The following is a 57,671-nucleotide window of genomic DNA, read 5'->3' as shown; positions in this document are numbered from 1 at the left end:
CATTCTTACAAGGTACCCACGTTCAAAATACCGGTCAACGACGATTATTGTCTCGCTATTCCTCAGCTTATTAAAAAGAAACTTGAGCTCGCCTTAGATAAATTTGCTCCCGACATGATCCATATTGCAACGCCTTCGCTTTTAGGCTTTTTTGCATTAAATTATGCCAAACGAAAAGGTATTCCTGTCCTTACGATATATCATACACACTTCATTTCATACATTGCCTATTATTTCAAAAACATACTCCCCTTAGTCAAGCCAACTGAACAATGGATGAAAAAAGCAATGAATAACTTTTATAACAAATGTGATATTGTCTATGTACCCACCAAATCTATTCTAAACGAATTACAGCAGATCGGCTTACAACAAGAAGGATTAAAACTGTGGCAAAGAGGAATAGACACAGCCTTGTTTAACCCCAATAAAAAGAATCTATCTCAGCTGCAGACTATCACAAAGAATAACAAACCAACAATCCTCTTTGTCAGTCGTATCGTCTGGGAAAAAAATATTAAAACGCTTATTGAAATCTATCAACAGATACAAGCTCAGAATCTTGACTATAATTTCATTGTTGTCGGTGAAGGAACAGCCAAAATAATTGCAATGCAAGAGATGCCTAATGCCATTTTCTTAGGAAAGAAAAGCCATGATGAGCTTGCAATTCTATATGCTTCGGCAGATGCCTTTGTTTTTCCGTCGGTCTCAGAAACGTACGGAAATGTCGTTGTCGAAGCATTGGCATCCGGACTTCCTTGTGTTATCGCCGATGGTGGGGGTTCGGCTTCCTTGATTCAGCACGGGAAAAATGGATTTAAGTGTCAACCTGAAAATGCAGCTGGATATGTTTACTACCTCAAAAAAATTCTCTCTGACATGAGCCTAAAAAAGAATCTCATCAATGAAGGTCTATCCTATGTCGGACAACTGGATTGGAATAGACTATCTGGGTGCTATTTTAATGACATTGAACTATTGATTGACAAAACACAGGAAGTCGATTTGGCATGGGCAAACTAACAAACCCAAGCCAACTCATCAAAGGTATTTTTCTATTTTTGATTCTGGCGTCCATCACTGTCTTTTTAGCGAAAAGCGACTTAAATGCCTTGAAAAAAGAGCTCTCCTCCGTTGGTTATCGCTTTATAATTATTTTGTTTACGACTTTCGCGGCCTATTTTGTTGGCACATTAGCTTGGTGGATATGCTTGGGCTCCGCAAAAAAGAAGGTCAATCTGATCGAACTCTTTGCCATCCGTCAAATCGGGGAAACCGTTGGACTATTCAACCCTACAAGCATTATAGGTGGTGATTTATTAAAGGCACAATTGATAACCCGTTATGACATTCCCTTAAAAGAAGGATTGAATTCAGTTGCAATATCCCGTATTACCGCCGTACTGTCTCAATTGACACTCTTTTTGATTGCGATGCTTTGGTTGGTATTTTCTCCCTTAAAAAATGAAATTATACGCTACGCAGGCCCGGTAATATATATTATCTGTCTATTTTTGTTCCTTTTGATGATCCTGATATTTTATTGGTTAATGGTTGCAAAAAGTCCCTCGCAAACCAAGGCTTCAACAGCAACACTTTTTGGAAAAGCAATAGCGCATTTTCAGTCACTACTTTGGAACGTAAAAGACTTTTATCGGCATCAAAATAAGGTTTTTTGGTATTCTTACTTACTTTTTGCACTACATTGGATTATTGGCAGCCTTGAATTCTATTATATTCTAAAATTTTTGGGTGTTGCAGTACAACCAATACATGGTTTAATAGTAGATATGAGTGTCATTGTGCTGAAAAGCATCGGTGCTTTTATTCCAGGGCAACTGGGTATTGAAGAAATCGCCAATAAGCTCCTACTCCATATGATCGGTATTACTGGGGGTAGTATTTGGCTCAGTGCTTCATTATTACGTCGCGGCCGACAGCTCACCTGGGTAGCGTTGGGTTTTATATTTTATCTATGCATCAAAAGGAAACCAGTACATGTATCCATCTGAAATAGAAATACTATTTGTCAGCCACAAATATCCCCCAAGTGTTGGCGGTATGGAAAAACAAAGCTTTGAACTGATCAATACTGCGGCTCTTTACTTGAAGGTACACACCTTAGTCTATGACAACCGGGAACCTCTTTTAGCTTTCTTCTTCCAGCTGAATCGCCGAATTCTAGCCAAAATTAACGATAACCCCGGCATCAAGCTTATTCACTTTAATGATGGTTTAATTGCGTCTTTAGCCTCTTTTCACAAAGGATATTCCCATTTAAAACGAGTTGCCACGCTTCACGGACTGGATATTGTATTTCCCTTTCGCTATTTTCAACGTAAGATCATACCGCGGTTTAATACATTTGATCAGCTTATTGCGGTTAGCCAAGCTACCGCCGACGCCGCCCAGTTACGTGGTATCGATCCATCCAAAATTATTGTTATACCCAACGGTGTAGATCCGATACACCACTCCACTGCAAACAATGAATCAGCCTGCCAAAGCAAGCCCTATTTTATCACTTTGGGACGCCCTGTTAAACGGAAGGGCTTCTCGTGGTTGATGAAACATGTCATTCCCGCTATCCAGGGTGATTTCAAATTACTGATGGTAGGTCCATTCGATCACGAACCTACATGGAAAGAACGCCTATTGGAGCTTATACCCAAAAAGATAAATCATTTAATCACCTTATTCCTCGGATTTCCGACCGATCAGGGGGAGATCAGAAAATTACTGAAAGCGTACCCCGAAAAAATTGAACATCTTGGAAAAGTCCCATTCGAACAACTGCAAAGCCTCTTGACCAACGCACAGGCCTTCTTGATGCCCAATATTGAAGTGCCCGGAGATATGGAAGGCTTTGGGCTCGTCTGTTTGGAGGCTTCTACAGCAGGCACCATTGTTGTGGCCGCCGAATTAGAAGGAATTACAAGCGCCGTAACACATAATTGCAATGGCCTGCTCCTGGCAAGCAAAAACCAAAATGCATGGATCGAACAACTTCAAGCCATTTTAGCAAATCCAGTCCATTATAAAAGCCTGAGCCTACAATTTAAACAAAATACCCTAAAACAATATAGCTGGGATATTATGGCCAGATCCTATTGTCAATCATTTGCGGACTTAGTTACAGCAGCAGACCAATAATTGACAGTAACACTTCATAGATTTGACCGCATCTATCATTTAGAGGGAATGGCTCTCCAGAAAGCACTTTTCAACATCTTTCAAGACGCAAAACTTTTTTATAGTGACCTGCTAACGTTTTATAAAAAATCAATTGAATCAAAGCGAAACATCCTACCAAAACAAGCCCCAATGCTGAATAAAAAGTTAGACTGATATACAGTAGTAATAAGAATAGCCGAAGCATCTCAAGTGGAAAAACCCAGTCTTCATGTTCTAGAAGTCCCCCAATACAAATGACGCTACAGAGAATAAATCCTCCGCCAATAAGGAGTTGTATGAGTTGCTGATAATTACCATAAAGCAAAAAAAAGAAAAGCAAGAGCATCGTCAGCATGGACTGAAAAAAGATATAGCGGCTTAATACCTGTGCATGAACTTGTGGCCTAGCTCCTGCAAATATGCGCTCTTCCAGTTCTTCTCGAATTTCAGGCTGTATATCGTCAGGCCTACCAAATATAGTCCGCATTTTGTTTTTAAATCCTTCGGCCCGCTTAAATGATAGACCAATTTCAAATAAATAATGAAAATGCTGCCATAGAAAAGTGTAGCGATGAATGGGCTTTGTGAGTCCATAGACACAAGGTTCTTCTTTTTGTTCCGGGATAAATGTTCCGAATAGCTTGTCCCAAATAATCAGGATATCTCCATAATTTTTATCCAAATAGATTTCATTGCTGCTATGATGCACCCGGTGGTGAGATGGCGTTACAAATACACGCTCCAAAATCCCCAAATTTCCTACGGTCTGCGTATGGGAGAAAAATGGATATACGCCATGAATCAACAAAATAGCGGTCATCATAAATGGAGGGAATCCCAAAAGGGGAATAAAAGCCCAAAATAACGAACGGAAAACGGCTTGAAATATGGTGATCCGGGCTGCTACGGTAAAGTTATAATCTTCACTTTGGTGATGTACAACATGAGCTGCCCACAACAAGTTTATTTCATGGCTATACCGATGATACCAATACCAGAGAAAATCTGTAAATAGAAAAAGTATAACCCAGGTCCAAACATTCGCTTCAATGTGAAATATCGCAAAGTTTTGATACACCCAAACGAAAAAAAAGTAAAACAAACTAACAGAAAACATATCACACATACGCTCGACGATACCAACATTGAGATTTGAGATCGATTCATCAAAAGAATAAAAACGTTTCTGTTTTTTGAGGCTATACCAATATTCCAACACCATCAAGATTAAAAATAAGGGAATGATAAACGCCAAAAAATTAAGTTTTTCTGTATACATGCAGTCGCTATTTTGAAGACAAAAAATCTACCTTAATCGCAATTCAACAAGAACCGTCTTTTCTGATGCCAAAAGATCAATTCTTCCAAGCTCTTTATTATTAAACAATCAATTTTAAATCAGGTTTTTCAATGGACAAAAATGTATGCTTTCTAACGTCCCGACAATAACAAAAGCCAACTCAAAAAGAAACGCCAACTCAACGTGATTTTCTACCACAAAAGAACGTGCACAAAAGAAGTCCTCAAAAAGTTAAACACTTTTGAGGACTTCTGATTGAACGATAAATTATTCTTCACTGATGGTGCACTATAATAACAGCGCAGCAGACGAATCCAATATTAATGTACACTGGACATATCGATCTGTGTTTTCCCCTGTTTGATCATCAATACAAAAGGGACACAAATCAGAAAGACAACCCCGAGGTACAGGAACACATCCATGTAAGATAGCACTGTTGCTTGTTTCATCACACTCAAGTCCAATATTTGATGCGCTTTGGCCAAAGCCTCATTAGGTGAAAAACCTTTCGCCTGAAAACTCATCTGCAATTGCTGCACCCGTTGTTGCACATCAAACTTACTTGGATCTAAATTAGCCACCAGATCAACACGGTGTTTTTGGCTATCACGGGCGATAAATGTCGTAATCAAAGCAATTCCAAATGAACCACCCAATTGACGCATCATCCCAGTAAAAGCAGCTCCTTCACCGATTGACTTACCATGTAACGTTGATAAAGACAGTGTCATAACAGGCACAAACAACAATCCTAGGCCAACTCCGCGGAGAATCAATGGCCAAAACATATGCTCCGAACCTGTATCGTTTGTCATGAGGCTATACATCCAAAAACAAAAGCCAAAAAAGATACATAGCCCTAAAGCAACCATATACTTCTGAGGAACACCATTTTGGATCATCTTACCGATAAAAGGCATCATGATACCGGTCATAATCGAACTCGGTAACAAGAGCAAACCAGCATCTGTTGCGGTCCATCCCAATATCGACTGCGTATAGATGGGAATAATAAAGGTCGATCCGAACAAGCCAAAACCAAGAATAAAGCTCATCACCACACCCACCTGTAAATTCTTATCCTTCAATACACGCAGGTTAACAATCGGTTTATCGTACACCAATTCCCGCCATATAAAAAACAGTAATCCAAAGACAGACAAAATCGATAAGCCTAAAATCAAAGGATCGTCAAACCAGTCATCCTGTTGTCCATGTTCCAATACAAACTGAAGTGAACCAATAAACATGATCAAAAATATCATACCGAACCAATCCACTTCCCTAGCAGACTGCTTTTGACTGTATTTAGGACTGCGTACAAAAGATAAGGTCAACAAGGTCGCAATAATGCCAAGCGGCACATTGATATAAAAGATATAAGGCCAAGAGAAGTTATCGATGATGTACCCACCCAACGGCGGCCCTAATGTAGGACCAACAATGACGCCCATCCCGTAGATAGCTTGGGCCATACTACGTTTTTCTTTGGGATAACTTTCCGTGATAATAGTCTGGGCTGTAACCAGTAAGGCTCCCCCACCCATCCCTTGTATAAAGCGAAATGCAACAAGCTCCCACATATTGGTTGCATTACCGCACAAAAATGAAGATACTGTGAATATGATAATAGAAGCCGCAAAGTAATTTCTACGCCCAAACTGTTGGGACAACCAGCTGGTCATCGGAATCACAATTACATTGGCAATTGCGTAAGCTGTGATAACCCATGCGACATCCGTCAGCGTCGCCCCCAATGAACCTTTCATATCGTTCAGGGCCACATTGACAATCGTTGTATCCACAATTTCCAACAGCGCACAAAGCACCGCTGTAATCGTGATTACAACGCGACGAAAACCATATTCAACCAGACTATCTTGTTGATTTAAATTTTCCATAGTTATTTAACATGCACATCTACGTCAGCATTCATGCCCGGTCTGAGCAAAGCCACATTTTCTGCTTTATTGTCTTTTGTCAATTTGATCTTTACGGGTAAACGCTGAACAGTCTTTACAAAGTTACCCGTTGCATTATCTGGAGGCAATAAAGAGAAACGTGAACCAGTGGCTGGAGAGAAAGAGTTTACCTCGCCTTCAAACTCAATAGCAGGATAAGCATCCACTTTAATACCGACTTTTTGTCCAGGTTTTATTTTTTCCAATTGCGTCTCCTTAAAGTTAGCAACGACCCAAGTTTCAATATTATCTACAATGTAGAACAAAGATTGACCTGGATTGACCATCTGCCCTGGTTGTACCTTGATATTCGATACCTGGCCATCCACAGAAGCAAGTACTGCAGTATAAGAAAGGTTCAATTTAGCCGCTTCAAGTTGCGCATTCGCTCTTTTTATATTTGCCTCAGCAACAGAAGTTTGCTTTGAAGCTACTGTAGTCTTACTCACGACTGCATTACGTTGTGAAGCACTGGCGTTACGTTGTTGTTGCAAAATTTCAACCTGCTTGTCAGCTTCCAATTTCGCTGTTAATGCCTGCTCATACTGTTGTTTCGTAATTGACTGATTGTTGTATAAGTTTTGGTAGCGGATATAATCATTATTCGCTTGCTTAGCACGAATACGTGCTGCATCGATGCTGCCCAAATTAGATTGGATCGTTGCATCCGAGATGGCTACATTCGCCGAAGATGCAGATACATCTGCCTTCGAAACATCAAAGCTACTTTGAGCTGCTGCCAAGGCTGCTAGCGCTTCATCCACACGAACCTGATAATCTTGGCTCTCAATGGTGAACAACGTATCCCCTTTTTTAACCAAATCATTATCTTTTACGTACACTTTCGAGATAAACCCACCAACACGTGGAATGATCGGACTCATATTTTTCTCTACCTGCGCATCGTCTGTCGTTTCATGCGCCTGACCGTGCATATATTTATAAGCACCATAGGCTCCTCCGAAGATGACCAATGCAGCCAAAATAATTGTGAATTTTTTATTTGTACCTTTCTTTTCAGGTGCGTTTTCTACTGTATTTTCCATGTCTAGATTAATTGCTATTTAATGTTTAAAGACCCATTTGCTAACAGCAGGTCGTAATATTTTTCAATGGTATTTGCTTTGCTGATCGCAAGATTGATCTTGCTTTGAAGCTGCTGTACGTCGGCCGTTAACAAATCGTCCGTATCCGCGATACCATTATCGTACTTATCTTTTGTAATACGATAATTTTCAACTGCCTGATCCACCGCCTGATGGTAAACCACATCCTGCTTTTGTGCCAGCATATAGTTTTCATTGGCCTGTTGAACCTGCACTTTCACCTTATCGTTTAATAATTCAATGTGCTCATCAATTTCCCGGATATGATTTTTCGCAACATTCACTTCTCTTTTGTTTTTATAAAGTGAACCGATGTCGTAGGATACACCTACACCTACCATGGCCGCATTTGTTACGGTAACCACTTTTTGCAAACCAAAAGCATTGTAACCTGCCGTTGCAGAAACCTGTGGCAATGTAGATGCTTTTGTTACCTTCAACTGGTCCTCTGCAACCAACCGTTGTGACTCCAAAGATTTCACATCAGAACGCGAGGTTTTCGCAGCGTCATAAGATGCTTTTAAACCCAAATCAACACCGTTCACCTCAGCCAGATTGATCTGATCCAACTGCGTATCCTCATCAATTTTCAAAAAATTAGCCAATTGATAATTCAGCACCTTGATATTTTTCTGTGCTTCCTGAAGCGAAACCTGATAATTTGAAAGCTGCAGTTCTGCTTTTAACAGGTCGTTACGCGCGATCAAACCATTGTCAAGCATCGCTTTAAAATCCGAAACACGCTGCTCAGACTGCTTGATATTCTCAGCAATCAACAAGTTGGTTTGCTGAGCCTTATAAAGACTTAAATAAAGATTTACTGCACGTATAGCCAGTTGTTCTTTACTTGCTACAGCGTTGTATTCCTCGGCTTTTAATACATCTTTTGCAATATTAATTCCCCCTTTAATACGTCCACCTGTATAGATTGGCATGCTCACCGAAGCCTGTCCTAACCACAATTGGTTTGCAGCAATATCCGGAGCAGAGCCCCCTTCACCTAAAGCCAACTTTAAATTCACATTTGGAGTAGTCATAGCCATGTATTGTCCACTCAATTTTGCATCAGGAAGCTGTTTCGATTTGGCAGTTTCGACTTCGAGCTGTCTCCCCAATATCTTCGTATCGGTAGACTTTGCTTCCACGCTTTGATTTGCGGCCAAGTGAATTATCTCTTCCAAAGTCATGTGTTTGTTGTCTTGCGCCAACAGACCCATAGGACTTAAAAGCAATAAAGCACTCAAATTGGCCAACTTATTTTTCATATGTCAATAAAGCTTTAATTGTTTTCTGTATAAATTCTGTTAAAGTTGTTTCTATATAATTTGCATAGTCCTCATCGTTATCGATATGCAACTGATCCTGTAAAAAACAATGATTCATCTGAAAATTCATAAATACGCCCATCATCATGGAGTGGATCAAGATGGGATCATAACCCGCTTTGAATACACCCTGTTCTACCCCCGCATTGATAACAGACGATATCACTTCAAGATTGTGCAGCTTGAGTTTGCGAAAAGCCTCCGAGATCAGCATGCGTTGTTTTAACGAACTTTCAATGGTGATGATATGATACAGTTTACGATGCGAGTTCATGGACTTAAACGATTTATCCACCATAGCGTCAATTTTATCCAACGCATTATCGACAAGCGCCAACTCATCCACATTGATCATAAAATCAGGAACACGCCATTCAAAAAACGTATCCAGTAGCTTGTCCTTTGATCCAAAATAATAGTTGATCATCGCAACATTCACATTCGCCTCATTGGCGATATCACGAACGGAAGTCCCATCAAATCCTTTTGTTGCAAAAAGACGCTCTGCTGCAAGCAGAATATCAATCTGTTTCTCGTTAAATTCCATTTTAAACCTCGATCTTTTAAAGATACAATCGCATATTCATAGCGATTATAAAATACGTTCTCGCTAAATGCGCGACAAAGTTAAACAAACGTTTAATTTAAACAAGTGTTTAATTATTAAATTTGTGTAAAAAAAAACACCATTTCTGGTGTTCTTGCTGTTGGATGGGATTAGTTAAGTATCCGATAGATCATTTCTTTTAAAATCTCTTCACTATTGAAATTGCTCGGCACATTGACACCTTTAGATTTTAAATCAGTCTCCTTCAATACATTGAGCACATCGAAAGTTTTCCGCCGGTTGTAATTTCTTGCAGCAAGCTCGTATTCTTTCAAAAAGAAAGGATGTACCCCCAATTCTTTTGCTGCGACCGATTTGTCGATCAGATAATGGTATTTGAGAATCTTCGTGAAGTAGGTGGCAATTTGTCCAATGACCATTACCAGCGGATTATTTTTGGGGTTGGCCACAAAATAATCAACGATCTGATAAGCTTTTAGGGCATTACGTTTAGCCAATGCAGTATTTAATTCAAAAACATTATAATCTTTGGAGATACCAATATTTCGTTCAACATCTTCCATGCTGATCTCTTGACTCTTTGGAACATTAAGCATGAGCTTGTCAAGTTCATTGGACACTTTGGACAGATCATTACCGAGATAGTCCGCAATCATCATCGTCGCTTGCGGATGAATGCGCCAGCCGGCATCTTTCACATAAGCTCCAATCCAAGGGCCCACCTTATCGTCGTATAGTTTGGCAGCATCAACAACTAGTCCTTTTTTTTCAAAGACCTTATAGATCTTTTTGCGTTTGTCAAATTTCCCATGTTTAAAACAAAACACAAGAATGGTTGTCGGTGTAAGATGTTCCAGGTATTTAGTCAACAGTTCTTCCGTATCCGATTTCCATTTTAGCTCCTGTGCCTCCTTGATAATAATCACCTGATAGTCACTTAGCATAGGATACCTCTTTGCTGCATTGACAATCGTAGAGATATCGATATCTTTTCCGTAAAAAATCGATTGATCAAAGCCTTTCTGCGCATCATTCAATACGGTTGCTTCCAAAGCGTCGGCAATGGTATCAATGAAATAACTCTCCTCCCCTTGCAATAAATACACTGGTTTAAAAGACCTGTTCTTAATATCGGATAAGATCGGATTTATGTTCATATATATAGTCTATTTATTCGTCCGCAATAGATCAGTTGCCCAGATTTGTTTTCGGTATCCAAGCCATCTGCGAAGGCTAAAATACCCCCATGTCACCACATATCAAAATGTCTTTCGAGTTCGACCATGGGCTTTTTATGCGAAGCAAAATTACGATTTTAATGGCAATTCAACCGAGTAACTCCGTAAAATTACGCTTTTATAATTGACTCATGTATCGCGATTACATTAAACTATTGATTTAATGCCATGAACATTTAGCAACATAACTTTCACCATCTCGCTAAGTAATCGCATCATAAATACAGACCTCGGGTTTCCCCCGGCCTAAAAAATCAGACTAGTCAAAAAAACACCATCCTTCGGACTTGACGAATTTATTTCTTTTGCTAATATTTTAGTATATTTGTGTATGTTTTCACCGACTCCACTGAACTTACCGCCATTTAAAGCTAAAATATCCAAGAAGAACAATGCGATTTACATCTTTGATGAGCTCAGAAAAAAGGACTTGGTATTAACACCGGAGGAATGGGTTAGACAACATTGGATCAATTATTTGTCGCTCATGAAAAATTACCCCAAATCACTGATGCATATTGAAGGCGGATTGAAATTAAATAACCTTCAGAAACGAAGTGATTTATTGATTTACAACAGTAGCGGGCATAAGGTCGTGTTAGCCGAGTTTAAAGCGCCACATATAAAAATCACCCAACAGGTATTTGAGCAAATTGCAAATTATAATACGGTTCATCGTATACCATACCTATTAGTGAGCAATGGCATGAATCATTACTATTGTAAAATTGATTTTATCAACGCGTCTTACGAATTTTTGGAAGACCTCCCCAACTACAACGAAATTGACTAAGGAGCTATGCATGAAATAGATAAAGAATTAATCCGGACATACAGTGTCCCCCAAGTCTTGAAAGGGGATCACCGAAAAAATGTAAAGTAGATGTAAAACATCTTTTCAATTTATTTGATTTTTAAAATATAGTTTTATATTAGTCCTACAGAATAGAAAAAATAAAAAGATGAATATAGATAAAAACGAATTCAGAAAATATGCAGTAAAGCATCACCGTATTGGAAGCCAACATGTTGATAGCTTCATTGCTCGTACAGAGACAAGCATTCCAACAAACCTTACACCTTACATCGTTGAAGAACGTCAATTGAACGTTGCTCAAATGGATGTGTTTTCGCGTTTGATGATGGACCGTATCATATTTTTAGGCAGCGGTATTGATGATCAGGTAGCCAACATTATTCAGGCACAGCTCTTGTTCCTACAATCTACCGATGCACAACGTGATATCCAAATCTACATCAATTCACCAGGTGGAAGCGTATACGCTGGACTAGGAATTTATGATACCATGCAATATATCACACCAGATGTAGCGACGATCTGTACAGGTATTGCTGCGTCTATGGGAGCTGTTCTTTTAGTTGCTGGTGCAAAAGGCAAACGTGCAGCCTTACGTCACTCACGCGTCATGATTCACCAACCTTCCGGTGGTGCACAAGGAGTTGCTGCCGATATGGAAATCAACTTACGTGAGATGATGAAATTGAAAGAAGAATTATACACCATTATTTCAGATCACTCTGGACAAACTTACGAATGGGTAGAAAAATCTTCAGATCGCGATTACTGGATGAGAGCCAATGAAGCCAAAGAATTCGGTATGATTGACGAGATTTTACTTCCTAAGAAGGAGATTATTAAATAACAATGGCAAAGAATAACGATAGAGACATTCACTGTTCGTTTTGTGGCATAAGCAAAAATGAAGCCCAGATGCTTATTGCAGGCAACGGAGCACACATCTGTGACAGATGTATCCAGCAGGCAGGCGAAATCTTGGCAGAAGAATTAAAACAACGAAAAAGTAAAACTTTACAGACTGCTTTAAAGTTGATCCGTCCTTTGGAGATTAAAACTCACCTGGATCAATATGTAATCGGTCAGGATGATGCGAAAAAAGTAATTTCAGTAGCAGTTTATAATCACTATAAACGTTTAAATCAGAAAGTGGATAAAGACGAGATTGAAATCGAAAAATCCAATTTGATTATCGTTGGTGAAACAGGTACAGGTAAAACCTTGCTTGCAAAAACTGTTGCCAAGATACTCAACGTCCCCTTCTGTATTGTGGATGCAACTGTATTGACAGAAGCAGGGTATGTAGGGGAAGACGTAGAAAGTATATTAACACGTTTATTGCAAGCAGCAGATTATGATGTAGCCTCTGCAGAACGCGGTATTATCTATATCGATGAGATTGATAAAATCGCACGTAAAAGCGACAATCCGTCTATTACAAGAGATGTATCGGGTGAAGGTGTGCAGCAAGCTTTATTGAAGATTTTAGAAGGTACGGTTGTAAACGTTCCACCGCAAGGCGGCCGTAAACACCCGGATCAAAAAATGATCGCAGTCAATACAAGTAATATTCTATTTATCTGTGGTGGTGCATTCGACGGTATTCAAAAGAAAATTGCAAACCGTCTGCGCACGCAAACAGTAGGTTATAAAATGAACGAAGACGAAGAGGAAATTGACTTGAACAATCTATACAAGTATATTACACCTCAAGACTTAAAGAACTTTGGTTTAATTCCAGAGTTAATTGGCCGTCTTCCTGTATTGACTTACTTAAATCCATTGGATAAGGAAACTTTACTGAGCATTTTGACTGAACCAAAAAATGCATTGGTAAAACAATATAAGAAGTTGTTTGAATACGAAAGTATCGAACTAAAATTTGATCCTGACGTATATACGTTTATTGTTGATAAAGCTGACGAATTTAAACTTGGAGCCCGTGGCCTCCGCAGCATATGCGAAGCCATTATGCTGGATGCCATGTTTGAGATTCCGTCAACAAAAGAACAAACGGGACAGAAAGCATTAGAAATTACCTTGGACTATGCGAAGAAAAAATTCGAAAAGTCCGATTTAAAAAAGCTTAAAGTCGCTTAAAAAAATCCCGTTCGCTGAACGGGATTTTTTTTTAGAAAAGAATTAAAAATCTTATATTACAATAATAACATAGCCATAACGGAATGTTGACAGGAAGATAAGAGATTCAAGAAATTAAATTTAATGACTATGACAACAAAGAGAAGTGCAAAGAATACCGTAAATAGTCCGATCACACCAGGTTTAAAAACCAAAGAAGAAATCGTGAACAACTGGCTTCCCCGTTATACGGGAAGGCCTTTGGAAGAGTTTGGGGAGTATATCCTTTTAACGAACTTTTCAAAATATATCCACCTGTTTTCTGAAATGCATGATAATGCTCCTATTTACGGGGAAGACAAACCGATGCAATCCGTCACTGCCGGAGGTATCACCATTATCAATTTCGGAATGGGAAGTCCAATGGCCGCAACCATTATGGATCTATTATCAGCAATTGCACCAAAAGCCGTTCTATTCTTGGGTAAGACCGGGGGTATCAAGAAAAAAATTCCTGTAGGTGAATTGATTCTTCCAATTGCCGCTATCCGCGGCGAGGGAACATCTAATGACTACTTTCCACCAGAAGTACCTTCATTACCTGCCTTCGCCATGCAAAAGGCCATATCCACTACAATTCGGGATCACCAACGCGATTACTGGACTGGAACGGTATACACCACCAATAGACGGGTTTGGGAACATGACAAAGCTTTCAAAAAATATTTAAAATCAATCCGTGCCATGTGCGTTGATATGGAAACCGCAACGATATTCAGCGTCGGATTTGCCAACAAGATTCCAACAGGTGCTTTACTGCTAGTTTCAGATCAACCGATGGTGCCAGAAGGAGTAAAAACTTCGGTCAGTGATGTAACCGTTACAGCAAAATATGTGGAAGAACATATCGGTATAGGTATTGATGCTTTAAAACAGCTTATCAATAACGGATTGACCGTGAAGCACCTTAAATTCTAAGGTACAATGCAAGCAACATCATATTTTCCTTTGGCGGGAAAATATGATGCACTCCTCTCTATAAAACAATAACTATCAAATACTTAAAACTATTAAACATTATTATTGATTAATAATTGAACAGTTATTAACTAAAATTTGAGATGTTAACAAATGTTAATCTTCACAATAATTAAACTATTTGGCGTTTATATTGTAATATTCATATTACCCAACACATATATCGTAAAAATTAATCAAGCATTGTGAAGAAAAAAACATTATCTATTTTTAAAGTATCCCTATTGATTTGTTCAGCCTTAGCCACACAGGTAAGTTGTTCTTCAAGTTCTTCAAAAGAAAATAAAACCAAAGAAAAAAACGTGGCCTTGCCCGTCTATACCGTCACTAAATCAGATGCTACCACCATCAAGGATTATTTGGGCACCATAGAAGGTAAAGTTAACGTTGAGGTCCGCCCACAGGTCGAAGGACTGCTTCAGGAAATTTATATCGATGAAGGTTCTTTTGTTCAAAAAGGCCAGAAACTGTTCAAAGTAGACCCCTCTACTTATCAGGAAAATCTCAATAACATGGTTGCTACAGAGCAGGTCGCCAGAGCCAAACTTAAAAATGCACAGCTCGAAGTCGACCGATTGAAGCCGCTGGTTCAAAACGACGTTATCTCCGATGTCAGGTTGGCTTCGGCCAAATCAGATTATCAGGTAGCCAAGGCGACACTGGATCAGGCCATCGCAGCCGTACGTTCCGCTCAGATCAGTAAGGATTTTACGGTTATCACCGCTCCGGTAGGCGGTTACATTGGTCGGATCCCAAAACGTATCGGGAATCTGGTCTCAAAAGGTGATAAAGAACCCCTCACCTATCTTTCAGATATCCAGGAAGTCTATGTTTATTTCTCCATGAATGAATCTGACTTTCTTTATTTTTCCAAAGCACAGGCAAAAAAAGATAGCTTGGAAGGGAAAAAATACAACCAGAATCAGAAGCTTGTATTTCCCGAAGTTACGCTCGTCCTTGCGGATGGCGAAGAATATGCAAAAAAAGGTATAGTGGATGCCGTCAATGGTCAGATCAACCGTACTACAGGTGCGATCTCCTTGCGTGCGACATTTCAAAATCACGACAATATACTTCGGTCCGGAAGTAGTGGTACACTTAAAATTGCAGAGGTTAAAAAAGACGTTCTTCAAATCCCGCAGATTGCAGTCAATGAATTGCAGGATAAAACCTTCGTGTATATACTGGACCAAAACAACAAAGCACAAAAACGAAATATCCAACTGACAGGCAAAAGTAAAAACAATTATATCGTCTACTCAGGACTACAGGAAAACGATCGCGTTATTACCAGTGGATTTGACAAATTGACCGACGGTTCACCAGTAACCCCGATTTTACAGAAATAATTATCTATCATTTTTACATGCTACAAGGTGTCAGACATACTGTACACTTCATGTAGCGTGTTTAAAATTCCATATATATGCTAAAAACATTTATAAATAGGCCTGTATTAGCCACGGTGGTTTCCATTATCCTGGTAATCTTGGGCTTAGTTGGGCTAAAACTTCTGCCTGTCTCGCGTTTTCCAGAAATTGCACCACCAAGTGTGCTTGTTTCACTAAGTTATCCGGGAGCTAATGCCGAGACTGTAGCAAAAAGCGTTTTACTACCTATCGAAGAAGCCATCAATGGTGTAGAGGATATGACCTATATCAAGTCATCTGCCTCCAATTCAGGATCGGGAAGTGTGTCGGTCTATTTTAAGACAGGTACCAATCCTGATATTGCCTCGGTCAACGTACAGACACGGATTTCCAAAGCAATCAGTTCCATTCCCGCAGAAGTAAATGAGGCCGGAATCACGGTCATGCCACGGCAAACGGGTGTCATTATGACCATCAATCTCTACTCTGATCATCAGGATAGTGCCTACGACGAAACCTTTCTCCAGGCTTATGCACAGATTAACCTGATGCGGCCTTTGCTGCGTGTTGATGGTGTAGCCCAGGTTTCCCGTTTGGGAGCAAGGGATTATGCGATGCGACTTTGGTTGAATCCCGAAAAACTAGCCCTGTATAACCTCGTCCCACAAGATGTCACCAATGCTATAAAAGATCAAAACTTTGAGATTGCCCCCGGTAAATTTGGAGAAACCTCAGATGAAGCTTTCGAAACAGTGATCCGTCATAAAGGGCGTTTCACCACTCCGGAGGAATTCCAGAGTATTGTGATCAAAACCAACACCGACGGTTCCGTGCTCTATTTAAAAGATGTGGCACGCGTCGAATTCGGTGCTACAAATCTAAGCAGCGACAATAAGGTAAATGGACATCCCGGTCTTACACTCAACTTAACACAAACCAGTGGTTCCAACGCCCATGATATTGATATTGCCGTCAGAAAGGTTCTCGAGGAACAATCCAAAACATTTCCAAAAGGCATACACTATGAGGTGACCTACTCTGTACGTGACCAGATCGATGAATCGATCAACCAGGTTGAGCACACCCTTTTTGAAGCCTTTATCCTGGTATTTATTATTGTCTTTATCTTCCTGCAAGATTTTAGATCCACCTTGATCCCTGCAATTGCAATCCCGGTTTCATTGGTGGGAACCTTCTTTTTTCTGCAGCTTTTTGGATTTTCGCTCAATGTCCTCACGATGTTTGCCCTGGTGTTAGCCATTGGAATCGTAGTGGATGACGCCATTGTCGTCGTTGAGGCCATCCACGAAAAAATGCACAGCACAGGAATGAAACCCAGAGCCGCTACATTATCGACGATGTCCGAAATTACGGGAGCTATCCTGTCCATAACCATGGTCATGGCTGCTGTATTTTTGCCTGTAGGATTTATGGAAGGGCCAGCAGGTATCTTTTATCGCCAGTTTGCTTACACCCTGGCAACAGCGATTCTGATTTCAGCACTCAATGCATTGACGTTAAGTCCAGCCCTATGTGCGCTACTCCTGAAAGCCCCGCAACAGCATACCAATCAAAAAAACGGCAAAATCAATCAATTTAAAGATCGCTTCTTTAAAGCATTCAATACCTCTTTTGATCGACTGACCGCCCGTTATGTCTCGATTGTAGAAATACTGATCAAGAATAAGAAAATAGCCTGGGCAGGCTTAATTTTAATTACAGCACTTGGCATTGTGTTTATGATTAAAACACCTAAAAGTTTTATTCCGACAGAGGATGATGGATTTATCACATACAACATTGCCCTCCCTCCCGGCGCTTCATTGAGCCGAACAACTGAGGTTCTTCATCGTGCCGATAGTATTTTAAAGAAAAGACAGGACATCAATGGAATGACAACAGTTTCTGGTTTTAATGCCCTGGACGGAAGCTCAAGCCCGGCATTTGCCGCTGGTTACATCACCTTAAAACCACATGCCAAACGCGAGCACATCAAAAATATTAATGCATTTATGGATACCATCAGGCATGATCTATCCCAGATTAATGAAGCAACGTTTACGGTGTTCCCCCGCCCTACCGTACAGGGTTTTGGCGACTTTGCCGGAATTGAAATGGTTCTTCAAGATCGAATGGGTGGTGACATTCGGGATTTTAACACCATTGCAGATACCTTTATCAACCAGCTCAATACCTTACCGGAAATACGAAGTGCTTACACAAGTTTTAAATCAAACTTCCCTCAGTATGAAGTAAATATCGATGCCGTAAAGGCAAAATCCCTGGGAGTTGAGATCAAAGATCTCATGTCCACAATCCGATCTTATTTTGCGCGTGTACAGGCGAGCGATTTTAATCGGTTTGGTCGCCAATACCGTGTTTATGTCCAATCAGATTTCGACTTCCGCAAAGATCCCGAATCCTTCAATTCAATTTTTGTGCGCAACAGTAAAGGCGAAATGGTGCCTATTAACACCATATTGACCTTAGAAAAGACTGTGGGTCCAGAAACCATCACGCGTTACAATCTATACAATGCAATTGCAGTAAATATTACACCCGCGGAAGGCTATAGTACAGATGATGCGATGCAGGCTATCCAAAAGTTGGCCGACAACAAACTTCCGGGTAATTACGGTTTTGAATGGACGGGCATGAGCTATGAAGAAAGTCAATCCGGCTCACAGACGATATTGATTTTTGCGCTTAGTATCCTATTCGTCTACTTCCTGCTTTCCGCTCAATATGAAAGCTACATTCTTCCTTGGGCAGTATTACTGTCTATACCTGTGGGACTGATCGGCGTATTTTCCGTGATCAACCTTGTGGGACTTCAAAACAACATTTATGTGCAAGTAGGACTCATCATGCTTATTGGTCTTTTGGCCAAAAATGCTATTCTGATCGTCGAATTTGCCGTGCAGGAGCGTAAAAATGGCAAAAGTATCGTCGAAGCTGCCATTAACGGCTCAAAACTTAGGTTACGGCCAATCTTGATGACCAGTTTGGCATTTGTTGCTGGCCTGGTACCCTTGATGTGGACGGTTGGTCCCTCGGCGATCGGTAACCATTCGATCAGTTTCAGCGCCGCCGGCGGCATGCTCTTTGGTGTAGCATTCGGCATCTTTATCATCCCTGTACTCTTTGTCGTATTCAAAAGCCTGGATGAAAAACTACATGATAAACTAGCTAAAGAAGAGGAAGAATAATGAAAAACATAAAAAAATACCTTTCGGGAATATCGATCATCATTGGTCTCTTAGGCCTGATGAATGCCTGTAAGATCGGCAAAGATTATGTGCAGCCCAAACTCAAACTTCCCGAAAACTTTCGTGGCGATACGCTGGATTATTTCGGAGACACCTCCAGTATGGGACTGATCCATTGGAAATCCTTCTTTCACGATCCCACATTGAAACTATTGATTGATTCTGCCTTAGCGAATAATTTTGAAATGAAGACAGCATTGCTCAACCTGCAGATTTCAACCCGAGTTTTGGCGCAGAACAAAGCCAATTATCTGCCGAGTGTAAATGCGACAATTGCCAATGGAAACCGTACCTGGCGATCGAAAGACTTTGGTAGTGGTCCCCTGACCAAATATTATGATCACAAAGGTGAAACAGCACCGCAAAATATGTTCGTGTATCAATCTATGTTTGGTTCCGATATTAATTTTAGCTGGGAAATAGATATCTGGAAGAAAATAGGTAGCAAACAGGAGCAGCTGTTAGCCGAGTATCTGGATACACAGGAGGCAAAAAATGCGATACAAACCTCTATCATAACTGCTGTCGCAAAAGGTTACTTCAATCTCTTGATGCTCGATGCCAAGATCGAGGTTGCTAAACGTAACGTCCAATTGAACGATAGTACGCTGCGTATGATCAAGCTCCAATATGAAGCGGGTGAGATCACCGCCTTGGCGATCCAACAAACACAATCACAGCGCCTATTGGCGGCATCCCTCGTCCCCGAAATCGAAAAGGAAATTGTCATCCAGGAAAATGCGCTTCAGACGCTTACTGGAAAATTACCCGATAGCATCAAAAGAGGCACTTCTTACGAGCATCTCTTCGCTGAAAGCAAAGACATCTCCCTCGGTTCCCCGATCGAAATTGTGCGTAATAGACCAGATATCCGATCATCTGAATTTCAATTGATGGCAGCCAATGCGAATGCCAATATCCAACAGGCCATGCGTTACCCTTCATTGACCGTGGGCGGTGTATTGGGGGTAAATAGTATGCTCCCTAAAAATTGGTTCAATATACCAGGGGCATTGCTCGGTGGAATAACCGGGAATTTGACTACACCTATTTTCAAAAACAAAACCTTGAAAACACAGTATGAGGTAGCTAAATTGGAACGTGATAAAGCCGAAATCCAATTGCAACAAAAGGTCGTGGAAGCCGTAGCCGAAGTCTCTAATGCAGTGGTCACGGTCGACAAGCAACGGGAGCAATTGTCTTTGGCCAAAGAAAGAGTCGATAATGCACATCTTGCCGTCAAAAACGCGGGTTTACTCTTTAAAAGTGGCTACGCCACATATTTAGAGGTGATTACAGCGCAAAGCAATGCCCTAAACAGTGACCTCGATCTGGTCGAGTTAAGGCAACAGCATTTAGATGCATTTGTGGATCTGTACCGGGCACTCGGAGGAGGTTGGAGATAAGGATTTAAAACGCTATTTTTGTGATATGACTCCAGAAGAATTACAACAATATTTTCAATCCAAAGACTTGCCTGAATCGTTAGAAATACAGCAAGATATGCAGGTCTTCGACGTACAACGTTTCTTGAGCACAAGTTTTATCCATGTTGGATTATGGAAAAAAGATCTAAGCAAATGTCCATCCTGGATTAGACTTCTTAAATTCAAGGATGCCTTAGAAAATAAAGAAGAGGCCTAACATCTGTTAGACCTCTTCTTTATTTATAGCTATATGCTAGGAGCAAGTTGTTTCATTAATAGTGGCATCTGTTCTTTCGAAAAGATCTCTTCTGCCCCAGCGTCCCGCAATTCCATCCGTTCATTTTCATCACTACTTGATGTCAGCCCAAATATTCGAATAGAGGGAAACCTCTCCCGTATGATTTTTGCCGTTTCTATCCCGTTTAATACAGGCATATGCAGATCTAATATACATATTTCAGGAAGTTCGTGCTCATTTTCATCGAGGTAGTCGATTAAATCCCTACCATTGGAAGCACAATAAACCAAATCCAATAAATGAGATTGAGCCATAGCTCGCATCAACACATGATGAATCAGCGCATCATCTGCGTAGACAACCGTACATTTATTTTTGGTATCCATTTGAAAAAGCTATCATTTTAATAATTATAAAAACAATATTATATAAATATGTAATAAAATAAAAAATACAGAAAAAAGTTAGCAATAATTATGTTATTATACAAATTTTATTTCAAAATGTTCACTATTAACAATCCAACAAGCTTTTAGTTTGATTTATACAATAAGAACATCATAGGTAGTAAATCTCTCCGTGTCAATACCGTTAGAAAAGATTAAGTAAAGAGAAATAAAGATCGGTAGCCTATACCTTAAAAATCATCTTCAATAATTTCAGCCACTCTTCCTACTTGGCCATCCGTCAACCTGACTTTAATTCCCCTCGAATGATATGAGGATGATGTCAGCAAGTCTTTCACAATGCCTTCTGTTAAATTTCCTGTACGTTGGTCCTTTTTTAAGATTATATTCACCAACATGCCTGGCTTTACATCTGCTCTATTTCTTCCATCCATGGTCAAACTTAGAAAAATTGTTTTTTAAATGCAATATAAATAAACAATTTATTGTTAGAAAAACCTTCGTCTCGTATTTTGGAACAGGTACAATGAAAGCAAATGAAACCCAATAGCGTAGATGAATGGTATAAACCGAACTGCAGGCTATTTTATTCAATACCTCCTTACCATAAAAAATGGTCGGAATTTCTTCCGACCATGATTGGCTTTAAGCCTTTTTTTATGGGATGTAGGCCATCAGCATATTGGCTGTTTGACCAATTGAATTTATTTAAATAGCTTAAAAATATCGTTTCCGAATATAAAGACCATTAAAGCCAATAAAATAAAGAAACCGACCATTTGTGCTTTCTCCAGGAATTTTTCGCTCAATGGCTTACCTTGTATCATTTCAACCAACAAGAACAATACGTGACCGCCATCCAAAGCTGGAATAGGCAATAGGTTCATAAATGCCAATGCCATAGACAACATCCCTACTAAGGACCAAAAACGGATCCAGTCCACTTCTGTGCCGAACAGGGTCGCAATTCCAATAGGACCAGATAATGCTTTATCGGCACGTACCTCCCCTTTGAAAATCTTGCCAAATCCTTTGGCGTTGTCCGTAATCACGGTAAATGCTTTTTTAGCGCCGATTGGAAATGCCTCCATCAAGCTATATTGCGTTGTAAAAGATTTGATGGAATAATCACGATTAATGCCTATTCCCAGCATGGCATCCGCAGGAACATTCCCTTGCAATGAAACTTCAGTTCCTTTGCGTAAAACTTTAATCGCTACAGCTTTATTGATATTCGCTTTTATTTGTGCTTTAAACTCGTCGAAGAAAGGAACCTGTACCTCATTCACCGCAATAATGCTGTCGCCTTTCACAAAACCCATTTTACTTGCTGCCGATCCAGGTGATACTTCAGCAACACTTGTTGTTTTAACACGTGGCTCGATGAACTTTTCCCCTTTCTTATCTGAAAGCGTGTTCAATAAATCGGCTGGAACTTTTACTTCTGTTGTTGCACCATTGCGCTCAACTGTAAGTGCCACTCCGCCCATCAATACTTTAGAACTGATCAACTCCGAGTAATTTTCGATACGGTGCCCGTCTATTGAAATCACTTTATCGCCAGCTTTCAAACCAATGGATTCACCAATGGATCCCGGAACAATACCGTTTACCAGCTGATCCATTTTGATATCTGTATTGCCCATTTTAAAAGTCAGCATCCAAAAGACAACAACGCCGACCACAATATTGACAATAATCCCCCCAAGCATAACGATTAAACGTTGCCAAGCTGGTTTTGATCTAAATTCCCAAGGTTGTGGCTCACCCTTTAATTGCTCAGTATCCATCGATTCATCGATCATACCCGCAATCTTGACATAACCACCTAAAGGCAACCAGCCAATACCATATTCACATCCTTTATAATTGAATTTAAATAATTTCACTCCCCAGGCATCAAAGAACAGATAAAATTTTTCCACCTTGATACCAAATGCACGTGCTGCTAAGAAATGTCCTAACTCATGTAGAACAATTAAAATTGACAAGCCTAAAATCACTTGTCCGACCATAATTAAAACACCCATGTATGCTTTTTAAAATTTAATCTTTGATTATTTCCTTCGTTATTAATCTTGCGACACGATCCGTCTCCAGATAATCATCCAGCGTTGGTGTCGTAATGAATTCTACTTTATCTAATGTCTGTTCAATAATATCACTCATCTCCAAAAAACCAACTTGATCTTTCAGGAAAGCATCCACAACAACTTCATTGGCTGCATTTAATACACAGCTTCTATTTCCGCCGGCACGAAGGCTCTCATAGGCAAGTGCCAAATTTCGAAAAGTTTCCATATCTGCTTTTTCAAAACTGAGCGTTGGATAGTCCATGAAATTAAATCGCTCAAAACTGTTTTCAAAACGTGCCGGATAGGTCAGTGCATACTGGATTGGCAATTTCATATCAGGAACCCCCATTTGGGCCTTCATGGAACCATCCTGAAACTGAACCAGCGAATGTACAATAGATTGGGGATGTACAATCACATCGACCTGATCTATTGACAGATTGAAGAGCCATTTTGCTTCAATCACTTCTAGCCCTTTATTCATCAAGGATGCTGAGTCAATCGTAATTTTGGCACCCATCGACCAATTGGGATGTTTCAAGGCTTCAGCCTTACTCACTGCGAGAAGATCTGCTCTCTTTTTACCACGAAAGGGTCCTCCGGAAGCTGTGATATATATTTTCTCGATTGGATTATGCTCCTCGCCAGCCAAACACTGGAAAATCGCCGAATGCTCCGAATCTACAGGAAGCATGCGTACACCATATTCTTTCACTAAAGCCATAATCAGCTCACCGGCTACAACCAGCGTCTCCTTATTGGCCAGCGCAATATCTTTTTTCGATTGAATTGCTTTAACAGTGGGTTTTAATCCCGCAGATCCAACGATCGCATTCAAAACAACATCTACTTCTTCGTACTGCACCACTTCAACCAATCCTGCTTCTCCCAAAAGAACAGCGATATCATGTCCTTTTAAAGCATCCTGCACATAACTGTACTGAAGGGAATCTGTTACAACAACCGCTTTGGGCTTAAACTCCAAGGCCTGTTTAACCAACAATGTGGCATTGCTACCACAGGTCAGAACGATTGCTTCAAATTTAGTAGGAAAGGCTCTAATCACATCCAAGGCTTGTGTACCTATACTTCCCGTTGCCCCTAAAATGGCAATTCCTTTTTTACTCAAAACCTTTGCTATTAATTAAAATATATTATTTAAAATCTTTGGATCCTCTCCCCCATGGTAATCCGCCATCATGGATCGGTAAGCGACCGAAACAACAATACTAGCCAAAGGTACCACCAAGAAAGAACTCACGAGGTTCAAAATAATAAAAATTATGTAATATTCTAAATAATTAAAATACATCTGCAATAACTGAAAAAAAGCAAATACAGCCAAAATCAATAATAGTTTGAATACATTGCCCTTTGTCAGTGCAAAACTGAAGCGTAATGACCTCAATGTGCCCGCGTGTTTATCAATAATGAAAAATGGATAAAATGCCACTCTAATAATCAAGATGAAAGTCAATATTGCCGCGACAAAAACAACAAACATCGTAAAGTTGCTCATCAACTCCATCCGATTGTCACCATTTTCAAATAGATAAAGAAATGGTAAAGAAATGGCTCCTAAAATCATCAGGAGTGCTATGGAGAGCACCATTATACTTAACATTGCGCCAAAAAAATAGGCGAGCTCCTTAGAACTAGGGATGCATTGGATCAATTTCTTATCATGATTTCCATCAATCAGACTTAAGATATACTTAAATAAAGTCATATTCAATCCGAAATACATCACCATGAAAAAAAATGCCATAAAACCACTCAATACCACATTGAAATCACTGATGGTGGTCGCGAGATAATTAGAGAGTCCGGAGGTCACGAACAGTAAAAAACAAAGCCCTGCCACTGAAAAATAATGTCTTTTCAGCAACTCCCATGACTTATTAAAAACCTCATTAACAGCAAAAGTACTTTCCTTTAGGAATTGAATCATTTTTTCTTTGAATAAACTTCTACAAAGATGCCATATTTTTTAATTTTCAACAATTTACACTCCCATAAAAATCATTTTTTTTATAATATTTAACATAAAAAAAAATCCCCTATCCGAATGGACAGGGGATTCTATAGGGTATATCGAACTATGCCTATTTAAATTCTTTGGGAAGCGGCTTCTCCAATAAGTATTGATAGTAGAAACGCGCACGCTCATTAGAATCATATTTACTTTTCGAACGGTCAAATCCATGACGGCTTCCCGGATAGATCATCAACTCAAAAGGAACACTTCGATCTGTCAATTTATCAACAAGTTGGATTGTATTCTGTAAATGAACATTATCATCCATATCGCCATGCATAATACGCAAAACGCCTTTATAGTTATTTGCATAGGTTAACACAGAACCAGCTTTATAGCCTTCAGGATTGTCTTGAGGCGTATCCATCCATCTTTCAGTATAATGGCTATCGTACAGATCCCATGAGGTTACTGGAGCACCGGCAATACCAAAATCAAATACATCTGCGGCCTTCGTCATCGCTAAACAAGTCATATAACCTCCGTAGCTATGCCCGGTGATAAGCACTTTGTTTTTAGCTACCCAAGGTTGCGATTTTAACCATTTAACAATCGTTGAATAATCAATAATCTCCCAGTGACCAAGATTGCGGTGCATATAAGCAACACCTTGTTTACCAAAATGACCAGATGCCCGGTGATCTGCAGAGACTTGAATAATTCCTTCATTAGCCCAATATTGATTATTCGTTCCTTTCCAGGTATCTTTTACCGTTCCAGCATCAGGACCACCATAGATACTGAAAACAACAGGGTAAACTTTTGATTTATCGAAATTTGTCGGATAAGTAATTGTCAATGGAAGATCGAACAAACCATCATCTGATTTAAGATGTAAGTATTCGGTTTTACCATACGTATACGAAGCAAAATCAGCCGCTTTACTATCTGCTAACTGACGGACGACTTTACCTTGGTTATCCAACAAAGCAAACCGATCGGGTGTACTCACATTGGAGTATTTGGTAATAAAATACTTGCCATCAGGCGATACATTGACATCGTGTGAGTATTCTCCGAAAGTCAGACGTTTTAAATTTTTACCCGAATAATCCACGCGGTATAAATCAAAACGTGCCGAATTTTCTTTACGTGCGGTAAAATAAATCACCTTATTTTTTTCATCAATCCGTTTTAATTCGGTTACCTGCCATTCGCCGGAAGTAATTGGATTGACCAATGTTCCGTCCAATTTATAGAGGTAGTAATGCGCCCAGCCCGTCTTATCCGATTTTAAGATATAATATTTGTTGTCCGCAAGATAGGTGATACGCTCATCGTGATCCAAATTGATCCATGAAGCCTGACGCTCGTCGTAGATTTCTTTTTTAGAACCAGAATTCGGATCCACTTGATAAAACTTCAAATTGTTCTGATCCCTGTTCATCCACTGCACCATCAAATTTTTGCTATCAAAGGCCCAGTAAGGCTGCCCAAAATACTGATCATCTTTTTCGTTGAAATCAGCCCAGGTAACGTTCCCCCCATCGAGATGAACGATACCCACCTTCACTTCCGGATTTGGGTCTCCAGCTTTGGGGTATCTTGTCTCCTCCAGGTAACCATGCTGGCCTTTGGACGAATAAATCGGAAACATAGGAACCTTGGTATCATCGAAACGCATGAAGGCGATTTTACGGCTGTCCGGAGACCACCAAAAAGCTTTGTATTTTGTTGGACGCCCAAGAATTTCCTCGTAATATACCCAAGATGACCAACCATTATAAATAACGTCGGTACCATCATTTGTATATTGCATTTCCTTTCCCGAAGTCACGTCCACGCTATACAAATTGCTTTTGCGGGTAAAGGCAACATATTTACCATCCGGCGATAAGGTCGGATTCTGTTCAGCAACATCAGGAGAGTTGGTCAACTTCTTGGCTACACCATCTGTACTTTTCAGGAAGATATCATTGTTTTCGACATAGACAACCGTCCCTTCTTTAGGAGGAACTGTATAAATGCTTCTGTGACCTGATTTAATGTTAACCTGATATAAACGACCATCATTTACATCATTTTCCAGATAAGCTGTCCCGTCTGCCCAGCCAGGATACTGATTCGTGCGAACTGTCAACGATGGCTTTTGCCCCCAGGACTGTGCAAAATCCAATTTCTTTTGTGCAAAACCAACCTCATGCACTAAAAAAACGATAGACGCACCTAAGAGTACTCTTGAAACCGTATTCATTAATTTTTGGATATGTTTATTAGATATGTTTATTAATTATTTTGGCTAAGATAAAGAATTGTGACAAATAACGACGATTTTGCCTGTAACAAGCTTAATTCAGATTGCGCGTACCATATGGCTTAGCAAAGACTTGATTAAGCCGGATGATTCCTTGCTAAGGACGATGCTCGAAAAGTGTTAGCTGTATACCTTCCTTTGGAAAATCAGCTTCTTCCACAAAATTTGATATCGAAACACCCAACAACCTTACTTTGTTCACCAGCTCAACCTTACTCAACAAACTATGGGCAGTGGCGTAAATTTTGTCTTCCGAATCAAAACTATTTTCTAAGGTTATACTACGTGTCAACTGAACAAAATCGGCATATTTAATTTTTATGGTTAAGGTTCTTCCAGAGATTTCCTTTTTCCCGATGCGTGTCCACAACTGTTTGCAGAGCCGTTGCAAAATGGTATTTAATTCTTCAAATGCTTCTACATCCTCGCCAAAAGTATCCTCAATCCCGACCGATTTACTGCTGCGATTGGGGACAACAGGACGGTCGTCGATCCCGCGTACGATACGGTAAAAAAAGTGCCCAGTCTTTCCAAACCAGCGCACCAAATCCTCCTCGCGTTGTTTTTTTAAATCGAGCCCAGTAAAAAGCCCCAGTTCATGCATTTTTTTCGCGGTTACTTTTCCTACGCCAAAAAACTTATCCACGGGCAATGACTCCATGAACTTGACAATTTTCGAAGGACCTATAAATGTTAAGCCGTTGGGCTTGTCCATATCCGAAGCAATCTTTGCAACAAATTTATTGACGGAAACACCAGCAGAAACGGTCAGATTCAACTCTTCTTGGATAGCCTCTTTAATGGCTTTGGCGATATCAATAGCCGAACCAATACCCTGTTTGTCTATGGTCACATCCAAAAAAGCCTCATCCAAGGAAAGCGGTTCAATTAAATCCGTATAACGGAGAAAAATCTCCCGAATTTGGTATGAAACCTGGCGATAAACATCGAAGCGAGGATAGGTAAAGATAATATGGGGGCACAACTGGAGAGCTTTTCGGGAGCTCATAGCAGATTTGACGCCAAACTTTCGCGCTTCGTAGCTGGCCGTTGCAACGACTCCCCTCCCATCCGGGGAACCACCTACTGCAATCGCTTTTCCCCGATATTCGGGAAAATCACGCTGATCTACAGAGGCATAAAATGCATCCATATCCAAATGAATAATCTTGCGATGTACCTGTTCGGGACCCATGATCCAAATTTACAAAAATTAGCATTATAGACTAAGAAAACCGACAAATAACTAATAGAATTAGTAATACAGCACAAAACGACAATCACTCGGCTAACCAAGCGTTAATCTAGGTATAATGCATTCGTCATTATGCTGTTAATTATTTATCTTTAGGTGAAACTATCCGTTGGACAGAAAAATCATCGTTCCGGCGCATAGTCCTAGTCACTGCATTAAATGGTTTTAATTAGCACACATGATGGAAAATTTACCCGAACAAAAACCGAAAAAATCCGGATTTAAGAAGTTCTTACTCTTGCTGATCCTTTTCCTCCTTGTGGGGGCTGGTTCCTATGTTTACTGGAAGTATTACTATGTATTCGGTGAAGGTGTAAAATCCGGCTATCTTAATTATGCTGTAAAAAAGGGCAATATTTTCAAGACCTACGAAGGCAAGCTCATCCAGGAGGGATTTGGAAGTATCAAAACGGGTGGTATCGCCAGCAATCAATTTGAATTTTCTATTGAAGATGATTCAATATTCCGTCAGTTGGAGCTAAATAGTGGAAAATACTTCGATCTGCGCTACAAAGAATATCACGGTGTGCTTCCCTGGCGCGGAAACACGGTTTATATCGTTGACAAAATTGTCAATATGAAATAGTGAACTCCGCCGTGTTTACCAGCGGAGTTATCGACACAACTTACTTATGCAGAAAGCACATCACGCACGATCAATTTTTCGTTGAAATAACGTTTTAAAATGCTTCCGTCACCGTGTAGTGTCCAAACTTCTTTGGGATTTACCATCTTAATGTACTGAAGAATGTCATTCCAGTCCACATGATCAGAAATATACAGCTCGATATCATTCTGTACCTGTAAACGTTTCCAGCCTGAGGCAAATGCACGTAATACTTTGGTCGCCCTAAAATAACTATTGAAGGTCATCGGCGGTACCAAGTAAACTTTGTTCTGTTCGCCCTGTTTCATTTCTTTTCTGTTGTAGGGCTCGTAGTCTAATTTCTTCAGCCCGTGTTGATCATAAAGGCGATGGTAAGGCAATATTCCACTATGCACAAGCACTTTTCGATCCGGGCAGTACCTGTTGATCAAATCAGTAATTCGCTGCGCCTTGCCCAACACATAAGTACCTAATAAGATATTACTGGCATGTCCATCAAGTTTTTTTATCTCCTCCGCCGGATCGGGATGGCTGATATCCGGATTTGCAAAGGTACTTTCCGTAATGAGGACATCAGCCTGCTGCACTTTGATCGGCTCACAGGTATCATCAGCTTGTAACTTGTAATCGCCGGTGTACAAGTAACGTACCCCCCGATATTCCATTAGAATCTGTGCTGAACCCAGTATATGACCTGCTGGTAAAAATGTGATTTCGACTGCACCTATTTTAAAGGGACTATTAAACAATTTGACCTGATAAGAATCTTTGCGATTTTGTTTATACCGATAAGTCATAAAAACTGAAGTCGCATGTGTGGCATACACATAGTCGTGTCCTGAACTGGCATGATCGCCATGGGCATGAGATACGACATTGTGCATAACGGGATTGCTGGCATCAATAAAAAAATCACCATAACGGCAGTAATAGCCTTCTGGCTTTCTGACTAAGAAGTCAGCCAATAGTGTAGACATCATATTATTTTAGAAACTTTTGATGCAAAGTCCACACCTGCGGTAATAGCGGAGTGGTTCCATCATTAATGATGACGAAGTCTGCCAATTTTAATTTTTCTTCGTCAGATAGTTGCTTATTAATTCGCTCCATGACCTGTTCCTCAGTAACAGCATCACGTTCCATGACACGTTTAACGCGTATGGGTAAAGGCGCAGTAACCAGTATGGTATAATCAAGATCCTTGTAGGACCCACTTTCAAAAAGCAAAGCAGCCTCTTTGAGTGAATAACGGGACTTTTGCTGTTCAGCCCAGTCCTTTGCCGCCTGAATAACGATGGGGTGTACAATGCTGTTCACAAGTTCGAGCTTCGCCTTGTCGGAGAATATTTGTTCAGCCAAAAAAGCCCGATTCAGTTTCCCATCCTTATAGGTCTCTTCGCCGAACTCCGCAATCAAGCGTGCTTTGATTCGCAAATCGGTATTCATCAATTCCTTCGCCTCATCATCAGCATTATAAACAGGTACAGCCATGGCTTTAAAAAGCTGACAGATAAATGTTTTACCGGATCCAATTCCACCTGTTATTCCAATCTTCATGAAAATATTGTTATTTACGTACAAAAAAGTCCACGTTTTGAGGCACAACGCTAATTACCTTACAATAGTCCGGTACCTTGGTCAACAAAATAGGCAGATATTGCACCTCGTTTTTCTCCCAATCGGACAAATCCACCACCGCTTCAAAATCTCGCGATGTATAGTTATTATAATCTTTGACAGACATCAACACCGTGACGACAACTTTGCTCGGACTAAGCCTGACCGAGCTATAACGTTGGCCATTCTCCACTTTTACGGGCAACTCGATTATTTTCTCTGTCAATTCACCTACAGGCATGAGCACCTCGACCGAAGTCGGATAAACATTGATATTCGCTTTTTGGTTACGTGCCAGGTTGGCCACGGTCCGAACGTCGGTTTCGACTTCTTTCCCCCTAACGGTATCCGTTTCCCAATACTCGATAGCCGAAACATCCTCGTAAGGTCCGGTGATTGTCACATAAGCTGGTGTAACTTTGGTATCAGCGATAAAACCGTAGCCACGTTTAAATCCGATATTTGCAAGGGGTTTTACAGGCACCTTACGCTGGGTCTGTTTGGAAAAATCAAAAAACAAGGTATCTGGGCTAACTGACACCACGCGTTGTTCATGTGGAAACTGTCGGTTGATAAAGCCCAATTGGTTGGAAAAAACAATCCAGTCTTTGGTTTTTAACGAGCTTAGGTCCACCTGAACCTTTGGGGTTTCCAATGCAGCTTTGGAAAACAGGAATTGCCATCCTGTCATCTCCAGCTTCACTTTTACCGTATCGGATTGCTGGGGGTGAAATGCGCGTTTCTCGGGAAGATTGACATATTCAATCGCCGCCTTGACGGAAACAGTATATTGATTGGAGATCGAAAACAATAACCAAGCTAACAACGAAATTCCAACACAACGCACGAAGACATTAATCTTACGCCGTTGGGTCTTATTTATTCGAACTGCATTCGCCATGATACAAACTTAATCAATTTGCGTAAAAATCTGTGTTCTTATCTGCATTTCATCTTAAAGACAGCAATATTTCCATTGCATTTTTCTCTTTTGTGGCAAGGGTTCTGAAAATTTCTGATGCCTGCTGCACATCATCAAAACTGGCTGTCTCCGCAATTTGACCAAACAATTCCGCCAGGGATGTCCACAATAATGCAATCTGCGCAAACTCATGGTGAACCTCAGCGATCTGCTCTATTCCGAGCAGATCATAACTTTCCTTAATAAAGTCACGATATAGATTTCGAAACAAGGCCCCTCCAGTACCTGCGTTTTCCATCAGTGGATCAAATCCTAAAAACAAATGAAAAACAACATCGCAAAAACGATTGTATTTGATAACTATTACGTTTTATATTTACAGGGGGTTAACGGGGGTATTACAGGGGGTTAACAGGGGTATAACAGGGTATTGACCCCTGATAACCCCTTGTTAATACCCTGTAAAAATAGTGTTACTACTAAATTAATTAAGAAAATAGTAGTAAATTGACAATAAGCTCAATACAAGAATTATAAACTAAAAGAGGAATAGCTATGGCAATTTTACAAAACGGTCCGAATGGACCTATTATTGGTAAATTTGGATCGGTGAGTGCCTACATGTTGAAGGATCAAAATGTGGTGCGCGGCCCAAAACGAAAACGCAGCTCCCCACCAAGTGCGGCGGAGCTCTTAAACAGAAAAAAACAGCAAGTAGCCGGTAAGTTTGCCGGCCATAATAAGCGGCTTCTTGAATTTGGTTACCAGTTTTTAGCGGAAAAAGGAAGTCGCGTAGGTGCATTCCAATTGGCACAACGGCATATTTTTAAAGAGGCCATCGAAATAGACGCAGAGAATAACCCTTTTGTTAATCCAGAACGACTGCTTCTATTTTCTGGTCCGCTAACCCCATTATCCAACTGCCAAGTCAGTATCAACAATGATGTAATCGACCTGAGCTGGGAAGCAGATGATCACTATAGTGATAGCGTATATAAAATCAACCTGGTATTATTGGACCCTTTTAATGAATCCCATTTAAGAACTTCTATCGCACCTGTAAGTGATGGATCTTGTTCCGTTCAATTTGACCGGTTAAAGCGAAAAATCACTGATTTCCATGTCTATGTCGCAATATGGGATACCTTAGATGGCGGTTTTTCGAATTCCATTTATTGTGGAGTAATCTAAAGCTTTGTTATGCTAACAATTTATATGAACGCTCTTGCCTGGGCTTTCTATTAACAGCATAAAAAAAGCCAGTTTTCTACGAAAACTGGCTTTCATTTCTTTCAGGAAAAAGCTTATTCGTCAATTTTATTAACAACGTATTGAATAAACCAATTTGGAAGCTTATTTTCCGGCAATAAAACAGTAACCCCTCCACGCAATACTTCTGCTATCAGAACCATTGTTTCACCAGAGTTGTCAAATAGATAAGCTTTTTCACTAGCTCTTATCGCTGGCAATAAATTGGTCAGTGTACGATAGTATCTTTCGACTATTTTATCTTTTGGCACACCATGCCCCCCCTTCTCTTTTCTAATTTCAACCCGAGAAATATTAATCAATGGATCATCCAAGCAAACAAAATAAAAATACGTCCTATATTTTCTTTCACTTGCTTCATCAATTTCATCCAATTTAGATGGATGACTCATAACAGTCTCAAATGAGTAGCTGATACCATTTTCGAGTAAATGATACCGTATAAAAGAGGTAATAAGTGACGCTTCATAACTATGAGTATCTCTAGACTTATCTACGATCATATTTTCACGGATAGCAATAGATATAGGGTGTCCTGACTCTTCGGCCTTCCGTAATAGGCTTATAGATTGATCCCTGCCTAGAAATTGATCCAAGTCTTCCTGAGTAAGTTTTAATCCAAACCTATTAAGATTTATAAATCCAGCTTTACTAATATCCTGTTCAATTTCGTCTGAATTAACAAAATAGCCAGTATTAAACTGGCTACTGATTTGCTTATATAAAGTTGATTTACCCGAACCATTTGGACCGGCAAATACCCTCAATCTTTTGGCCCTAGGCATAAAACAATACCTTTTTTTAATTTAACTTTACTCTTTATCCGATCTATTTTTTTAATAATCTGACGACTTCCGTCTACACGTTTTTCAACAACATATCCGCCCTCAATGATCTGGATCGATAAATCTAAAGCCCGGTTCTCCTTATTCGCAATTTCAGAAGCCTGTTTCGCTGCTTGATTTAATTTTCTGCGTTCTTCTTTCAATTCTAATGATGTCATAATAACCTCCGATGTCTAAATATACAAAATATTCACTATACTAATTCGAATAGGGATACATTTTAGACTAAATCTCGTAAGACGAAATTATAAAATTGCTACCAAAATATTATTTTATGTTATCAAAAATCAGGGATACCAGTGCACCTTTTTTATATTCGGGATTCGTTCCCCAGCGTAATCGTTTTACCGGGAACATAATAAAAAAAGCCAGTTTTCTACAAAAACTGGCTTTCATTTCTTTCAGGAAAAAGCTTATGAAGCACTCTTCTCCGTATTGTTAGCAGCTTTAGAAGCATCTAAAGCAATTGCTGATTTATCAAAACGGATTTTTACACCCGAACCTACATCGACTAAGAAAGTAGTGTCTGATACTTCTACAATACGGCCATGAATACCAGCTGTTGTAACAACCTTAGAGTTCACACCAAGTTCTTCAATATATTTTTTGTGATCTTTTTGCTTCTTCATTTGCGGTCTGATCATGAAGAAATAAAATACCACGATAATCAAAACCATTGGTAAAAAACTCATCAAATTGCCTCCCGCTGCTTGTAATAATACTGTGTTCATCTTCTATTATATCGTTTAATAATGTGTTATTTTGCTAATACTTCACCTTTTAGCTGCACCGTTGTTAAGCCATTGGAAGCATTCGATTGAATCGTAATGATCTTCTGCTGTTTACCAACCTGTCCTTCACTATTGAAAGTTACATGGATCTCAGATTTTCCACCTGGCAAAATAGGGCTTTTCGAAAACTCAGGTTGTGTACAACCACATGAAGCAGTTACTTTCGAGATAATAACAGGTGCATCACCAGAATTTTTCAACACAAAGGTATGTTTTACCTGTGCGCCTTCTTTTACCTGACCGAAATCAAATGCAGACTCTTCAAATTCTACTTTTCCCAATTGTGCTGCTGCCTTAGAAAGGCTATCCGCAGCTGCTGTTTCAGTCGCTGTCGTGGCTCCTTCTTCTTTTCCTTTTTGTGCATTTCCACAAGAAAATAAAAGTACTGCCGACAAAGCTAAAACCGAATATTTGCCAAAGTTTTTCATTCGTATAAATTATTTATGCGTTTGGTTTTAATCTCTTAAACCACGACCTGCCTTCTGGATTCTTCCTTGTTGGTTCAGATCGTTCAGTATTTTATCCAAGATACCATTGATAAATGTATTACTTTTCAATGTACTGAATACCTTAGAAATTTCAATATACTCATTTATTGTCACTTTCACTGGAATAGATGGAAAATTAACCAATTCACATATAGCCATACGCATCAATAATGTATCCATTAAGGCAATACGATCTGATTCCCAATTCTTCGTTTTCTCAGAGATAAGCTTTTGATACTCATTTGTATTGCGGATAGTTTTACCCAACAATGCAATGACATAGTCGCTATCATCATTCCAGTTTTGCGTAATCTCTGCAAGTTTATTTTTACGTGGATCTTCAGAACTAAAATTCTTAAAAGTCTTCGCAATCAAAGCTTGCAATACTTCTTTATCTACCGGCCAGTTGATGAATTTTTCTTCAAAAACCTGCTCTATAACCGGCGATTTCAAGATGATCTTTTTAAAGATATGCTTGATGATATCTTTTTCCGTACCGATCGAACGATCTTCTTGTTGCAAGTACTCCAAATAAGCTTCAGAATCCTTTAACTGCAAAAATACAGTACGTACGATCTCCGGGTCAAAGCTCCAGGAAATCTTATACTTTTTGACACCTTCTCCATATTGTGGATTTTGTCTCAATGACTCAATAAAAGTGTTTGTACTTAACTTGGTCGTTAAAGACAAGTCTTTTTCAGTTGGTAAAAACTTATTGGCCCTACCCTCTGCATCTATTAAGACATAATCAGATACTTCATCTAAAAGATTCAGTGTCCACATATACATCTCATAAACTTCATCCACATTTTTTAATAGTGCTTTTTCAAATGTTTTGATGTCTTTATCTTCCGAAAGACTGTACGCATAAAGCGTTTGCACTACTTTTACCCTCAGGTGTCTCCTGTTTAACATAGTAATTTTAAAGAACGATTTTTTATAAAATAATAAATAAGAACGATTTTGGGATGAAGACTATCTCTTGATTTTTTTAATATCTTGGATACGCTTCTCCGCGATGCGATTAGCCGCTTCAAAAGTAGAGATATTCTCTTCTTTTGATTTTTTTAACACGTCTCTAGTCGCATTATAAATATTTTTGATCACAAATTCAGTGTGATCTACGCCATAATTTTGAATTTCTGAATAACAGCCGATTAATGCACCAGCGTTGATCAAATAGTCAGGAGCGTATAATATACCTCTTTCATGAAGGATAGAACTTGTAACAAGTTCATCTTTCAATTGATTATTGGCAGAACCAGCAATAATTTTGCATTGCATTTTCTGTGCCGATTCTGGATTTACGGTACCACCTAATGCACAGGGAGAATATACATCAAATTCGTGATCGAATACTTCACCGTAAGGTATTGGTTCAGCTTTGTACTTAGCCGCTACTTTTAGCATTTTTTCTTCCGTAATATCGCTTACATATACACGCGCATTCTCTTCACGCAACATCGCAATTAAACGCTCACCAACACCACCTACTCCATGTACAATTACTTTTTTACCAGCAACATTTTCCGATCCGTATAATTCCTTTAAGCATGCTTTTATACCGAAATAAACACCTTGAGCAGCGAAGATCGAAGGATCACCAACGCCACTGCCATGAATTGCTTTTGGTAAACCTGCAACATGGTCAGTTTCGGTATAAATATGTTCTAAATCGCGTTGTGTGGTACCTACATCCAAAGAAGCAATGAAATTACCATTCAATCCTTCAATAAACTGGCCCAAACGGCGCAATAAAACCTCAGATTTGTCCAAACGGCTATTCCCAATAATAACAGCACTACCACCGCCTAAATTCAATCCAGTGATGGCTGATTTATACGTAATGGCCTTGGATAAACGTAAAGCATCCTCAATAGCTTCTTCTGTACTTTCGTATGGTAACATACGAACCCCTCCTATCGCAGGCCCTAAGGTTGTGTCATGGATCGCAACGATAGCTTTCAAGCCCACTAATTCATCATTACAGAAAAATAAGTTTTGATGGCCAGACTGGCTCATCAATTCAAAAATAGAATTTTGAGATGTTGACATAAAATGTACTACTCTAATTTGTTTTAATTTTTTAAGGTACTTGATGCAAAAGTAGGAAAATTATTCGTTGTGCATAACAACTTTTTTTATCCAAGACTTAACATTTGATTTCCGAATGACAGTAAATTCACTCAAATCGTAAAGCATTTTGATGAATTAGTCCTACTTTTGTATTCGTAATATGAAGGACCTCGCCTACTTAAATAAGTACTTTTATAAATACCGCTGGAAACTGATTCCAGGGGTTATTTTTGTTATCATCTCCAACTATTTCGGGGTATTGCCTGCAAAGGTAATCCGCGAAGCATTTGATTTGGTACAGGAAAACATCTATCTATACCGTCTATTTGATGGTTTCGACAGACAGGAACTCATCTACCAGGTTTTTGGCACCAGTCTCCTGTTTTTTGGTTTCGTCGTTCTCCTACTTTCGCTGTTGCGGGGCATATTTTTATTCTTTATGCGTCAGACGATCATTTTAACGTCGCGTTATATTGAATACGACCTCAAAAATGAGATCTATAATCATTACCAAGATTTAAACTTCGGTTTCTTTCGGAAGAACAATACCGGAGATCTCATGAGCCGAGCCACCGAAGATGTCAATCAGGTACGTAACTACCTCGGACCCGCCATCATGTATGCGATCAATACCGTAGTTTTATCGATCATGGTCATCTATGCGATGTATAGCGTCAACGGACGGTTGGCGACCTATGCATTGGCGCCAATACCGGTTCTATCGGTTATTATTTTATTTGTCAATAAGATTATTAACAAGCGTAGCTTAAAAATACAGAAACAACTGGCGAACCTTTCTTCTTTTGTGCAGGAAACTTTTGCAGGTATCCGCGTCATCAAGACTTATACCAGAGAACAAAATAAAATGCAGGAATTTGAGAAGGAAAGTACCATTTACCGTAATACGGCTCTTGATCTCGTCAAAGTGCAGGCTGTTTTCTTTCCGCTTATTCTATTGCTTATTGGGCTCAGCACGGTAATCACCATTTATATTGGTGGAATTGAAGTTGCCAAAGGAACAGTCACTGCCGGAAATATTGCTGAGTTTATCATCTATGTCAACCAGTTGACTTTCCCTGCCATGTCTTTGGCTTGGGTTACCTCATTGGTACAACGTGCTGCAGCCTCACAAAAACGCATCAACGAATTTCTCCATACTGAATCTCCAATTGTTAACGGAACAGCTACCAAAGAACTAGCGGGTGAAATCAGGGTTGATGGAATCTCCTTTACCTATCCAGAAACAGGTATTCAGGCGATTAAAAATATATCGTTCCAAATTCCGGTCGGCAAAACACTTGCTATTATCGGAAAAACAGGATCCGGAAAATCTACGCTGGCCAACTTACTCCTTCGGATGTATGATATCGACAAAGGAAGTATTCATTATGATAGTCTTGAAATTAAAAACCTTGATTTCAAAAGTTTGCGCCAACAAGTTGGATTTGTCCCACAAGATGTTTTCCTATTTTCAGATACCATTGCAAATAATATAGGCTTTGGTTTAGATCACTTTACACAGGAACAAGTGGAACAGGCCGCCAAAGATGCCGCTGTATACGACAACATTATAGCTTTTGAAGATGGATTTGAAACCGCCGTTGGGGAACGTGGTATCACCCTCTCCGGTGGACAAAAACAACGGGTTTCCATCGCACGCGCTTTAATTAAGGAACCCAAAGTATTGATTTTTGATGACTGTCTTTCAGCCGTGGATACAAAAACAGAAGAAACAATTCTCCGTTCGCTAAGCCGCATCATGAAAGGCAAGACCTGTATTTTTATTGCCCATCGCATCTCGACAATCAAGAATGCAGACCATATATTGGTGATGGATCAAGGAGAAATTGTGGAACAGGGTACACATGCTGAATTGATGGAGAAAAGAGGTGAATATTTTGAACTCCATGAAAAGCAATTACTCGAAAGTGTCGAAGGATAATTAAAATATCCCTGAATTCAGCTAAAGGATGTAAGGGATATCTCTCCTAAATTTGACTTAAATATTTAAGTCAAACATTTTACATTAAAGGATCATGGAGAGAACCCCTATTCAGAAGGCTACGTCAAGTGACGGAAAAACAATTGCTATTATTTCTTACTTAACCATCATCGGCCTTGTTGCTGCCATCATTATGAACAACAAGGAAAAGACTGCTTTAGCGCAATTCCATATCCGACAAAGTATAGGAATTTCAGTAACAGGAATGGCGTTGGGACTGTTACGTTTTGTTCCAGGTATTGGCGGAATTGCCATTAGTATTGTTGGATTGCTCCTACTTATTGCTCTTATATTAGGATTAATATCCGCATTTTCCGGAGAGCGGAAACCACTCCCCTTTATCGGTGAAAAATACCAGGAATGGTTCAATATGATCTAATCAACATTTTCAAGACATGGAGCACCTTCCCATCAAAGATGCTCCATGTTATCGTTTTTTATGAACGTTCTGCCTTTAATTGAACGTAGCGCATCTTTAGCTAGCTTTCATATCCGGCACCGCTTTCTCCTCTTTAAAAAACAGGGCAAATAGCACAAGACAAAAACCAGAAATACCTGCTGGAATAAACCAAAGATATTCCCAAAATTGAGCAGCATAAGCTGTTTTTAGGTAATCTGAAACAGCACCGGCAACCCAAAATCCGATCAGCATACCTACACCATACATCGCGATGGTAATAAGACCCTGTGCAGAAGCTTTGTATTTTTCACCAGCAATTCGATCGGTATAGATCTGACCCACTACGAACATAAAATCATAGCAGATGCCATGCAATAAAATTCCGAACAGCAATAAGAATGACCGTTCCTGTCCGTCGCCGTAAGCAAAAAACAAATAACGGAGTGCCCAGGCCGCAATGCCCAGTAAAATCATCTTTTTATACCCCAAGCGTCTAAAGAAAAATGGAATCAACAACAAGCAGATGGCTTCGGAAAATTGCCCCAATGCCATTTTTGCTGTGGGATTGGGTATTCCGGCGTTGACCAAAAATGGGTTCGCATTTTGATAATAGAACGAAATGGGAATACAGATGACAATTGCTGTTACAAAAAAAATCAGAAAACTCCGCTGTTTTAAAAGCTTCAATGCATCCAAACCGATTGCCTTTCCAAAATCAAACTTTTCATCTCTAAGCTTCACCTGTGGTGGTGTTTTTGGCAATGCTAGACTGAAGACCGCCAATAATAACGAACAAACCGCGCCCATAATAAAGGTATTATGCAGAGCACCTGCCTGTATCGATTCGGGCGCATCCCAACGGAACAAATAACTGATCACAAGTCCCGAACAGATCCAACCGATCGTCCCCCACACGCGTACCCCCGGAAAATACTTCTTCGCGTCTTCAATATGCCGGAATGCGATCCCATTGGATAAGGATAGCGAAGACATGTAAGCCATAAAATAGACAAATACATAGGGATAAAAATGTGTCGCATCCGGTGCTTGCGACATCCCGTAAAGTAGTGCAGCTCCAATGAGATGTAATGCTGAAAGTACCCGCTCGGCATTAAAATACCTGTCGGCGACAAAACCCACAAAAAAAGGAGCAAATACAGCACCAAGGGATTGTGTCGCAAAAATATTTGCGACCTCCATACCCGAGGCATTGAGCGATTTAATGAGGTATGTTCCCAAAGTTACAAACCAAGCCCCTTTGATAAAATACTCTAAAAACATCATCAGGGACAATTGCACGCGTAATACTGGTTTCATCTATTAATTGGTGTTGGAGGTGTTTGTTTTGATTCGTTTAATCGGCTTCGCTATTAGTTAACTATTTGCTCTTCAAGACATGCTATCATCTGGGTAGGTTATTGACCTATTTGTGCTCAAGGATGTCTCCATTTCTTTTCTTAAGATTCGATTATCTTTTCTTAAGATTCTGGCAATGCATTTCGCATAAAATTAAGCCAGTTCTTGCTGGCAATCTTTTCAAGATCCGTGTTATCATACCCTCTTTTTGACAGGATACCAAATACTTTTTGGATATCAGCAATCGTTTCCAGATCATAAGGACACTGCTCACGGCCAAATGCTCCGTCTAAATCGCTCCCCACGCCAACATGATCTACATTTCCTGCCAATTGACAAATATGATCAATATTGTTGGCCATGATATCCATGGAGCAATTGCTTGTTTTAGGGTCGGATACACCGCGGACCCAATTCGGTACCATCATCCAAGCATCGAGCGCTACACCGATCACTGCTTTTTTCTCCACAAGTGTCTTAATCATTTCATCACTGAACTGCCTATTATGGTCCACAAACTTGCGGCAATTATTGTGACTGGCCCAAATCGCACCCTGATAACGTTGTACAGCATCCCAAAAAGCATCATCATTTAGGTGTGTCGCGTCCAATATCATCCTCAATCGCTCCATTTCCTGCAACAACCTTATTCCCTGCTCATTAAGCTTGCCGGATGAATCTGTTCCATTGGCATATCTACCTGGCCCGTAATGTGCTGGTCCAATCGCTCTTAAACCATAGTTATAAGCTGTTTCGAGATAGCTGATATCCACAATGGAATCGGCACCTTCCAGACTCAGCAGGTACCCGATTGGCTTATCGGCATGATCGCCCCCCTCTGACCAGAGCGCCAAATGCTGGTCCAGATCAGTTTTTGTACAGATCATTTTCATTTGGCCATCGGCTTCCATTGCTTTATACCATGCAAGCTGACCCTGTGTTTGCGCCCATGCCTGTTCCGGTGAGTACCAGCCTGGTAAAGAACTTTCGGGTTTTACGAATCGAGCGATTTGAGTGGCAACAACCAAACCAATATGACCACGACGCAATTCGTCAAAAGTGACTGTTGCCTTAGCCCGATCGGGTTTGTCATCCATCCCCTTTTCCCTACGGTTCAGTTCAGTAATCGGCAATCGAAGATCCCGATTCCATTCCATGGCATTCATACTCAAATCCAAATGTGCATCGACCAAAAATGGCATTTCAAATTCGTACATATCAATAATTTATTTTTTTATTTCGCGCATAAACAGTCCAAATTTGATCTGCCTGCCGTTCATTGACAACTTGAAGCTCGCCATAACAAGCTACTGTCGGACAGATATGTCGTGGCACGGCATACAGCGCATCGCCTAAGTTAAACTGGGCACTATCTGTTACCTCAACGACCAAATGTTCTTCACTCTGCATTTTTATTTCGCCAATACGGGGATCGAAAAACTTGACGCGGGGTTGCGGCGATTCACATGCAACTGATTTATACCCCAGGTCCAAACAAAGGTGCTTGTGATCAACGATAGAAACGACACGCGTCAAAAGTACCGCCGCAAGCATAAAATCTTGTTCTGCGTAATTTTCGGCATAGCCGAAATCCCAAAACACAAACGTTCCGGGACTGCATTCTACATCGCTGCGTTCAGCATGAAAAGGGAAACTTGGCGAACCGCCAATAACTTTAGTCAAAGGTTTAGAAGTAGATACCTGCGCCATAAGATAGGCGGTTTCGAGTATACTATACGAATGTTGGGATTGCTTTTCGCGAAGTTTATAATCTTTGTCATGAATATGACCGTCATAACCATGCACACCTACCAACTGAATACCTTCCAAAAGATGGATATCCATAAGGAGACGCTCAATCCCTTCTAAAGGTAATCCTGTTCGGCCCATGCCAATATTAACATCCAGATAAACAGCGCTGCGTAAGCCTTTCGACAAGCTCCACTTTGAAATCTCCTGTGCTGCATCGACATGATCCACAAGACAGGCAAAATGTGTCTCCGGAAAGGCGGTTACAAGATTCAAAAAACGATCTATCTTTGGCCCTACGGGCTGGTATGCCAACAAAACATCTTTTGCACCGATAACACCCAATAGTTCAGCTTCTGCAATGGTTGCACACTTAAACTTTGTAATCCCCTTATCCATCATCAGTTGGCATACTTCCCGACACTTGTTCGTTTTGATATGCGGCCGCAATCGATCAGCCCGCCCATGCACAATATGTAAAGCGCGGTCTATGTTCTTGACAATGCGATCAGGATAGACCAGCAAGGCTGGCGAATCGACCTGATCAACATCATGTATATGGCACCAAGTTTCCATACAATTCCGATTAGTATAACTCAAATAATGCTTCGATTTCTACGGGAATATTATCGGGCAAAGATCCAAATCCAACTGCACTACGTGTTCCAATACCATTCTCTTCTCCCCAAACCGCAGCGAATAGTTCACTACAGCCGTTAATTACACCTGGATGATAAAGAAAATCCGAGGTACAGTTGACCATACCCAATACCTTGATCACACGCTTGATTTTGTTCAATGAGCCCAAATTGGTTTTAATGGTCGACAACATGGTTAGGCCTACTTGTCTCGCTGCAAGTTTGCCTTCTTCAGGACTGATATCACTTCCAATGCGACCGATAATTAATGCAGCATCATCTTGTACGGGACCATGACCAGAAAGATACAGATACTTGCCGTCAATGACGTATGGTTTATAGACACCTTTAGGTGCCGGTGCTGGAGGTAATGTCAAACCTAATTTTTCGAATTGTTCGTCTGCGTTGTACATCTTTAACGATTTTAAAGTTTAAAATAATAGCTAATATAAAATTAATTGCAATAGTAAAACAGCAAGGAGCCCAACAATGGAAACAATCACCTCCATGATCGACCAGGAAAATAACGTATCCTTTACGCTTAGGCCAAAGTACTCTTTAAATAGCCAAAATCCGGCATCATTGACATGGGAGAACATCAGACTTCCGGCTCCTATCGCCAATACCATAAGGTTAGGGTCCGCTTTTCCCCCTGTAACAATAGGTAGCAGAACACCAGCGGCTGTCAAGGCGGCTACTGTGGCCGAGCCGACACAACCTCTGATAACAGCTGTAATTAACCAAGCCAACAGTAAAGGTGAAATGGGGAGCTGCTGCAGGGTATTGGCCAATAACAGACTAACTCCACTGTCCTCCATAACTTGTTTAAAGATTCCCGATCCAGCAATAATCAATAGAATCATGGCAATATCTTTCACCGCAGACTCATAGATTGTCATCACATTGGCCATCGATCGTCCCAATTTCAATCCTAATAAATAGGTTGCTACACCGACCGCAATAACCATAACAACGGTAGGGTTGCCGATAAACTTAACTCCCTGCTGCAGCGCTATATTGGTTGTATGATAGCAATAAGGAAGCAATGTAAATAAGACAATGAGCAATACCGGCAGCAAGGCAACAGCCAGACTTACCCCCACTGTCGGGCGCGGATACTGCGCTGACTCCGAACGATCTTTCTCGCTAAAAATTGATTCCTGACTTGCCCGTATATTTTTGAGGCTTCTTCCAAAAATTGGCCCACCCAAAATAATAGCAGGTATGGCGATCAACAGACCATAGATAAGTGTCAGTCCCATATCAGCGTGAAACAGGGCAACTAATGCAACTGGGGAAGGATGCGGCGGAATAAAGCCATGTGTTACAGACAGGGCTGCCAGCATCGGTAATCCAATATATACTGCCGACAACTTATAGCGGTAGGAAATAGAAAATATCAAGGGAACTAATAAGACAAATCCGATTCCATAAAATAACGGTATTCCAACGATAAACCCCGTCAACATAAGCCCCCACTGAAGATATCGTTCTCCCATCAGGCGGACCATTTGCTCAGCAATAATCTCGGCGGCCCCACTTTCAGCGACAATTTTCCCCAACATTGCGCCCAATACAATAATTAAAGTCAGGCTCCCCATAACTCCCGCAACGCCCTTTTCAACTGTCCCCACCAACTGTGCCGGTGGAATACCCAAACAAAGTCCACTGAGTAAGGAAACAACTAAAAAAGCAAGAAAGGCATTGATCTTAAAATAAGTTATGCAAAGGATAAGCAAACAAATGCTGATTACAATGAGGATTATAGTCATTATATCACTATTAGGTTTTCCCTCAATTTGAGAGCTTGTATAAAATTTGGTCTATTAAATCATTTTTTCATCCTGAAAGTAAGGTTATTTTTCATTTTTTGCAAGGAAAATGAAAAATTAATGAAAATAAAAAAGGTATGGCTTACACCATACCTTTCTGTTTCCGTGACCTATCTCTTTTTGCTTTCATGACCTATCGTCAAAAAAAAACAGCAATAGGCCCTTGTTGAAAATTTATTTTTTAGGGATCTCTTTGAGAATTTCGAGCACAAAACTCCAAAACTTCTGTACCGAAGAAATGGAGACACGCTCTGCAGGCGAATGTGCACCTAAGATTGTTGGTCCAAAAGAAATCATATCCATTTCAGGATAGTTTGTTCCCAAGATACCGCACTCAAGTCCGGCATGGCAAGCCACCACTTCTGGAGCTTCACCATGTTGTCTCGTATAAATTGATTTGAGCACTTCTAAAATCTCAGAATTCGGATTAGGTGCCCATCCTGGATAATTGCCCGAAAAACCGACGGTAAAACCACCCAGTTCAAATGCAGCTTTTAAAGATTGGGCTAAATCAAATTTAGACGTTTCAACAGAAGATCTGGTTAGACATTTGATGGAAACCTTTTCCCCACCTACTTCTACTTTAGCAATATTATTGGAGGTTTCTACCAAGTCTTCAAAATCGGCGCTCACACGATAAACACCATTTAAGGCCGCATAAACGCTGTTGATCAGGTTTTCCTGCACGTTTACTGGAACTACAGTTGCATAAGCAGCATCAGTTTGCTTCACCACAATTTCCATAGCCGGTTCTGTCGTTGCAAATTCCAATTTAATATCCTGAGCCAATTGTGTCAAATTATGAACAAAGTCAGTTGCTTTATCCTTACTGATAACCACCTTTGCAACACTTTCTCTCGGAATTGCATTGCGTAGACTTCCGCCCAATAAAGAAGCAATACGCAATCCATAATGTGCATTCGTGCCAAATAGCAAACGGTTCATTACTTTATTGGCATTGGCAAAACCTTTATGAATGTCCATACCAGAATGCCCCCCATGTAGTCCTTTTACTGTAATTTCAAAAGATAACGTATCAAAAGGACAAGGCTCTGCAACATAGGACTGTGTTGCCGTCACATCAATCCCGCCAGCACAACCAATATCGATTTCAGTATCATTCTCTGTATCCAGATTCAACAGGATTTCACCAGAAAGCACATCGCCTTTTAAACCTAAAGCTCCCGTCATGCCTGTCTCTTCATCAATCGTAAACAAAGCTTCAATGGCAGGGTGTTCAATAATGGATGATTCCAAAATCGACATGATTGTCGCAACGCCAAGACCGTTATCTGCCCCCAAAGTGGTACCCTCAGCTTTTACCCAATCACCATCAACGTACATCTTAATGCCTTCATTATCGAAGTCAAAAACAGTATCGTTATTTTTTTGGTGCACCATATCCAAATGCGACTGCAATACTATCGTTTTACGATCCTCCATTCCCGGAGTAGCAGATTTTTTGATGAGCACATTACCAATCTCATCAACGCTTGTTTCTAAACCCAAGGATTTACCAAAGTCTACCATAAAGGCAATCACGCGCTCTTCTTTTTTAGAAGCTCTCGGGACCGCATTCAATGCAGAGAAATTTTTCCAAATTGCTTTTGGTTCTAAATTATTTTCAATCATATCTAAATTTTTTCCTTGGTCAAAGTTACTCCATTTTTATTAGATATCCGGTGATTATTGGCTTAGAATAAAAACAAAAGCCAATCACTGTTCGTTCTAATACAGGGTATAAACATCAACATATCATTATGCATAGACCAGTACAAGTTGAACGGAAGGATATTTACTTTAAACCAGATAAAAAGAGAGTTTTAGCACGTTTTTTCTCACTGGGGGATGATCGTACCATTAAAGTTCTCAAACGTATCTTATCCCTGAATGAATCGGAGCGAAAAGAAGTCTTTGGCCAGGTACTCCGAAGCTATACAAAAAGACATCGTAGTATAGTCCATATCTTTGAACGTAATTTTGACCGCATAAGCCACTTATTGGAAAAGATTCCATTTCCAAAAGAGAAACTGAGCCAAATTGACAAGCTACTGATCGGCTCCTATTTCACGATGGAATATTCAATTGAATCGGCGGCATTGTTTAATCCCTCCATTATAGAACATCCGGACCAGACAGAATTATTCAGGGGTGAAAAACGGGTTATTTTGAGTTTCAGGGCAACCGGAGAAGGCCATGTCTCTTCGATCGTTTTTCGATCAGGAACATTGGATGTTGACAACAATATACATATCGATTATGTCGGCAGTTTATTGGATAAACCTATGCAAGTCAAAAATCACCGTTATCACAAGGAGTCATTCTTAAAGAAAATGAATGAGTTGCATGCCGAGCCAACGGAAGTTAAGTCCAAACTGGAAGCTAAGCTAACGGAGACATTTACCTACGAGGAACTCAAACGGTACATCGATGAAGTACGGCGCGATAGCGACGAAAACCTGGAAAATGTGACATTTCTACAACAGGCGCTCTGGCTCGCTTCGTCGCATTATGAAATGACTTTCTCCCTGGATACTTCCATTTCAGAACGTGTGATATTTCCGATTGCCGATACCGAAAAAAGAGGTATTGAAGATGCGCGTTTCGTTCAGTTCAAAAACGAAAGAGGTGAGAGCACGTACTATGCAACATATACCGCTTACGATGGATTCAGCATCCTCCCGAAATTACTCACCACAAAAGATTTTTACCATTTTAAAGTGAAACCTATTTATGGTGAAATTGCCAACAAGGGGGCGGCACTATTTCCACGTAAAATAAATGGACGTTATGCCATGCTCTGCCGCATTGATGGTGAGAACAACTACATCGCCTACTCCAATAATATCAATATATGGCAGGAAACGGCCATCCGGATTCAACAGCCAGAATATCCGTATGAATTTGTTCAGATCGGTAATTGCGGGTCGCCGATAGAAACGCAATACGGCTGGCTGATTTTAACCCATGCCGTTGGACCAATGCGTGAATATGTCCTAGGCGCAGCTCTTTTGGACTTGGACAACCCGCATGTGGAAATTGGACGCCTACATAGCCCATTGATGACGCCCAATGACGAAGAGCGAGAAGGCTATGTACCAAACGTCATTTATTCCTGCGGAGCGATAGTACACAACGAACACCTCATTTTACCTTATGCGATCTCCGATTATGCATCAACCTATGCGACCATCAAGCTCGAAGATTTATTGCTCGCTATCTTGAATCCTGATCGTTATCAATAAAAGCACGGTAAACTACGATATAAGCCAAATAGAAACAAAGGGTACTCTCCGCCCCTTGGTTTCTATTGATGCCATAGGATTCGAGGCCATCACAGCAACCTTTGGTTTCCTCATCATACAAACCGAGCCGAAGATCATTCTCTCCTAAAAACCAGCGGAAAGAAGCAATCATACGGGTAAAATAGACCTTTTTATTGGTCAATCGAAAAGCTTCACGATACATAAATACCATTGCCGTGACATCAAGTGGCTGCTGACCAAACTTGCTGATATGCTTCCCTTGCTTGGCCCACTCCTGGTTTCCGACCAATGAAAGCGCGCCATTCTGGACAGTCATACTTTCGAGAAACTTTAAAGTCGATAATCCCAACTGTTTTATTGTTTCATCGTTCAAAAAAGGATAGGCCGTCAATAACGCATAGGGCAAAATTGCGTTATCATAACTCAATACCGCTTCAAACCATTGCCAGTTTTCATCTGAGCTTGCCTCGTATTCCCGTACCAGCTTGCCGATAAGGGCCCGCATCAACTCTATCATCACCTCGTCATTGGATTGATGATGCAAATATTCCGCAATCCCCAGTACAGTATAAGCTATCGCCCGGTTGGAACGCAACTGGCCAAAATTTGGAACGGCCCTAAAAAACAGTTCATGCCCCAATTGATAATAGCTTGTCAATTTTGTCTCCCGAAGAAGTACGCCCAATGCCCACATGGTCCGTCCAAAGGAGTCCTCCGAACCGACCTCATCGAGGAAACTATGTTGGAAATTCATAAAATTGTGAAAAAGCCCATCTTCGCGCTGATGATAATAGATATAACTCAAGTAGGTCGAGATGCGACGATCGAGCCTTTTGTCAGCAAAATCTTGCTGCGCCAATAAAGTAACTAAAAGTGCTCTTGCATTATCGTCCAGACAATAGCCCTCTTTGTAGTTCGGTAGCGAATAAGTTGCATGCTGTAAGATACCGACCTGATTGGTCAGTCTGTCGATATGCTTCCAACTGAATTTGGGCATTTCCTCTATACTAAATCCAACATTTTCTTTGAGGCTATCATAGGTAGGAATAATCTTATCTAAAATTCGTGTGTACCGAAGGCCTATATTTTTCCAGGTCATCTCTTTACCAAATATACGGGCATTGTCTCTTAGTGTTGTGCGATAGTCCAAATTTGAAAACAGATTTTTGAGCACCTCGGCCATCTTGGCTGAATTTTTAAATTCGACGAGCACTCCCCTTCCATCAGCGAGCAATTCTTTGGCGTGCCAATAAGGAGTGGACACCACCGCAGCTCCGGCACCGATGGCGTAAGACAATGTTCCACTTGTAATCTGTGCCTCATTGACATAAGGTGTAACATAAACATCGCAGGCACATAGATACTCCACAAGATCGGCTTGACTAACAAAGGAATTAACAAATTTCACATGTTCCTGCAACTGATAGGTTTCCACAAGACTGCCCAGGTATTCCCGATATTCCTCGCCGGAATGTGCCAATACATTGGGATGCGTTTTACCAACAACGAGGTACAACAGATCCGGTTCATCTTTGACGACCTCAGGGAGGGATTCAATCACCATTTCAATTCCTTTGTTTCGCCCCAAAAAACCGAAGGTCAATAAGACTTTCTTCCCGGAAAGTCCTTTTTTAAGCTTGGCAAGCTCATGATCTAAAGTAAACTCCGGCACACCGTGGTGTATCAGCCTAACTTTGGAGGTATTGACCCGATAAATCGATTTGAGTAATGTAATTGCATAATTGCTCATGACGATTACAATGGAAGCCCGTTTTACAATTTCAATAAGAATGGCCTTTTCATCAACATTGGGTTTTTCGAGAATGGTGTGAAAATTAACAAGTAGCGGAATGTGTAATGCATTAATCAATGATAAGATATATATGCCGCTATTCCCTCCAAAAATGCCATATTCGTGTTCGAGTATGACGCAATCGTACCCGTTTTCATTAATATAATTTGCGGCTTCAATATAGGACAATTGACGATGTTGATCTATTTTAAACACGACCTCACTGGGATAAACATAGTCCCGATCCGCGACCGCAAAAACATGTTGCGTCGGTTCCTGATTATGCAGTGCTACAGCATGCAATAAATCTGATGTAAAAGTGGCAATTCCACATTCTTTGGGCAAGTAGGTACTTATATAAGCAATCTTCATTGGAATAATATTTTGAATATAGCCCGGACAAAGGCAATAGCATCGTGTGCTCCACTATCTAAATGCGTTTCGAACGAAAATTGTTTGTCACAACTGTATGAATTAAATCGGAGGAAGGTTGGACGACACTTTGTGCAGATCAGTACGTTGCTATAAAACCTGGCGCTGAAAAGCTGTCCATTTGTTGGAAACAGTATAATTTGTTGGAAAACAGGGTATCCATTGATTATGCTTAGTAGAAAACAGAGCCTTGATTATGCGAAATAAGAGCGCTCAATATCCTAGATTCACAACACGTAGATTGCTATTGCTTTTAAAAATCAATTTATCTAAGTTTGTTACAGAAAAACGGGCATTGAATGAAATCAGCAAAGGAAAAAATGATTGCCGGACTTCCCTATATCGATTCGGAGGGGCAATTATTTAAGGAAAGACAATACGCAAAAGAAGAACTGAAGCGATTTAACGATTCAGAGCCTAAACAACTGAAATTCAGAAAACAGATTATTCAAAAACTGTTTAAAGCAACAGGAACTCGATTCTTTCTCGAACCTCCTTTTCGTTGCGATTATGGTTATAATATTGCTATTGGTGAGAACTTTTACAGCAACTATAACTGTACGATTTTAGACGGCGCGCCGGTTACCATCGGTGACAATGTATTATTCGGCCCCAATGTAAGCCTCTTTACAGCTGGTCATCCCCTACATTTTGAAGCAAGAAATCAAGGTTGGGAATTTGCGTTGCCGATCGTTATCGAAGATAATGTATGGATCGGTGGACATGTTGTCGTCAACCCCGGCGTGCGAATCGGAAAAAATTCGGTCATTGGTTCTGGATCGGTCGTCACAAAAGATATACCAGCGGATGTCGTAGCTGCAGGCAATCCTTGCCGGGTGATACGTAACATTACCGAAGCGGATCGGATCAACTATACTGAAAATCTGTAGGGATAACACAGGTCACAAGGGATAACATGGGGCACATTTATAAGAAAACGATCTATCTTCCCACTTACTGTTAACTTACAGAATCATTTGTTAAAGATAATGAATAGGTGACGGTGGCTTCATGTTGTTTTAGAAGAACAAATCCATTACTTGTCCAAAAATGTTGCTGATCGCCGGCCACATTTGCAAGAAGATATTGACCAGCAAATGTATGGATAAATAGTTCCGCATGCTTCAATAATGCTGTGCCTACACCTTTCAGCCTTACATGTGGAGCAACAGCGAGGAAATGGATTGTATAAGTACCACCTGAACTAATCAGGCTCAGCACGCCTACCACTTCGTTTCCATCGTAGGCCGCAAAATGCGTCGCTTCAAAATCGCCCTCCAACATCACCTCGGCCAACTTACCTTCCGGAGCGAAAACCTCTTTTCGAAGTTTCCAGGTCCGGGCGGCAAAAACTTGTTCAATGTACCAATCTATCATAATCCTTTTTCTAAAGACATAAATGCGTCGGAAAGATGATTGATGGTATCTGAAGGTAATAAGGAATAGGTGCCGATCGTCTTCACTGCAATATCTGCCGCGCGCCCATGGATATATACCCCCATAATTAAAGCGTCTTTAGAAGAATAGCCCTGTCCAAGCAAGGAGGTAATAATCCCTGTCAGTATATCACCACTGCCTCCTGTTGCCATCCCAACATTGCCCGTACTATTGAAGTACACAATCCCATCAGGCATAACCATAGCACTATTAGCCCCTTTTATTAACACGTAAAACTGATGTTTACGCGCAAAAACTTTCACTTTCTCAATCTTTTCGAAATCATCTTGCCAAGCACCCAATATCCGGCTAAGTTCTTTGGGATGGGGAGTCAATATACTATGCGCTGGAACAAAAGCCCAAAGATTCGGTTCGCGGGCAAGAATATTTAAAGCATCAGCATCTAATACCAAAGGAGTATCATTAACACAGTTTATAAATACCTTTAGCGCATCAATTGTATGCGGCGCTGTTCCCATGCCGATTCCGATACCAACAGACTGATAGCCATCGATTTCCGGGAATTGGCTAATAAAATCTTGTTCAGGATCAGTCAACACCATCGCTTCGGGCACAGCGGTCTGTAAGATGGTATTACCACCGTCAGGTACATAAGCGGAAGCTAAACCGCAGCCCGCTCGAAGAGCCGCTTTTAACGCAAGCTGAACGCCCCCCATTTTACCTTTACTTCCGCCAATAATAAGGGTATGACCAAATGTTCCCTTATGATCAAATTTCCTTCGTTGTCGATAAAAGGACCTGACAAGCGGCTCGTCGACATAAAAAAGATTGGTTTCTGCCGCTTCAATTGCTCGTTGGCTAAGATCGATATCCAATACCTTGAAGTCTTTTACATACCATTGGTTTTCGGGCAGCAGCAAGGCCATCTTGGGAAACTGAAAGGTATAAACCAAATCTGCCTTTACAATTGGAACATCTGCAGCAGTCTTTTTATCTGCCAGTAGTCCAGAAGGCATATCGACGGAATAGATCCTTGCACCACATCCATTTATACTGGAAATTATACCGTTCCAATCAGCTGTTAATACACGCTTTAATCCATAACCAAACAAGCAATCCAGTACGATTGCATCGGAAGGGATATCAATCTGGTTTTCCGCTGCAATTTTTTGAATCATATGATTGGGTAAACGCTTTTGATTGGCAAGATTATCAGCGGAGTAATCCGCTACATCCATTAAATAAACCTTGACTTGGGCCTGTTGTTGATCCAACAGACGAGCCAGCACCAAGCCATCGCCGCCGTTGTTTCCTTTACCGCAGAAGATGAAAAAGGTACTGTGCTCCAATCGGGGATGAAGCTTTTTAATTTCCTCAAAAACAACTGTTGCAGCTCGTTCCATCAGGTCTAGACTACTGATTTTTTGATCCTTTAGGGTTTCACTATCAATCCTGTTTATCTGCTGAGCGGAAAGTATCTTCATTTGGTCGCTATTTTTATTGAAAGTAGCTATTCTCAAGGTCAATTAAAAATCTCGGTATAATTTTTTGGCAGGCTGGCGATAGTGATCCTAGTGTACGATCCCACGAAGGAACTACATCAGATCGCTATCGTTTAGCTCATGCACGTGTCTGCTTTTTATTCACTTGTTGTTACCGGCTTTTTATTCACTTATTGTTACCTCTTTCACTCCGCCCGTACGTTTCAAGGTACCCCAGGTATTCAATTCACCTTTAATGGCTTTTCTGACAGACTTGAATAAAACGAAGTACATCAGTTGACGCCAGAAAAAACGCTGCGGAAACAAATAAATTAAATTGCTAAGCTTCTCGCCTTCCATTTTAAAGGCAATACCTGCAAAGAACATATCCACGAATACAAAAAGGAAGTAATAAAACATCACTTGACCAAAACCATTATGCAGTGAAAATAATCCTGCAATTCCCGTCCAGCTGATACCATTTACCTCGCTTAAGGAGAAAAGACCACTCACTAGAGAGAATAACATAAAAATATCGGCCAAAGGAGCAAATAAAGGAAGTATAATCTGAAAAATCAGAATATTAGGCATTCCGACCATACCAAAATAGCCATATTTGGGATTCAACAAGGTCTGTTTATTTTTCCAAAAACTCTGCAACACACCAAAACTCCAACGGAAACGTTGCTTGAAGAGCATTTTGACCGTATCCGGTGCTTCCGTATAAGCGATTGCTTCAGATGAATTTCGCACGGTATAACCCGCTCTTAATATACGCATGGTTAAATCACAATCTTCCGCTAACGTATCCGTAGTAAATCCGCCCACTTCCAAAATAACAGATCTACGAAAGGCCCCAATTGCTCCTGGTACGACCGATATCATATTGAGCAAATCGAACGCTCTCCGATCCATATTCTGTGAGGTGATATATTCGATCGATTGCCAATGTGTCAATATATTATGCACATTTCCCACTTTAACACTACCCGCAACAGCGGCGATCTGAGGTTTATTGAAATATTTCATCAACTGTTTTAACGCATCTGTTTTCAATTGTGTATCGGCATCGATACAAAGCACAAACTGTGCTTCGGATTGTTGGATACCATAGTTAAGCGCAGAAGCCTTGCCCCCATTTGGTTTTGTAAATAACCTTACTTTAGGATGATCGCCATACACCTTACTGACAATCTCAAAAGTCTTGTCTTTTGATCCATCATCAACAAAAATCAATTCATAATTGGGGTAATCCAAATTCAACAGGCTTTTTATCGTTGCCAACACTGTTATTTCCTCATTATAGGCAGGAATGATCACACTCACCTTTTCCCGAGGTTCCACAACCAATTGAGATCGCTCTTTTTTACTTTTTTGTTTTTGTCGGATTGCCAGATAAGCAATCATTGCTGTTCTAAAAATTGCCAATACAATTGCAACGGAAAAAACCAAGTTAAGGAAGATGTTACCGTAAAACAATGTTCCTAAGAACAAGCGGTTGGAAGATCCACTAAATCCCGAATCGGAAGCATTTTCTACAGGAGGCATCAGTTCATCACGTTTTTTCCCCATTAAATCTCCAATCGTCGCAAATTTATAACCATGTGATTTAAAATAATGAATAATGCGCGGCAAGGCGGCTATAGTCGCTTCTCGATTGCCTCCGGCATCATGTAATAGAATAATGTTTCCATTATCGCGTTGTTTTATGACTTCATTATAGATTTCATCTGCCGTACGACCAGGTAACCAGTCGTTGGGATCAATATACTCGCCGATATTGATGTAGTTCTCTTTCCGGCTCTGAGCAACAGGCAGAATTTCGGCAACAGTCTGTGGCTCGGCATCGGCATTAAAAGGGGCCCGGAAAAGAATTGTACTATGACCGGTTATGCATTCGATGATCTTTCGGGTGGCATTCAGTTCAAACGTAACGCGATTTGGGCCTATTGTAGACATATCAGGATGAAAAAAGGTATGGTTACCGAGTTCATGTCCTTCTTGATATTCTCTCCGAACCAGATCCATATTTTTCTCAGCCATAACACCAACAAGAAAGAAAGCTCCGGGAACATGTTCCTTTTTTAATATATCTAATACTTGTGGTGTATACGTAGGATCGGGACCGTCGTCAAAGGTCAGGACCACAGTATTATCTCTTTCTCCAAAGCGTTTGATTACATAATTACTTGGCGTCTTTACATACTCCTGATTCTCAACCATAAGCGTTGATGGGTCGTAAGTGAATTTCACTTCCCCCGGAGCAGGACTATTGACCAAGTCCAAAATTTCCCCATCCCCAATATATTGAATACCCCCGACATTGATCTGGCTTATCTTTCCAAAGTCAAAAGGTTCTTTTTTCAGATTTTCTCGGTCCAATGATCTTGAAATAAATGACCATAAACGGGAGTCTTCACTTCCTAAACGCCAAAGTGCAATACCAGCTAGCCCCCAGTCATCTGCTTTGCGGATAAGATTAAAATAGGTTGCAGCGTCTGTAAAATAGACATCATGATGCATCCCTGTCCCATCTTTATAGCTAAAGTTGAGATTTGCAGATTCGGGATCAAAAGTAATCTTAGCATTGTAATTATGCGCCAAAATAACAGCATTATCATATGTCAATGTCTTGCCGACACTGCCTTTTGGCCAATCATATCCATAACAGGCCAAAGCCAGGATCACCTTGTCTGCATCGATCTTATTGCAAAGTTCATCAAGATTTTTTTCGACCCATGCCTGATGTGAAATGGCGCCGGCATTACTTTTAATGGAATGCTGATCATAAGCCATAAGTATGATGTAATCGTTGTACTTTTGTAAGGCAATGGGATCGTAATCATCATTTTCAGGTGAAATATCCTGCGTGACAAGTAGGCCTTCTGTATGAAATACCGTATAGATGTGGCCCATAAAATCATTCAGCGCCTTGTGGTCATCCAACTGTAAATTCTCAAAGTCAATATTTATGCCAGCAAAGCCATTGCGCTTCACTTTAAGAAGGATATCGTCTATAAAACGCTGTTGTTTATCCGGATTAAGTAAAATAGCCTTTACAGTCTGCCCGTCAAAATCGTTACCACTGAAATTGGAAATCTGTGCGATAGCTTTGCGCTTATATTGATGAATGACCTTAAGCGCAGAAGTATCTGCTTTATCCACTACTGTATCTTGATTAGGCACAGTAAAAAAGGATTCCATAGCAACCATATCCAAATGACCAATATTGCGGCGTAGATCCGATAAAGACTGCTCACGAACTTCATTAGACCAAGAACTAACATAAAACCCCATATTGATTCTATCTTTGGTACCAATATGTTTCAAATGCTTCAGCTCCCGGTCACGTTTAATCTTCTCCAATTCGGATTTTACAATGGTAAACTCCTTAAATTGTTTGGATTTTTTTAATCTGGCGGTGGACTTTTCAGTCAATGCTGTGTTGGTATTAATTGTTGGAAAAGGAGGAATCTGAATCTTTCCCAATGTATAAACCACACAGATAACACCAATGATCAAACCTATCACCAATGCTCTGCTCATCCATGAAAAAGCGTACCAGCGCTTTTTGCTTGACGTCTGAAAAATCTGTTTTCCTGACATAATCGTATTCTTATTAACTTCGGCTAAGCTACATCAGAAAATGATCCAAAAAGTTGATGAATAGCTTAAAAATTTCTTAATTTTTTCAAATGATTCACACTTCGAATTATATCTAAATTTAAGTATATTCGATAAAACGCAATACACTAGCTCAGAAAC

50 protein-coding genes (1 of these 50 cut by a window edge) are annotated in these 57,671 nt (G+C 40.3%); 17 read left to right on the top strand and 33 right to left on the bottom strand.

Annotation, left to right across the window (positions count from 1 at the left end; translation table 11 throughout):
- The 3 genes in view from B4N43_RS21435 to B4N43_RS21425 are tightly spaced (at most 49 nt apart) and all read left to right on the top strand, a layout consistent with a single transcriptional unit that may run on beyond the window.
- Positions 1-1,026, top strand: partial view of a glycosyltransferase family 4 protein gene (locus tag B4N43_RS21435; RefSeq protein ID WP_120332706.1) — the 3' portion only. Its footprint begins 150 nt before the window's first position; the window shows 1,026 of its 1,176 coding nt (coding positions 151-1,176); the start codon falls outside the window, past its left edge; its stop codon occupies positions 1,024-1,026.
- Positions 1,014-2,015 (top strand): lysylphosphatidylglycerol synthase transmembrane domain-containing protein, encoded by a 1,002-nt coding sequence (locus B4N43_RS21430; protein ID WP_286736144.1) that lies wholly within the window; start codon positions 1,014-1,016, stop codon positions 2,013-2,015. Before B4N43_RS21435 ends, B4N43_RS21430 begins: the two co-directional genes overlap by 13 nt.
- Positions 2,016-2,064: 49 nt before the next feature.
- Positions 2,065-3,156 (top strand): glycosyltransferase family 4 protein, encoded by a 1,092-nt coding sequence (locus B4N43_RS21425; RefSeq protein ID WP_286736142.1) that lies wholly within the window; start codon positions 2,065-2,067, stop codon positions 3,154-3,156.
- Between the two features lie 70 nt (positions 3,157-3,226).
- On the opposite strand, the gene B4N43_RS21420 is transcribed toward B4N43_RS21425, so the two are convergent.
- The 6 genes from B4N43_RS21420 to holA all read right to left on the bottom strand — a co-directional run bounded on the left by B4N43_RS21420 (position 3,227) and on the right by holA (position 10,597).
- Entirely contained in the window at positions 3,227-4,456 is a 1,230-nt protein-coding gene (locus B4N43_RS21420; protein ID WP_286736141.1) for a sterol desaturase family protein, read from the bottom strand.
- A gap of 341 nt (positions 4,457-4,797) precedes the next feature.
- On the bottom strand, positions 4,798-6,381 hold the full coding sequence (locus B4N43_RS21415) for an MDR family MFS transporter (protein WP_120332704.1): 1,584 nt from the start codon (positions 6,379-6,381) through the stop codon (positions 4,798-4,800).
- Between the two features lie 2 nt (positions 6,382-6,383).
- Positions 6,384-7,487, bottom strand: a complete 1,104-nt coding sequence (locus B4N43_RS21410) for an HlyD family secretion protein (RefSeq protein WP_088162118.1) — start codon at positions 7,485-7,487, stop codon at positions 6,384-6,386.
- Positions 7,488-7,501: 14 nt separating this feature from the next.
- Positions 7,502-8,812, bottom strand: coding sequence for a TolC family protein (locus B4N43_RS21405; RefSeq protein WP_120332703.1), 1,311 nt, complete (start codon positions 8,810-8,812; stop codon positions 7,502-7,504).
- Positions 8,802-9,419, bottom strand: coding sequence for a TetR/AcrR family transcriptional regulator (locus B4N43_RS21400; protein ID WP_075993267.1), 618 nt, complete (start codon positions 9,417-9,419; stop codon positions 8,802-8,804). Before B4N43_RS21400 ends, B4N43_RS21405 begins: the two co-directional genes overlap by 11 nt.
- 170 nt (positions 9,420-9,589) lie before the next feature.
- The gene (gene holA / locus B4N43_RS21395) at positions 9,590-10,597 is read right to left on the bottom strand and encodes a DNA polymerase III subunit delta (protein WP_088162120.1); all 1,008 of its coding nucleotides are present in this window, start codon (positions 10,595-10,597) and stop codon (positions 9,590-9,592) included.
- Between the two features lie 412 nt (positions 10,598-11,009).
- On the opposite strand from holA, the gene B4N43_RS21390 reads away from it, so the two are divergent.
- From B4N43_RS21390 to B4N43_RS21355, 8 genes are all read left to right on the top strand, one after another.
- The gene (locus B4N43_RS21390; RefSeq protein ID WP_075993269.1) at positions 11,010-11,471 is read left to right on the top strand and encodes a type I restriction enzyme HsdR N-terminal domain-containing protein; all 462 of its coding nucleotides are present in this window, start codon (positions 11,010-11,012) and stop codon (positions 11,469-11,471) included.
- 169 nt (positions 11,472-11,640) lie between these two features.
- On the top strand, positions 11,641-12,342 hold the full coding sequence (gene clpP / locus B4N43_RS21385) for an ATP-dependent Clp endopeptidase proteolytic subunit ClpP (RefSeq protein WP_046674530.1): 702 nt from the start codon (positions 11,641-11,643) through the stop codon (positions 12,340-12,342).
- 2 nt (positions 12,343-12,344) lie between these two features.
- Entirely contained in the window at positions 12,345-13,595 is a 1,251-nt protein-coding gene (gene clpX / locus B4N43_RS21380) for an ATP-dependent Clp protease ATP-binding subunit ClpX (RefSeq protein WP_286736140.1), read from the top strand.
- Positions 13,596-13,718: 123 nt separating this feature from the next.
- Positions 13,719-14,552, top strand: a complete 834-nt coding sequence (locus tag B4N43_RS21375; RefSeq protein WP_198385934.1) for an AMP nucleosidase — start codon at positions 13,719-13,721, stop codon at positions 14,550-14,552.
- 245 nt (positions 14,553-14,797) lie between these two features.
- Positions 14,798-15,961, top strand: a complete 1,164-nt coding sequence (locus B4N43_RS21370) for an efflux RND transporter periplasmic adaptor subunit (protein WP_232475553.1) — start codon at positions 14,798-14,800, stop codon at positions 15,959-15,961.
- A 77-nt stretch (positions 15,962-16,038) separates the two neighbouring features.
- Positions 16,039-19,191 carry an efflux RND transporter permease subunit gene (locus B4N43_RS21365; protein ID WP_120332700.1) on the top strand — a complete coding sequence of 1,051 codons (3,153 nt, stop codon included), beginning with the start codon at positions 16,039-16,041 and terminating at the stop codon, positions 19,189-19,191.
- A complete protein-coding gene (locus B4N43_RS21360; RefSeq protein ID WP_088162125.1) occupies positions 19,191-20,657 on the top strand; it encodes an efflux transporter outer membrane subunit in 1,467 nt (488 codons plus the stop codon). Before B4N43_RS21365 ends, B4N43_RS21360 begins: the two co-directional genes overlap by 1 nt.
- 25 nt (positions 20,658-20,682) lie before the next feature.
- Complete coding sequence (locus tag B4N43_RS21355; protein ID WP_120332699.1) at positions 20,683-20,895, top strand: DUF6965 family protein; 213 nt, start codon at positions 20,683-20,685, stop codon at positions 20,893-20,895.
- A 29-nt stretch (positions 20,896-20,924) separates the two neighbouring features.
- Here the strand turns inward: B4N43_RS21355 and B4N43_RS21350 are convergent, their stop codons facing one another.
- The 7 genes from B4N43_RS21350 to dinB form a co-directional block, all read right to left on the bottom strand.
- The gene (locus B4N43_RS21350) at positions 20,925-21,302 is read right to left on the bottom strand and encodes a response regulator (RefSeq protein ID WP_088162127.1); all 378 of its coding nucleotides are present in this window, start codon (positions 21,300-21,302) and stop codon (positions 20,925-20,927) included.
- Positions 21,303-21,553: 251 nt separating this feature from the next.
- Positions 21,554-21,757 (bottom strand): YwbE family protein, encoded by a 204-nt coding sequence (locus B4N43_RS21345; protein ID WP_046674525.1) that lies wholly within the window; start codon positions 21,755-21,757, stop codon positions 21,554-21,556.
- Between the two features lie 270 nt (positions 21,758-22,027).
- Positions 22,028-23,353, bottom strand: a complete 1,326-nt coding sequence (gene rseP / locus B4N43_RS21340; RefSeq protein WP_088162129.1) for an RIP metalloprotease RseP — start codon at positions 23,351-23,353, stop codon at positions 22,028-22,030.
- A 16-nt stretch (positions 23,354-23,369) separates the two neighbouring features.
- The gene (locus B4N43_RS21335; RefSeq protein WP_286736134.1) at positions 23,370-24,527 is read right to left on the bottom strand and encodes a 1-deoxy-D-xylulose-5-phosphate reductoisomerase; all 1,158 of its coding nucleotides are present in this window, start codon (positions 24,525-24,527) and stop codon (positions 23,370-23,372) included.
- 15 nt (positions 24,528-24,542) lie between these two features.
- Positions 24,543-25,349 carry a beta-carotene 15,15'-monooxygenase gene (locus B4N43_RS21330; RefSeq protein ID WP_145327046.1) on the bottom strand — a complete coding sequence of 269 codons (807 nt, stop codon included), beginning with the start codon at positions 25,347-25,349 and terminating at the stop codon, positions 24,543-24,545.
- A gap of 154 nt (positions 25,350-25,503) precedes the next feature.
- Positions 25,504-27,630: a S9 family peptidase gene (locus B4N43_RS21325; RefSeq protein WP_088162132.1), complete on the bottom strand. Its 2,127-nt coding sequence runs from the start codon at positions 27,628-27,630 to the stop codon at positions 25,504-25,506.
- 157 nt (positions 27,631-27,787) lie between these two features.
- Positions 27,788-28,885 (bottom strand): DNA polymerase IV, encoded by a 1,098-nt coding sequence (gene dinB / locus B4N43_RS21320; RefSeq protein WP_286736133.1) that lies wholly within the window; start codon positions 28,883-28,885, stop codon positions 27,788-27,790.
- A gap of 238 nt (positions 28,886-29,123) precedes the next feature.
- On the opposite strand from dinB, the gene B4N43_RS21315 reads away from it, so the two are divergent.
- Positions 29,124-29,531 (top strand): hypothetical protein, encoded by a 408-nt coding sequence (locus tag B4N43_RS21315; RefSeq protein ID WP_075993279.1) that lies wholly within the window; start codon positions 29,124-29,126, stop codon positions 29,529-29,531.
- 44 nt (positions 29,532-29,575) lie between these two features.
- Here B4N43_RS21315 and B4N43_RS21310 read toward each other — a convergent pair whose 3' ends face one another.
- The 4 genes from B4N43_RS21310 to B4N43_RS21295 are packed head-to-tail and all read right to left on the bottom strand — an operon-like array spanning position 29,576 to position 32,389.
- On the bottom strand, positions 29,576-30,532 hold the full coding sequence (locus tag B4N43_RS21310) for an exonuclease (RefSeq protein WP_312352506.1): 957 nt from the start codon (positions 30,530-30,532) through the stop codon (positions 29,576-29,578).
- Position 30,533: 1 nt separating this feature from the next.
- On the bottom strand, positions 30,534-31,109 hold the full coding sequence (gene coaE, locus B4N43_RS21305) for a dephospho-CoA kinase (RefSeq protein WP_286736132.1): 576 nt from the start codon (positions 31,107-31,109) through the stop codon (positions 30,534-30,536).
- 10 nt (positions 31,110-31,119) lie between these two features.
- On the bottom strand, positions 31,120-32,070 hold the full coding sequence (locus B4N43_RS21300; RefSeq protein WP_120332691.1) for a hypothetical protein: 951 nt from the start codon (positions 32,068-32,070) through the stop codon (positions 31,120-31,122).
- Positions 32,071-32,119: 49 nt separating this feature from the next.
- Entirely contained in the window at positions 32,120-32,389 is a 270-nt protein-coding gene (locus tag B4N43_RS21295) for a DUF4872 domain-containing protein (protein WP_286736131.1), read from the bottom strand.
- 257 nt (positions 32,390-32,646) lie between these two features.
- Between B4N43_RS21295 and B4N43_RS21290 the strand changes: the two genes are divergently transcribed.
- A complete protein-coding gene (locus B4N43_RS21290; protein ID WP_145327042.1) occupies positions 32,647-33,282 on the top strand; it encodes a hypothetical protein in 636 nt (211 codons plus the stop codon).
- A gap of 113 nt (positions 33,283-33,395) precedes the next feature.
- Here B4N43_RS21290 and B4N43_RS21285 read toward each other — a convergent pair whose 3' ends face one another.
- The 6 genes from B4N43_RS21285 to B4N43_RS21260 form a co-directional block, all read right to left on the bottom strand.
- Positions 33,396-34,145, bottom strand: coding sequence for a hypothetical protein (locus tag B4N43_RS21285; RefSeq protein WP_286736129.1), 750 nt, complete (start codon positions 34,143-34,145; stop codon positions 33,396-33,398).
- Complete coding sequence (locus B4N43_RS21280; RefSeq protein ID WP_088162140.1) at positions 34,124-34,363, bottom strand: hypothetical protein; 240 nt, start codon at positions 34,361-34,363, stop codon at positions 34,124-34,126. Before B4N43_RS21280 ends, B4N43_RS21285 begins: the two co-directional genes overlap by 22 nt.
- A 255-nt stretch (positions 34,364-34,618) precedes the next feature.
- Entirely contained in the window at positions 34,619-34,936 is a 318-nt protein-coding gene (yajC, locus tag B4N43_RS21275; protein ID WP_120332688.1) for a preprotein translocase subunit YajC, read from the bottom strand.
- Positions 34,937-34,962: 26 nt separating this feature from the next.
- On the bottom strand, positions 34,963-35,424 hold the full coding sequence (locus B4N43_RS21270; RefSeq protein WP_145327040.1) for a DUF1573 domain-containing protein: 462 nt from the start codon (positions 35,422-35,424) through the stop codon (positions 34,963-34,965).
- A 27-nt stretch (positions 35,425-35,451) separates the two neighbouring features.
- Entirely contained in the window at positions 35,452-36,399 is a 948-nt protein-coding gene (nusB, locus tag B4N43_RS21265; RefSeq protein WP_070565546.1) for a transcription antitermination factor NusB, read from the bottom strand.
- A gap of 60 nt (positions 36,400-36,459) precedes the next feature.
- Positions 36,460-37,539, bottom strand: coding sequence for a Glu/Leu/Phe/Val family dehydrogenase (locus B4N43_RS21260; RefSeq protein ID WP_088162143.1), 1,080 nt, complete (start codon positions 37,537-37,539; stop codon positions 36,460-36,462).
- A gap of 181 nt (positions 37,540-37,720) precedes the next feature.
- Between B4N43_RS21260 and B4N43_RS21255 the strand changes: the two genes are divergently transcribed.
- Together B4N43_RS21255 and B4N43_RS21250 are read left to right on the top strand one after the other, a co-directional pair.
- The gene (locus B4N43_RS21255) at positions 37,721-39,502 is read left to right on the top strand and encodes an ABC transporter ATP-binding protein (RefSeq protein WP_286736126.1); all 1,782 of its coding nucleotides are present in this window, start codon (positions 37,721-37,723) and stop codon (positions 39,500-39,502) included.
- Positions 39,503-39,596: 94 nt separating this feature from the next.
- Positions 39,597-39,941, top strand: coding sequence for a hypothetical protein (locus B4N43_RS21250; RefSeq protein ID WP_088162145.1), 345 nt, complete (start codon positions 39,597-39,599; stop codon positions 39,939-39,941).
- A 96-nt stretch (positions 39,942-40,037) separates the two neighbouring features.
- Here B4N43_RS21250 and B4N43_RS21245 read toward each other — a convergent pair whose 3' ends face one another.
- The 6 genes from B4N43_RS21245 to B4N43_RS21220 all read right to left on the bottom strand — a co-directional run bounded on the left by B4N43_RS21245 (position 40,038) and on the right by B4N43_RS21220 (position 47,169).
- Positions 40,038-41,279 carry an MFS transporter gene (locus tag B4N43_RS21245; protein ID WP_182984084.1) on the bottom strand — a complete coding sequence of 414 codons (1,242 nt, stop codon included), beginning with the start codon at positions 41,277-41,279 and terminating at the stop codon, positions 40,038-40,040.
- A gap of 161 nt (positions 41,280-41,440) precedes the next feature.
- Positions 41,441-42,535 carry a dipeptidase gene (locus B4N43_RS21240; RefSeq protein ID WP_286736125.1) on the bottom strand — a complete coding sequence of 365 codons (1,095 nt, stop codon included), beginning with the start codon at positions 42,533-42,535 and terminating at the stop codon, positions 41,441-41,443.
- Position 42,536: 1 nt separating this feature from the next.
- Positions 42,537-43,643 carry a D-TA family PLP-dependent enzyme gene (locus B4N43_RS21235; protein ID WP_286736124.1) on the bottom strand — a complete coding sequence of 369 codons (1,107 nt, stop codon included), beginning with the start codon at positions 43,641-43,643 and terminating at the stop codon, positions 42,537-42,539.
- A gap of 10 nt (positions 43,644-43,653) precedes the next feature.
- Positions 43,654-44,118, bottom strand: a complete 465-nt coding sequence (locus B4N43_RS21230) for a RidA family protein (RefSeq protein ID WP_075993294.1) — start codon at positions 44,116-44,118, stop codon at positions 43,654-43,656.
- 30 nt (positions 44,119-44,148) lie between these two features.
- Positions 44,149-45,477, bottom strand: coding sequence for a gluconate:H+ symporter (locus B4N43_RS21225; RefSeq protein ID WP_286736123.1), 1,329 nt, complete (start codon positions 45,475-45,477; stop codon positions 44,149-44,151).
- A gap of 234 nt (positions 45,478-45,711) precedes the next feature.
- Positions 45,712-47,169, bottom strand: a complete 1,458-nt coding sequence (locus tag B4N43_RS21220; RefSeq protein WP_286736122.1) for an aminoacyl-histidine dipeptidase — start codon at positions 47,167-47,169, stop codon at positions 45,712-45,714.
- Between the two features lie 128 nt (positions 47,170-47,297).
- Between B4N43_RS21220 and B4N43_RS21215 the strand changes: the two genes are divergently transcribed.
- On the top strand, positions 47,298-48,782 hold the full coding sequence (locus B4N43_RS21215) for a glycoside hydrolase family 130 protein (RefSeq protein ID WP_286736121.1): 1,485 nt from the start codon (positions 47,298-47,300) through the stop codon (positions 48,780-48,782).
- Here the strand turns inward: B4N43_RS21215 and B4N43_RS21210 are convergent.
- A complete protein-coding gene (locus tag B4N43_RS21210; RefSeq protein ID WP_286736120.1) occupies positions 48,754-50,967 on the bottom strand; it encodes a glycosyltransferase family 4 protein in 2,214 nt (737 codons plus the stop codon). The genes B4N43_RS21215 and B4N43_RS21210 overlap by 29 nt on opposite strands.
- 359 nt (positions 50,968-51,326) lie before the next feature.
- Between B4N43_RS21210 and B4N43_RS21205 the strand changes: the two genes are divergently transcribed.
- Positions 51,327-51,917 carry a sugar O-acetyltransferase gene (locus B4N43_RS21205; protein WP_088162152.1) on the top strand — a complete coding sequence of 197 codons (591 nt, stop codon included), beginning with the start codon at positions 51,327-51,329 and terminating at the stop codon, positions 51,915-51,917.
- A 70-nt stretch (positions 51,918-51,987) separates the two neighbouring features.
- Here the strand turns inward: B4N43_RS21205 and B4N43_RS21200 are convergent, their stop codons facing one another.
- The 3 genes from B4N43_RS21200 to B4N43_RS21190 form a co-directional block, all read right to left on the bottom strand.
- Positions 51,988-52,404, bottom strand: a complete 417-nt coding sequence (locus B4N43_RS21200) for a GNAT family N-acetyltransferase (protein ID WP_286736118.1) — start codon at positions 52,402-52,404, stop codon at positions 51,988-51,990.
- Positions 52,401-53,909 carry an NAD(P)H-hydrate dehydratase gene (locus tag B4N43_RS21195; protein ID WP_286736117.1) on the bottom strand — a complete coding sequence of 503 codons (1,509 nt, stop codon included), beginning with the start codon at positions 53,907-53,909 and terminating at the stop codon, positions 52,401-52,403. The genes B4N43_RS21200 and B4N43_RS21195 overlap by 4 nt, the downstream gene beginning before the upstream one ends.
- Positions 53,910-54,089: 180 nt before the next feature.
- Positions 54,090-57,512 (bottom strand): glycosyltransferase, encoded by a 3,423-nt coding sequence (locus B4N43_RS21190; RefSeq protein WP_286736115.1) that lies wholly within the window; start codon positions 57,510-57,512, stop codon positions 54,090-54,092.
- Positions 57,513-57,671: the final 159 nt, after the last annotated feature.

The sequence above is a fragment of the Sphingobacterium sp. UBA1897 genome (assembly GCF_002337775.1).
Lineage (GTDB): Bacteria > Bacteroidota > Bacteroidia > Sphingobacteriales > Sphingobacteriaceae > Sphingobacterium > Sphingobacterium siyangense.
This window is presented reverse-complemented; position numbering and strand designations above follow the sequence as displayed.

Coding starts and splice junctions, on each gene's coding strand:
- B4N43_RS21430 (WP_286736144.1), top strand. CDS start 1,014: ATGGGCAAACTAACAAACCCAAGCCAACTCATCAAAGGTATTTTTCTA.
- B4N43_RS21425 (WP_286736142.1), top strand. CDS start 2,065: ATGGAAAAACAAAGCTTTGAACTGATCAATACTGCGGCTCTTTACTTG.
- B4N43_RS21420 (WP_286736141.1), bottom strand. CDS start 4,456: ATGTATACAGAAAAACTTAATTTTTTGGCGTTTATCATTCCCTTATTT.
- B4N43_RS21415 (WP_120332704.1), bottom strand. CDS start 6,381: ATGGAAAATTTAAATCAACAAGATAGTCTGGTTGAATATGGTTTTCGT.
- B4N43_RS21410 (WP_088162118.1), bottom strand. CDS start 7,487: ATGGAAAATACAGTAGAAAACGCACCTGAAAAGAAAGGTACAAATAAA.
- B4N43_RS21405 (WP_120332703.1), bottom strand. CDS start 8,812: ATGAAAAATAAGTTGGCCAATTTGAGTGCTTTATTGCTTTTAAGTCCT.
- B4N43_RS21400 (WP_075993267.1), bottom strand. CDS start 9,419: ATGGAATTTAACGAGAAACAGATTGATATTCTGCTTGCAGCAGAGCGT.
- holA (WP_088162120.1), bottom strand. CDS start 10,597: ATGAACATAAATCCGATCTTATCCGATATTAAGAACAGGTCTTTTAAA.
- B4N43_RS21390 (WP_075993269.1), top strand. CDS start 11,010: ATGTTTTCACCGACTCCACTGAACTTACCGCCATTTAAAGCTAAAATA.
- clpP (WP_046674530.1), top strand. CDS start 11,641: ATGAATATAGATAAAAACGAATTCAGAAAATATGCAGTAAAGCATCAC.
- clpX (WP_286736140.1), top strand. CDS start 12,345: ATGGCAAAGAATAACGATAGAGACATTCACTGTTCGTTTTGTGGCATA.
- B4N43_RS21375 (WP_198385934.1), top strand. CDS start 13,719: ATGACTATGACAACAAAGAGAAGTGCAAAGAATACCGTAAATAGTCCG.
- B4N43_RS21365 (WP_120332700.1), top strand. CDS start 16,039: ATGCTAAAAACATTTATAAATAGGCCTGTATTAGCCACGGTGGTTTCC.
- B4N43_RS21360 (WP_088162125.1), top strand. CDS start 19,191: ATGAAAAACATAAAAAAATACCTTTCGGGAATATCGATCATCATTGGT.
- B4N43_RS21355 (WP_120332699.1), top strand. CDS start 20,683: ATGACTCCAGAAGAATTACAACAATATTTTCAATCCAAAGACTTGCCT.
- B4N43_RS21350 (WP_088162127.1), bottom strand. CDS start 21,302: ATGGATACCAAAAATAAATGTACGGTTGTCTACGCAGATGATGCGCTG.
- B4N43_RS21345 (WP_046674525.1), bottom strand. CDS start 21,757: ATGGATGGAAGAAATAGAGCAGATGTAAAGCCAGGCATGTTGGTGAAT.
- rseP (WP_088162129.1), bottom strand. CDS start 23,353: ATGGGTGTTTTAATTATGGTCGGACAAGTGATTTTAGGCTTGTCAATT.
- B4N43_RS21330 (WP_145327046.1), bottom strand. CDS start 25,349: ATGATTCAATTCCTAAAGGAAAGTACTTTTGCTGTTAATGAGGTTTTT.
- B4N43_RS21325 (WP_088162132.1), bottom strand. CDS start 27,630: ATGAATACGGTTTCAAGAGTACTCTTAGGTGCGTCTATCGTTTTTTTA.
- dinB (WP_286736133.1), bottom strand. CDS start 28,885: ATGGGTCCCGAACAGGTACATCGCAAGATTATTCATTTGGATATGGAT.
- B4N43_RS21315 (WP_075993279.1), top strand. CDS start 29,124: ATGATGGAAAATTTACCCGAACAAAAACCGAAAAAATCCGGATTTAAG.
- B4N43_RS21310 (WP_312352506.1), bottom strand. CDS start 30,532: ATGATGTCTACACTATTGGCTGACTTCTTAGTCAGAAAGCCAGAAGGC.
- coaE (WP_286736132.1), bottom strand. CDS start 31,109: ATGAAGATTGGAATAACAGGTGGAATTGGATCCGGTAAAACATTTATC.
- B4N43_RS21300 (WP_120332691.1), bottom strand. CDS start 32,070: ATGGCGAATGCAGTTCGAATAAATAAGACCCAACGGCGTAAGATTAAT.
- B4N43_RS21295 (WP_286736131.1), bottom strand. CDS start 32,389: ATGGAAAACGCAGGTACTGGAGGGGCCTTGTTTCGAAATCTATATCGT.
- B4N43_RS21290 (WP_145327042.1), top strand. CDS start 32,647: ATGGCAATTTTACAAAACGGTCCGAATGGACCTATTATTGGTAAATTT.
- B4N43_RS21285 (WP_286736129.1), bottom strand. CDS start 34,145: ATGCCTAGGGCCAAAAGATTGAGGGTATTTGCCGGTCCAAATGGTTCG.
- B4N43_RS21280 (WP_088162140.1), bottom strand. CDS start 34,363: ATGACATCATTAGAATTGAAAGAAGAACGCAGAAAATTAAATCAAGCA.
- yajC (WP_120332688.1), bottom strand. CDS start 34,936: ATGAACACAGTATTATTACAAGCAGCGGGAGGCAATTTGATGAGTTTT.
- B4N43_RS21270 (WP_145327040.1), bottom strand. CDS start 35,424: ATGAAAAACTTTGGCAAATATTCGGTTTTAGCTTTGTCGGCAGTACTT.
- nusB (WP_070565546.1), bottom strand. CDS start 36,399: ATGTTAAACAGGAGACACCTGAGGGTAAAAGTAGTGCAAACGCTTTAT.
- B4N43_RS21260 (WP_088162143.1), bottom strand. CDS start 37,539: ATGTCAACATCTCAAAATTCTATTTTTGAATTGATGAGCCAGTCTGGC.
- B4N43_RS21255 (WP_286736126.1), top strand. CDS start 37,721: ATGAAGGACCTCGCCTACTTAAATAAGTACTTTTATAAATACCGCTGG.
- B4N43_RS21250 (WP_088162145.1), top strand. CDS start 39,597: ATGGAGAGAACCCCTATTCAGAAGGCTACGTCAAGTGACGGAAAAACA.
- B4N43_RS21245 (WP_182984084.1), bottom strand. CDS start 41,279: ATGAAACCAGTATTACGCGTGCAATTGTCCCTGATGATGTTTTTAGAG.
- B4N43_RS21240 (WP_286736125.1), bottom strand. CDS start 42,535: ATGTACGAATTTGAAATGCCATTTTTGGTCGATGCACATTTGGATTTG.
- B4N43_RS21235 (WP_286736124.1), bottom strand. CDS start 43,643: ATGGAAACTTGGTGCCATATACATGATGTTGATCAGGTCGATTCGCCA.
- B4N43_RS21230 (WP_075993294.1), bottom strand. CDS start 44,118: ATGTACAACGCAGACGAACAATTCGAAAAATTAGGTTTGACATTACCT.
- B4N43_RS21225 (WP_286736123.1), bottom strand. CDS start 45,477: ATGACTATAATCCTCATTGTAATCAGCATTTGTTTGCTTATCCTTTGC.
- B4N43_RS21220 (WP_286736122.1), bottom strand. CDS start 47,169: ATGATTGAAAATAATTTAGAACCAAAAGCAATTTGGAAAAATTTCTCT.
- B4N43_RS21215 (WP_286736121.1), top strand. CDS start 47,298: ATGCATAGACCAGTACAAGTTGAACGGAAGGATATTTACTTTAAACCA.
- B4N43_RS21210 (WP_286736120.1), bottom strand. CDS start 50,967: ATGAAGATTGCTTATATAAGTACCTACTTGCCCAAAGAATGTGGAATT.
- B4N43_RS21205 (WP_088162152.1), top strand. CDS start 51,327: ATGAAATCAGCAAAGGAAAAAATGATTGCCGGACTTCCCTATATCGAT.
- B4N43_RS21200 (WP_286736118.1), bottom strand. CDS start 52,404: ATGATAGATTGGTACATTGAACAAGTTTTTGCCGCCCGGACCTGGAAA.
- B4N43_RS21195 (WP_286736117.1), bottom strand. CDS start 53,909: ATGAAGATACTTTCCGCTCAGCAGATAAACAGGATTGATAGTGAAACC.
- B4N43_RS21190 (WP_286736115.1), bottom strand. CDS start 57,512: ATGTCAGGAAAACAGATTTTTCAGACGTCAAGCAAAAAGCGCTGGTAC.